Below are 57,671 nucleotides of genomic sequence, written 5' to 3' on the forward strand. Positions count from 1 at the left end.
GAATAAAAAACTGAGATCTCTAGCTGGATCAACAGCAATTTCTGCAGTGTTTGGGATCACAGAGCCAGCTGTATACGGGGTCACGCTTCGTTTGAAAAAACCATTTATTGCAGCCGTTATCTCTGCCGGAGTCGGCGGTGCGATCGTCGGTCATTCACAAAGTATTGCAATTGCTTCAGGCCTTCCAAGTTTACTGACGCTTCCGATTTTCTACGGTCAAGGATTTACAGGGTTCATCATCGGAATCTCGGTCTCGTTCGTCCTTTCGATCATCTTAACTTATTTGATTGGATTTAAAGATCCAGTAGATGAAGATGATACGCCGGCAGCCGCTTCTGCACCGGCAATTGAAAACGAACATGGGGTCAAAGCCGCTCATGTGAAAAGTCCTTTAAAGGGCGAGGTCATCAAGCTGGAGGAAGTGCAGGATAAGGCATTCTCATCTGGTGCACTAGGAAAGGGCGCAGCCATCATTCCATCAGAAGGAAAGCTGTTTGCACCAGTATCAGGAGTTGTGACAACGGTGTTCCCAACTGGACATGCGTATGGTCTAACCTCTGAAAGCGGAGCAGAAGTACTTATTCACATCGGACTGGATACCGTACAATTAGGCGGAAAGCATTTTACCCCGAAGGTTGTTCAGGGGCAAACCATCACAGAAGGCGAACTGCTTGCTGAGTTTGACATAGAAGCCATCCAAGCTTCAGGCCTGTCAGTCACAACACCCGTTATGATTACCAATTCAGGTGAGTTTAGCGATATTATTGAAACAGAAGAGAAACAAATCACACCAGGGCAATCATTTTTACATCTAGTTTAATCAAAAGGAGGAAGAAATCATGAGATATTCAACACTAGCATCATTTCCAAAAGACTTTTTCTGGGGCGGATCTACTTCCGCCTATCAGGTAGAGGGTGCGTGGAACGAGGATGGCAAGGGGCCTTCTGTCATTGACATGAGAGCAAGTTATCCTGAAGGGACAACGGATTTTAAAGTCGCAAGCGATCACTATCACCGTTATAAAGAGGATGTGAAGATGTTTGCAGAAATGGGTTTGAAGGCTTATCGCTTTTCCATTGCGTGGACACGGATCATTCCAGATGGAAATGGGGAGATCAATCAAAAGGGGATTGAATTCTATCATTCTCTCATCGATGAATTGCGCCGCTATGATATTGAACCAATCGTGACAATGTATCATTTTGATCTGCCTCATGCGCTTCAAGTAAAGGGCGGGTGGTCTAACCGCGGGACAGTGGATGCGTTTGAACGCTATGCAGAGGTGCTATTCAAGGAGTATGGTCAGAAGGTAAAATATTGGCTGACCATTAATGAACAAAACATGATGATCTTACATGGATCAGCGCTAGGTACACTTGATCCAAATTTAGAAAACCCGAAAAAAGAACTGTATCAGCAGAATCATCATATGCTCGTTGCACAGGCAAAAGCCATGACACTTTGTCATCAAATGCTGCCTGAAGCGAAAATTGGACCAGCGCCAAACATCGCGCTCATTTATCCGGCTTCTCCAAAGCCTGAAGATGTGCTTGCTGCGGCGAATTACAATGCGATCCGCAACTGGCTTTATCTTGATATGGCGGTGTTCGGCCGTTATAACAACCTGGCTTGGTCGTACATGAAAGAAAAAGACATTCTTCCTGTCATCGAAGAGGGAGATATGGATATTTTGAAAAACGCGAAGCCAGACTTCATTGCCTTTAACTACTACACCTCACAAACGGTTGAAGCGAGTAAAGGAGATGGCAACGACGAATTTGCACGCGGCGGAGATCAGCATTTGAAATCAGGTGAAGATGGCGTCTACAAAGGCGGCAACAACCCATTCTTAAGCAAAAATGCGTTTGGCTGGGAGATTGACCCTGTCGGCTTCCGTTCAACAATGCGGGAGGTTTATGACCGCTATCAGCTGCCGCTTATTATCACGGAAAACGGATTGGGTGCATTCGACAAGTTAGAAGAAGATGGATCAATTCAGGATGATTATCGAATTGATTATTTAGAAAAACATATCGAGCAAATCAAATGGGCGATCACAGATGGCGTCGAGGTATTCGGATACTGCCCGTGGTCAGCCATCGACTTAATCAGCACACACCAAGGATGCTCCAAGCGCTACGGGTTCATCTACGTCAATCGCGACGAATTTGACCTAAAAGACCTCAAAAGAATTCGCAAAAAGAGCTCTTATTGGTATGAATCCTTGATTCAGCAAAATGGAGACAACATCGGGAAGTAACATATGAAAAAGCCAATCACCTTATGAGTAGGTGGTTGGCTTTTTTTCTTCGTTCACTTTATTGTCAAGATCATATTGTTTGAGTTGTTCTAAAATGATAGTCTAGTATTAAATTTTTTAAGAACAGAATGATAAACTGCTTTCTTTTATAATCCGAAGAAGATAACAATCCATTTTGCTGTTTCGAATGCTACATCAGGTGGAAGGCCTACCTGTATAAAAATTGCGGCTATTCCCTTTTCTTGTACATTTTGAACCTTTTCAATATAATCAGCTACTTTGTAAAACCCTGATTTAGCTTTCTTTGCATATTTCTTGCCTATTACTTTTGATAATGGTTTTTCTAAATATGTGCCTGACTTGCGAAGAGCCTGTACAGCAAGTTTTTTTGCTATTGTAGTGACAATATTTTTAGTTTGAGCTTCTTTATGCTGCGGTGGATTATATTTTGCGCCATTGTTTAGGAACATATGCATTTCAGATTGTGTCATTTGTCCAATTGGTGGATATTGCTGTTTGGCTGGAGATGTACTTGATTTTGCTAAAATAGAATTAGAGTGGAAAATTGAAGCTATCATTGTTATTGCCAACAAAAACAAAGTCATTTTTATATATCTTTTTTTAGTCAAGGTTGTTTTCTCCTTTATTCTCAGTTTTTTTATTAAACTTATTGAAAATAAATAATATTATGGCGGAAGCTATCAAACTTATAATCAAAGACTGTGAATTTATTTGAAAAATGTTTTTTATCCCGTTGATTAGCAGTGTCCATAATACGTAAATTGTGATGGCAGTAGGTATAAACATTCTGAACCATCTAGGAATTGATAACCAAGCTTTTAAAATCTTTGTAGAAAAGTTCCCCAAATATAATTCTCCTTTCTTAATTTTTTAAAACCCTTTAATTTCCTTTATAGGATTTTAATGTATTTTGAATTATGACATAACTATGCTTATGTTTAAAGAGTTGTTTGATTGATTTAAGAGAAAATTAAGGTTTATCTAGAGAAAAATTTTTGGTTGAGTTATACCCAGCCATATTTTTATTTTTGCATCCGTTCGATGAATTTTACTGTGATAGGTAATGTGAGTAATATAGGGGATTCATTCATTTTTTGTATTTTATGTTCATTACATTTCTTATCTCATAAAAAATTCAAAATGTTTTATTAATGAAGCTAATCTAATAAGCTAAAAGTGTTCTTTTGATTGGGGAGAGTTAACACAGTTTTACAGACAAGCAGGTGTAGAGGAATAAATATATTAACATGTAACCCTTTAACTCTTACCTTTGGGTTTAAAATGAGGTTGGATTGCAGTAGGTATTATAGCGACTGGAGATTACAATCACATCTAACTCTCTACTATTATTATACCCCGAATTTAATGAAATTTATAGACTGTTTCTCGCCCATATCTAGCCGTATACTGTTATACGCAAGTCAAAAACGATGAGGGGTGTGGCTGTATGAATGACAAGCAAAAGGTGTTAGATCCTGGGCCGTTTTTTCATGGGACAAAAGCGGAATTGAAGATTGGCGATCTGCTTGAACCGTTGTACTTGTCCAATTATCAGGATAAAAAATCGAACCATATCTATTTCACCGGAACACTAAACGCGGCCAAATGGGGTGCTGAATTAGCTAGGTCTGATGCGAAAGAAAGAATTTATATTGTAGAACCGTTAGGCGAGTTTGAAAATGATCCAAATGTGACTGATAAAAGATTTCCCGGCAACCCAACACGTTCTTATCGATCGAAATCTCCGTTGAAAATAGTCGCAGAATTAGGTGCATGGGAAAGACATTCCGATGAAGAAATCAATCATATGGTGAGCTCCTTAAAAAAATTAAGTGAAGAAGGAAAAAATGTCATATACGATTGATAATACGTATATCTAGATAACACGAAGGCCGCCTGATCAACTGGGCGGCCTTTTTTTCTATTTTATTGAAACAACGCATCCATCAGCTCATCAAATGTTTTGGCTTGCTTGAGCGAACGAATGCGGTCTGGATTGTCCAGTAAATCGACGGCCTGTTCAAAGAATTGGTTCATGCAGGCAGCGTCATCCTTATGAATCGCTAATAAAAAGACAATTGATACTTGGTCTCCCTGCCAGTCAATCGGTTGTTTTAAGTGTGCAATGGCTACAGAGGAGGTGCCTCCATTTGTGATGAGCGGGTGCGGCATTGCAATGCCGCTGCCAAGATAGGTAGACGACATTTGCTCCCGCTCAAGCACCGAGGACCGAAAAGAAGACGATACTAGCTGATGTGCCTCTAAACGGTTGCATAATGCGTCTAATACCTCATCTTTGCTGCTTAGATCAGTATTCATTAAAGTCAATCGCTCTTGAAAAAACGCCATCAGCTCTTTTGAGGGTGCCCCGTGTCCATTTAATAAATGAATAACTTCATTCACACGCTGTATATCGTGGTGTTCAAAAAAGGCGCTGACCTGAATGACTGGTTTCCCCTTTGATGTGAGTGGAACGGTTGTGATGATGACGTCACACGGCAAAGAGGTGCTCATGAGATAATCCTGATAGGAATAGAGCTCAACGATGTCAAGCTCGTGCTGAAAGGCTGCCTTCAATTTAATTTCAAGCAGCCTTGCCGTCCCTAGTCCAGACCCGCACACGATAATGGCTTTCTTTTTTTGCGAGGTATCGAGCTGACTTCTTTCAAATGAAGCAGCGATATGGAGGGCAACATATGCCGCTTCATCTTCATTTGGCGTCCGCACCAGCTGTAAGGCATTCAGTCCGCTGACAGCCAAATCAAACGGGTAAGGATAGGACGCTTTGATTTCATGTAAAAGCGGATTTTGTAATGATACGCCATATTGGATTCGATTTAATAATGGCTTCATATGAAGCATTAAGTCTTGCTGTAGGATGCTGTCATCAGCAAAACGATGACCGCTTATTTTTTCAATGTGCTGTAAAAAGACTGTAACCGCCTGCTGAACTTCCACTGTCGTCTGATGCTGGGCGGCTTCTTTCCACGTTTGATTCGCCAATAGATGCATGACTAAGTAATCTGTTTCATCCTCTGATAAGGTCACACAAAAAGTGTCACTCACCTGCTGTATGATTTTTTGTGCAATTCTCATCAAAACGGGTGATCTTTGTGTGCGGGCGGTACTGGCGGATATCCGCTGGTTTTTTCGTGTTTGCTGAATCGCAATGGCTAAGTGAATGACTAAATTTTTTAAGGCAATATCTTTAATGAGCAATGACTCTTGATGCAGGTTCGTCAACACAATAGATCGAATGGTTTCAAGAGAAATATCAGGAAAATGGAGCTGCTCCCGCTCGGTGATATGAGAGAGTGCAGGCTCTTCCTCAAGAAGTAAGTCTGCATAGCACGTTCTTTTTTGCAGCTCATCTCCTTCAATCTTTAAGCCAAATCCAGGCTTTGATACAAGGGTCATGCCGTAACGGGCTAACAGCTCTCGTCCTTTTTTTAAATCGCTGCTGACCGTCATGCGGCTGATAAACAGTTCTTCAGCCAGCTGGTCAATTTTTAAGTAATCTGATTGAAGCAGCAGCTTTCTCATCATAAATCGTACACGCTCTTCTGGCATGACGGGGACAAGAGAGCGGGCAGGAAGCTTTTGCTGATGAAGCCAAAGTAAGAAAGCATCTTGGTCACTCGTTAAAAGAGTATATCCCTTCCCGCGAATCGTTTTAATCATGGCCCCAGTTTCCTTTAAATACTCATTTGCTTCCTTGATTAAATTGCGGATAGAGCGGTCAGATAAGCGAAAAGAGGCAGTGAGCTCCTCCAGCTTCACGAACCCCTTCGTTTCAAATAGCCGCTGAATCAGCTGATAGGTTCGAGGATCTGCCGTCATCATCATTGCGCGGCTCCTTGCGCCTGTAAGGCATCAGTTCCAAGAGCGATGGCGCCCATTAAACCAGATAATCCATCAAAGGATGGTTTTGTGATAATTTCATGTAAAGGCTTTGGCAGCTGCAAATAGCCGTGAAGCCGTTTGTCTGTTTCATCAAGAATAAGCGGCAGCATAGCCGGCTGTTTCATCACGCCTCCACCTAGAATGATGCGTTCTGGTGAAAGGGTGAGCAGCAGGTTAGCAGTCATTTGCCCGAGATAGTAAGCATGAAGTGACCAGGCTGGATGATCCTCTGGCAGCATTTGTGCCAGTGTATGATAGCGTCCTTCTATGGCAGGTCCAGATGCCAGTCCCTCTAAACAGTCATGATGTATAGGGCAGCAGCCTCCGTAAGTGTCATGAGGATGCCGCTGAACGGTGATATGACCCATTTCTGGACGCAGCAATCCGTGAATGAGGCGATGTTCAATATAGGCACCGCCGCCTATTCCAGTCCCAACAGTAATATAGACCAAGGAGGCAGGCTTTTCTGCTTCAGTTGAAAAACGGACTTCTCCGAGTGCTGCACAGTTCACATCGGTATCAAGCTTCATCGGGATCCCGAGGGCTTGTTTTAAGGTAGAGAGGAAAGGGAATTGGCGCCAGGCTGTTTTTGGTGTGTCTAAAATCGTCCCATAGCTTGGGCTTTGCTCTTTCACATCGACAGGTCCGAATGCCCCAATTCCAATGGCATCGACACGATGCTGTGTAAAGTAATCGATCACTTGCCGGCATGTTTCATCTGGATTCCCTGTTGCAAAGGAAGTCATGTGTTCAATCGTTCCGTCTGTTGTTCCGTAGCCGCAGACAAATTTCGTTCCGCCTGCTTCAATGCCTCCAATTCGCATGATCAATGCCCTCCATTAAAGAGGGGCGGAATCCAATGGATCCCGCCCCTACATGTTCATTTTTTCTTTACAATGTAGGTTTGTACCTGACAAGGTGTAAGCGGTTCAATGTGTAATGATCCATGTTGTGCTTTGAGTATATGTCCTTCAGGTGTTTCTCCTAAATTCGCTGTTTCTCCGTGTTGTAGAGATGAACTATTGATTGAAGCGGCTGTTTGACGCGTTAAATATGGATTGAAGAGACGAATGACAATGCCTGTTCCATGCTCTTCTTTTTTCAGAGCGCTTAGAATGGCTCCATCTGTCTCGATGTCAAGCAGGCTATAAGTAGATTGTAAGTCTTCTTTTTCATCTCGGAAAGAGAAAATTAAACGACCGTTTAAAAAGTCTGCCCGCTCGTAGCATTGAACAGGGGTGGTGTACCGTTTGGCAAGCTGTGCTAAGTGTCCCTCGCTGACTGCGTCCTTGCCATAGTGCATACCAAATGAGAATGACAGTGCACCTTGCAGCTGAGCATCTGGTGTATCAACAATTTTTTCCCCAGATGCGCGTCCTGGACGGTAAAGAAGGTTTTCTTTCCCCATTTTTCCGAAGCAGCGGAAGAGCGTATACGCAATCGTTGTGTAGCCTTCTCCTGTGATCTGATATTCTCTCACGCAGTCGGTCAACAGAGCGGCACCATATGCTTCATCACGAAGTGCGGCAAAGGATTGCATCGGTTCAATGGTGATCGGTTTTTCTTCCCAATGTTCATTGTTCCACCATTCAAGCTCTTGCGTGAGCTCTGTTGGGCGTTCGATTGTACCAAACTGCTGATCGCTCAGTGATACGTTTGATGCGATGCCTGTATCAAAATGAACACGAAGGCGATGATCTAACGCATGGTTGTCGACATTTACATGAAAACGGATGACAGCATCGTCTTTGTTTAATGCTATCTTCGCTGTGATCGGAAGTGAAGTCGAAGCCGATTGCTGAGAGCGCTCCTCTAGGTCATACGGGACAGTGAGCTGAAGCTTGATGGTCAGCTCTTGCTGCAGGCCGCTTTTAGCCACTGAGATGTCTGCTGATGAAAGATCCTTGGATGACACATACAGGTCCTCACGAGGGGGTGAATAGTTGTAGGAATCCCCATCATCTCCGTTGTCTTCAAAGATCATTTGCTCAGAGAATGTCCGGCCAGTTTGTTTATCTGTGATGTCCAGTGATCCGTTGTCATTTGCCGCAATGCGGTAATACATATTTTCAATCACGCGTCCTTCAGTTTGTTCCCATGCCGATTCACTTGATTCATCGAAGACCATGCTGACCTGTGTATAACCAACTGACGGTAAGTCGAGGGCTTCAATCAGCAGCACAGCTTTCCATACTTGCTTTGGCATGTACACTTCTTTACTTGGGTTAAGAGAAATTTGCTGTGCCAGCACATAATCTGTGACATCGGTTTTGCTTTTCACTGTGTACTGAAGCGTTCTTCCATTAGCATCCTTTAACGTAAATGGACGTTCCGTGATAAAGGTTTCGACTTCAATGACTTCAGAACGCTTTGAAGGCAGGGTATTGAACAAGGTGAATGTGATTTCTTGCTCTGTTTGCAGTCGAATAGCGATGAGACGCATGTGTAAGTCCACAAGATTCTCAGCGATTTCCTTTGCCTGTTTGTAGCGGAAGAAGACGTCTTGATTTGTCGTGTCGCTATTACAGCCGCCAATGCTGTCATGCGCTGCATTTTCAAACATGAGGTACCAAATATCGCGAACCGTATCATGCGGATAGTCGTGTCCGAGAGAATAGCTGATCGTTAGGATGGGCTCCATCACATTCACGAGATAGTTTTCAATTTGATTGTTTAAGATTTTTAAATCCGCTCGTGTTGAAAAGATCGATTTGTGAATCCTCATATGCTTCGCGTGAATAAGCTCTCCGTGTAATGTCTCAAAAGATGTCCGTTCTTTTTTCACTGCTGCAATATAATCTTCTAAACTGCTGATTTCATAGTGATGCTCGTCAAGTTCATTGGCTTTTTCTAATAAATCAGGCAGGTTTTTGCGGATCGGTGCTTGGTCAAAGCCATTCGGGAAATAGACATTTTTTGTGGTTGCCTTTGCTTGCAGTGCACCGATCTTTTCAGATAAAAAGGCTTGTAAATCCTCATCCTTCTCAGGGATATTTCCACCGTAGTAGTAGCCGAATGGCAGATTCACAGCAAAGACTTCACTGCCGTCAGCACCGAGCCAATTGAATTCAGTATGGTTCGTCATATGGTCAGAAACACCGCGCCAAAATGCCGTATCGACAATGCCGAAGCCGCGATAAATTTGAGGCATTTGTGCGGATTGACCGAAGGAATCAGGGACATAGCCGACTTTCATCACGTGGCCGAACTGCTGACAGCGTTCAATCCCATATTGCAGGTTCCGCACAATCGATTCACCTGAAATGACGAGCTGGTCGGTTTGGGTATACCATGGGCCGATGATGAGACGTTTCGCTGTGACAAGCTTTTTGATTCGAGTCTCATCCTCTGGCCGCCATTTCAGATAATCATCTAATAAGGAAGCCTGGGCATCGAGCATGAAGTAATGGAACCTTTCATCTGTTTCAAGGGTATCTAAGATGTCCATTACGCTTTTCATTAAGTAAATACGGGAGCGGGAGGTGGTGAAATACCATTCCCGGTCCCAGTGAGTATGTGGAATCACATGTACATTGACAGTCATTGATCAACGACACCTTTCTTCGTTCAAATTATCCTTCTAGCACAAGGTCAAAATCGTCTTCTTCTTTTTGCTTCTGATCATGTTCCGGCGTTTTTGGCTCTTTTTTCTCAGAGAAATTCACAAGCAGGTTGGCGCCAATACCGATGACGAGTGCGCCAGTTAGAGCTCCGATTAAATAAGCCCACCAGTTTCCGACTGAGAAGAAGCCGTATAGCCCGCCAATTGGCGGCATGATGTCATGAACTCCTAATAATGCAGCGACCCCGCTTCCAACAGCACATGCGACAACATTGAGCGGAATCAATTTCAAAGGATTGACGAGGGTAAAAGGGATCGCCCCTTCCGTAATACCGATAATGCCCATGACAAGGCCGCCTCGTCCTGCTTCTCTAAAGGTTGGGGAGAAGTTGCGTTTTCGAATCAATGTCGCAAGCCCGTATCCAAGCGGTGGAATGACAATCGCAATATTGACGAGAATGGCAGGGAGGTAGACACCTGATAGAAAGAGGGCGTTACCAGCCATCCACGCTGATTTATTCACCGGTCCGCCAAGATCGAAGCCAATCATCGCACCTAAAATGAGAGCGAGTGCGAGTGTGCTTGTTCCATCAGCGACCATACCTTTGATCCATTCAATTAATGCCGTGTTCAAAGCGCCTAATGGGCCGCCCAGAAGAACTGACATAAGAAGTCCGGTTAAGCCAACGGTAATAAGCGGCAGGATGAGCAGAGGGACGAGCCCAGCTGCAGAGCCTTGAATTTGAATTTTTCTTTTCACAAAAAGAGCCACATATCCTGCGAAGAAGCCTGCAATGACGGCACCAATAAAACCAGCATTGGTTGAGCTGGCGAGAGCACCGCCGATAAAACCGGCTGCAAGACCTGATTTATCCGCAATGGAATAGGCGATAAATCCAGCGAGCAGAACGTTCATTAAGCCAATGCCTGTCCAGCCGACCTGCTCCATTAAATAGGCACTGTGCAGTATGCCGCCAGCATCCTTATAGGTGTTTAAATCTGAAACACCAAACCCTAATCCGACCAGTTTTGCTAAACCAACGATAAGTGAGGCGCCGATGATTACAGGAAGAATATAAGAAATACCGGTCATGAGATGGCCTTCAATGACTTTTAATTTTGCTTTCATTTTCTTTGCTCCTTTCTATATGGCATTGCTCATGTTTATTGAGATTCAGACTTTTTCTTTTCTACAAGTGCTACAGCTTTGGTGATAATTTGCTCGGCATTTTTTAAGGCACGTCCGATCTCGACACGTACAGTGGGAATGCCTGAGAAGCGTTCCGCATCGTTGATATGCTGATTTGAGGCAATGATGCAGAGGTCTGCCTGCTGTGCTTCCTCTACTGTAATGCCGTTCACCTGTCCCATAATCCCCTGCTGTTCGATTTTGATCTCGTGTCCGAGCTGTTTACCTGCATTTTCTAACGCTTTGGCCGCCATTGGAGTATGAGCTAACCCTGCTGGACATGAAGTGACACCGACAATTTTCATTGTGTAATCCCCTCTTTCAATTGTTGTTCAATGACTTCGTAATAGTAATCAGCTGTTTGACCTGGTTGAATCTTCTCGATAAAAGCAGGTTCCATTAGACTGGTCGCAATACCTGACAGTAATTTCAGATGTGTGATATTTGCTTCTTCTAGTGGAACGAGCAGTGTAAATAAATAGCTTGTGGGCAAATCGTCGAAGCTTCCCCATTCAATGGGTTGTTCAAGTTCTAAAAAAAGAAGTGAAGCCGTTTGTACAGCGGAGCTTTTTGTATGTGGAATGGCGAAGCCTTGCTGAAGTCCTGTTGAGACTTCGTCTTCGCGTGTCAACAAATCTGCTAATAGCCCCGCCTGATCGTTTGTAATCTGAAGGTCTTCAGCTTTCTCGGAAATGTATTGTAAAATCTCATTCTTTGATTGTCCGTTTACTTGTGTGAAAACATGATCTTTTTGGAACAAGCTGATCCCTTCTCTCTTGTTTGTTAAGCGCTTACAAGTTGATTGTAATGTACTTTTCAGTATGGTTAAATAGCATCATTTTCCGTTTGAAATGGCAAAAAGTTTATGAAGCTATCTGTCTTGCTGACTGAATATCTCAAATCCTAGCTTAAAACGAGTTTAATTATGTAAAAAACAGATTCTACTAAATGTCTTTCTGTGATATTCTTCCAAGGTATCATAAAAGATAAGGGGGTCTTTTCATGTTCAAAAAGCAGGTCAAATCCTGTGTGATCATACTCATGGCCATCATTCTATGTATGGCAGCATTACCTGGATACGAGGCAGCAGCTGCCAGTCATGGAACAAGTGTCAATGAAGCCATTGGGTTAAAAAATGGTGAAGTCATCTCAGGTACATTACAGAATGAAAAGGAAGAGTCATGGTATCAAATCACGCCAACTGCACAAGAGGTGGCAAAACATACACACATGCAAATTTCTGTGAAAAGTAAACAAGTGCTGTCCGTATCGGTCTATCCAAGTAAGGACAGAGCGATGAAGGATGACACATATTCAAGATATCGCGTGGACACAGCGAGCGGAGAGACAGAGATCAACTTCCCGCATGCATGGTCAGGTCCCTATTATGTCAAAGTGCTCTATTTAGGGTCAGAGGAAGACAGCCGTGATGAGGAAGAGGATGCGGCCTATACAATCGGATATAAAGGAGCTAATCTTCCGCCTTCTGAACCTGTTTTTCCTGAAGAAGATGAGCCTGAAATCATCATTATTGAGAAAAAGTACGGGCGTGAAATTCTTCAATCGATTCGTACAATCGAAGATAAACGATTCAATGAAACGGCAGAAGGTCAAAAGCTTTCGCGTCTGCTCCAAAAGACAAAACCGTTTCTCAAATCAAAGCTCATCAAACATCAAAAAGAGCAGCAAAAGGTATACAACCATCTGCTCACATTAAAAACACTGCTAAGTGACGTAGAGAAAAATGGTGCATTTAGCGGTCATATCGTAACAGAAAAAGAACAACAGGCGATCGGCTCCCTTTTTGATCTGCTCAAAGAAGCAAGTCCGGCATATTTAAAAAAGGAATTAGAAGCCGTCAGTCAAAAAATTGGCATTGATCAGCTTGAAGGAAAGTCAGTAGGTTATGTATTAGAGAAACAAAATCTTGTAAAAGAAGAGAAAGTTAAAACGAATAAGATCATTTTTAAATTAAAGGATGGCCAAACACTTCAATCTGCGAAAAAGAAAATGAAAAGCTACGGCATCCAAGAAAACCGTGTGACATCACAGTCAGTTAGTCCTTTATTCAAAGGAATGTATGTCTATGATGTGCCAGCAGGGCAAGAATCAGCTGGAAAGACACTAAAAGCAGGCAAAGCGGTCATCAAAAGCACGGCAAGAAAGCTTTCGAGCATGCCGAATGTTGAATTTGCAGAGCCTGTTCAAACTTATCGTGCGCTAAGCAACGACGCGCAGTATGCTTATCAGTGGCCGCTGAAAAACAGTGCGCAAAACAGCGGGAAAAAAGGCGCTGACGTCAAATTTGAACAAATGAATACACTGATTGGCACAAGCAAAATGAAGCAGACATTAATTGCTGTTGTGGATACAGGTGTAGACAGCCGTTTGACAGATTTAAACGGGACTGTTCGTACAGACTTAGGTGCGAATCTCATTGGACGAAACAAAGATGCGATTGATGACAATGGACACGGTACGCATGTGGCAGGCATCATTGCCGCAAAATCCGATAATCATTACTCAATGGCAGGTCTCAACCAACATACGGGCATCATTCCGGTGAAGGTGCTGGATGCCTATGGCTTTGGCGATACAGAGCATATTGCACTTGGGATCAAGCATGCAGTGGACAAAGGCGCAAAGGTGATCAACATGAGCCTTGGCGGCTACTACAGCAGAGTGATTGAATATGCCATGAATTATGCTGCTCAAAGAAATGTACTAGTCGTCGTGGCAAGTGGAAATGATGGCGTACCAGAAATGGGCTACCCTGCGACGTCAAAATACGCAATGGCGGTTGGCGCAAGCAACCGTATGGATATTGCCGCTGAGTTCTCAAGCTATGGCAAAGGACTGAGCATGTCAGCACCAGGGTCGGATATTCCGAGCCTCATGCCTGATGGGAATGTCTCATACCTTAGCGGGACATCAATGGCGACACCATATGTGGCAGCAGCAGCAGGGTTACTGCTTTCTAAAAATCCATCCTTAAAGCCAAATCAAGTGAGAAATCTTTTGCAAAGTACAGCAGATGACATCTCATTTAAATCTATTGATGGAAAAGACGACGTTTTCTATGATGAAAACGAGGAGCCAATTGTCGATCCGAAAATCCCAGGAATTGATTGGATGACAGGACATGGCAGACTGAATGCATTTGCTGCATTAAGTGCTGTCGAATTGAATGCATCAGTGAACAAAGTGGAAGATCAGCATCAAAAGGTGACAGGTCAAGCAAAAGCCGGTGCTGCTATTTCTGTGTATAGAGGCAAAACGCTGCTTGGAAAAGGCACAGCAGGCAAAAAAGGAACCTTTAGTGTGAAGATTAAGCATCAGAACAAAAACAAGGTCCTTCACATTAAAATGTCAAAAGGAAAGGCCGCTACGACGCTCAAAACCGTCGTGAAAAAAGGCAAAGCACCTGCTAAGCCGAAAGTCAGCAAAGTAACCGTCAAAAGTAAAGCGGTCAAAGGGACTGCGGGTGCAGGTTTGACCATTAAAGTGAAAAACAAATCAAAGAAAGTCATCAAAACAGTCAAAACCAATAGCAAGGGCGCATTTACTGCCCAAATAAAACCACAAAAAGCCAAAACGGTTTTATATGTGACCGCATCAGATGTGAGAAAAAGAGAAAGCAAAGCGGTAAAAGTGGTTGTGAAAAAATAAAAGAAGAACTTCCCTTTCTAAAAAAGGGAAGTTCTTTTGTTTTATACTGGAAAAATACCAATTCCTGTCGATAGTAATATAGTAGGAAAAAAAGGAGGATTTATCGATGAAAAAAATCATGTTTGCTTTCGTTCTATCATTACTTCTCGTATTCCCAACCTTTGCACATGCTGAAGAAACAGGTGCAGTACCAGCATCTGTAGAAGTAACGAGTGTCACAGCAGCTGATAGTGGAATAGTGAATTACGGCTATGGCAGTAAATATCGCGTGGGTTCTTATTATCCAGCTACGTTTAAAGGGACACTAAAAGATGCAAGCGGAAACCTCATGCCTCACCAGCCGATCAAGCTTTATTTTGAAGCAGCCATCAAATCATATGCTCAAACAGCGACAGGCACAACAGATGAGAATGGACAGTTTTCGCTGACGTTTCAAGTTCCTGCAGGTGCAGGCTACCAATCATACAATAATGCAGGCTGGTCAACACATTACTACGATATCGTTCCAGTGACGTTCACGTCAAACGACATCAAACTATCTTCAAATGTCACAAGTGTGTACCATTTGGCGTATACATCACGTTACTAATCTCATAGAAAAAAGGATGTCACTTGATGACATCCTTCAGCGTGTAGACAAACCCTCGCATTCTGTGTCAGGTCTGCGCTCCGGTACTCACGAATGTCAAATTCGCTCCGTTCCAGTACTCGTCCTTCCTAGACTGCAAAGGTTTTCTATCACGCTGCAAAGGGCTAAAATGAAAATCATTTTAGCCCTTTTTTTTGTTAGCAAACCTGCTGGGCGGCAACCGAAAGAGTCAATAAACAAATACTCATCAGCCGTTCTTCCCAGATTCGATCGAGCGTTTAACTTTTAATCTTGAGCTTTGATAGATAAGAACTTTCACACTTGAACTTTGATCCTTGAACGTTCAGCTTTGAGCTTTTATCAAGGATCATCCTAAGATGATCATCAGATGAGGAGGGAATGACCTTTCCCTCGGAGGTGTTTAGTCCTATCGATTTTCGGCTCACTAACAAAATCAATTAATCGATCTGTATTTTCGTTAGTGTATTGCTTTCAGACAAGGAAAAATCAACTTCCATTTGAAAATCTTCAATTTCTTTCGAAAGCTGTTCAATTTTCACTCGAAGGCGAAGCGGATCGATGATCACCGCCTCATTTTCAGCTAGAAAAGACTTCACGATCTCTTGGTTGGCAGCCGCTTGTGTCTTTCCATCTTTCCCAAACAAGGTTTCTAAATGCTGATCAAGTCTCTTTTTTACATCTTCATTCGTTTGTTCAGCTTTGTCGACCAGCTCTTTGTACACTTGTTTCATTTTCCGTAAATAACGAATATCGTAGTCTATCGACGTCTTTCGTTCAATCGCCTCTGCCACCGTCATACGGACACCCGCCACATCAATCATTGTGGTTGCATTCGATACAACGATGGCTGATTTGATGGCATTCCGGCGTTTGATTAAAGCTCGAATCGATTGATCATCAGCCTTTGCCTTTTTTTCAATCTCTTCTTGATTCTGAAATCCGTGCTGTATATGTTTGCCGATCATTAATCCACCAAGTACGGCTTCATCAACGGTTCGGTTGATTCTTTTATCTAACATTTTCAGTTCACTTAATGCTCTTGTAATGGTCATTTCCATATTCACGACAACTCCCTTGGTTCATCCTGAAAATCATAGATTCCTATCATATACCAAAGTGTGCTTCTTTTACTAGCGATATCCTTTTTTGTCAGATGAAAAAACCTGATGTTTAGACTGACATAGCAGATTGAGACACAAATAAAACACCCTTATTAGGTTGCCATGCTACCAAATGTTTTTGGTGCGTGGTAGCCTAATTTTTTTTGGATACGCTCTTCATTATAATACTTGATGTAACGGTCGATTCGTTGCCTGACATCTTTTTCTGATATAGAGTTGAACTTTGTAAACATAAATTCCTCTGATTTTAAGCTGGAATGGAATGATTCAATCACTGCGTTATCCCAACAGTTACCTCGTCTAGACATACTGCTTGTGAGGTTCCTTACCCCCAGCTCCTTTTGATATGCATACGAACTGTATACACTTCCTTGATCTGAATGCACAAGTACACCTTTAGGCGAATTCCTTTTCTCTAAAGCTGCTCTCAATGTGTCCAATATGAGTGATGTCTGTTGGTGATCATCTAGGGTGTAGGCAACAACTTCGTTGTTGTACAAATCCATAATGGTCGAAAGGTAGAGCGTTCTTGGTCCATACTGAATATAAGTAATATCTGTTACCCATTTTAAATTCGGGTGTATTGCGGTGAAGTTTCGATTTAATATATTTGGGGCAATGATGACAGATTCCCCTTTTGATTTCCATTTCCTTTTACGCTTCACACGACATTGAAGATGGTATTTTTGCATGATGCGCTGTATAGTATTTCGGTTTCGTTTGATATCATATTGACGCTGAAGTAGCTTTCGGATCTTACGATGGCCGTACCGGAACGACGTTTCGGTACATAAGGAAATAACAGCCTTCTCCACTTGTGATTTTTTACGTATTCCTTCGGATACCCAACGATAATAGGTCGATCTGGCGACCTGCAAAATACTTAAGACAGACTTTACTGTATATTTCTTCCGTAATCTCTCGATCAAATACAAGGTTACTCCCTTTTCAACTCCTCTACGATCTCCAAATACTTTTTTAGAATTTCATTCTCCATCTTAAGGTGTTCAACCTGCCTATTCACTTTTTCCTCTTTGGATACATTGTCAGGTCCATGCCCGAAGCTATATTGTTTTCCAATTGGCTGATCGAATCGATGTAACTGATTTCCTCGATACCACTTCATCCATGTTTTAATCTGAGATACATTCTTTATATGATATTTATCCATAATTTGTTGATTGGTAAACTGCCCGCTTAATTTATCTTTCACAACCGCCCATTTTATTTCAGCTGAATATTTGTTTTTTTTCATAAAAAATACCCTCCAAATTAGCACTTAGTTTAAGTGTATCACTTGAAGGGTGTTTTTTTATGTCCCATTTGACTAGGTTAGTCTAGTTTATACACCAGGTTTTTCTCGTTTTTTCTGAATCCAAGCTGTCACGTAATAGGCAGCATAGCAGAACGCAATGAAAGGAACGCCGCAGATGAGGGCAATCCGCTGATTTGGGTCAAACGCAATGCCAATGACAGATGCAAGACATAGGAGGAAGGCTGCAATCGGAACTACTGGATAGAGCGGTGTTCTAAAGGATAAATCATGAAGCTGTCCGCCTTCCTGTAAAAATCTTTTCCGAAACATAAACTGTGAGGCAGCAATCCCCATCCATACGACGACAACGGCCAGTCCAGAGATTGACACTAGGACAAGGTATACCGTTTCTGGTGCGATCACGCTCGATAGCAAAGAAAGAATACCACCGATCATACTTAAAATGAGTGCATTCAAAGGAATGCCTTTTGACGTCAGCTTCGCCAGTTTTTTAGGAAGTGTCCGTTCCTCAGAAAGCGACCAAAGCATACGGGATGATGCGTATAATCCTGAGTTTGCGGCAGATAAGATCGCAGTCAGGATGACAAAATTCATGAAATCTGCGGCATAAGGAATCCCGATACGATCAAATACCACGACAAAAGGGCTTTTGATCACCCCGGCTTCTTCTACTGGAATCAAGCCAGCTAACACAACGATCGTTCCAACGAAAAACAGGACGAGACGCAGGACGGTTGTGCGAATTGCTCTTGGAATGGTCTCGTCAGGATTGACGCTTTCACCCGCAGCAATCCCAATCAACTCCGTACCTGAAAAAGCAAAGTTGACAGCAAGCATCGTCATTAAAATTGGTAAAAAGCCGTTTGGGAAAAGTCCGCCTTCGCCAGTGAAATTAGAAAAGAACGGAGCGGCCTCACCGCCCTTTAGTGGAATCAAACCAAACATTGCAGCTCCGCCAAGAATAATAAAGAGAATAATAGCCATCACTTTAATACTGGAAAACCAAAACTCTGATTCTGCAAAAAACTTGACCGTAAATGCATTCAGTAAAAAGATGAGAAGAGCAAAAACGCCACTCCACATCCAAACTGAAGTGTCTGGAAACCAGCGCTGCATTAATAGTCCGGCCGCTGTAAATTCCGAACCGAGTGCCACTGTCCACGTCAGCCAGTATAGCCAAGCGACCGTATAGCCTGTACCAGGTCCAATGTATTTTGTTGCATACGTATGAAAAGCCCCTGTGACCGGCATTGCGACAGACAGCTCGCCTAAACAAAGCATCACGAGGTAGACAATTAAAGCCCCGACAAGATAGGCAAGAATGGTCCCCGCAGGTCCGGCCTGATTGATGGTATACCCAGAGCTTAAAAAGAGCCCTGTTCCAATGACGCCGCCTAGAGAAAGCATGAACAGGTGCCGGCTCGTCATTTTTCGTTGATATTGTTGTGACTGATCTTTTGCTTGTTCCATGTCTTCCCGCCCTTTTGCTTAGAAGTATGTGTGATGATTCATGATGCTATGATGTGGTTCGTTTTAAGATGTCATTGATATCTTCTGGGGTCGTCCGGCAGCAGCCGCCGATGATATGCGCGCCGTCTTTGTACCATTGATGCGCACATTCCCCAAAAGTAAGATGAGACGTATCTCCGTTCCATACCTTTTCTTCAGGATCATATATTTCACCTGAGTTTGGATAAACCACAATCGGTTTGCTCGTTCCCTTTTTCATCTCTTGAATAAGAGAAGTAATAAATTGCGGCGGCGTACAGTTCACGCCGACAGCAGCGATTTGTTCATAAGGCTCAAGCGCCTGTACACATTCTCGTATGGAATCACCTTCACTAATGTGCAGGCCATCCTTTGCGCTGAATGTGATCCAAGCAGATACCCCGCTGAATTCATCCTGCAGCAGCTTTGCAATGGCTGTTGCTTCAATCAGACAAGGAATCGTTTCACATGCAAGAATATCTGCCCCCGCTTCTACTAACGCCTGAATTCTAGGTCTGTGAAAATCAATGAGAGCCTGCTCTGAGAGACCATAATTTCCTTTATATTCTGAACCATCAGACAAATAAGCGCCGAATGGCCCCACAGATCCAGCGACAAATGGTTTTGTCCGCCCTTCACGACGCGTTTCATCCTGCCAAAAAAGATCGCGTGCCTCTTTCGCTAAAGTGACAGAGCGTTTCATGAGTTCAATCGCTTCTTCTTTTGAATAGCCTTTTTCAGCAAAGCCTTCAATCGTTGTTTGGTAGCTGGCGGTTGTTGCGCAGTCAGCACCTGCTTGGAAGTAGTCCAAGTGTACTTGCTGAATCAATTGTGGCTGTTCAATAAGTATTTTGGCTGACCATAAACGATCGTTTAAGTTACAGCCCTTTCGTTCAAGCTCTGTTGCTAATGCACCGTCTAAAATCAAAGGTGCGTGAGCCTGTAAACGGCTTTGAATAGGATTCATTGGAATCAAACAGCCTCCTTTTTAGATCGGAAATGATGGGTATGATATGAGGCAGTAGTTTAAATGACTAAAGTGTTTTTGTCAAGGAGAGGAAAAAGCATCATAGGGCGGAAAAACCCAGAAAACATGCGGGTTTTGATGCATAAAAATGCAGTCAAAATAATAGAAAACCAAGTCATTGACAGCCTCTAAAAAGAGATATATATTATGGAAAGATTGATTTCAGAAAGCTTCATCAAAAGGCGCCGTCTTTTGATTTTATGTTGTCCAACGACTGTCTTCTTTCGTGCAGAAAGAGGGTTTTTTATATGCTTAAAAAAGGAGGAAAGAAGAAATTGAAAAAATGTGTAAAAGATATAGCGATGATTCTAGTTGGTTCTTTTTTATTTGCCGCAGCAGTGAACATGTTTGTCATTCCGCTTGAATTTGGTGAAGGCGGTGTCACGGGGCTGTCCATCATTTTTTATTATTTGTTTGAAATAGCACCGTGGCTGACGAACCTTGTGTTGAATGCGATCTTATTACTTGTGGGATATAAATACTTGGACAAAAAGACCACGATTTATACGGTGGTTGCCGTTGCAAGTAACTCCCTATTTTTACACCTGACCACAACATGGGTCGTGAATGTACATGAATTGATTATTGGAGCGATTTTTGCAGGAATTATCATTGGTATTGGAATTGGTCTTGTACTAAGAGCAGGCGGAACAACGGCGGGTTCTGCCATTCTCGGAAGAATTGCCAACAAGTATTTAGACTGGAACGTGAGCTATGCCATCTTGTTCTTTGATCTGATCGTTGTATTTGCTTCCTACTTTATTATTGGTGCGGAAAAATTAATGTTTACCATTGTGATGCTGTACGTGGCGACAAAAGTGATGGACTTTGTGATAGAAGGACTTAACACGAAAAAGGCAGTGACGATTATTTCTTCATGCAAAGATGATATTGCGGAAGAAATCAATCACACCCTGGACCGAGGCGTAACGATTTTAAACGGACGCGGTCATTATTCAAAGGAATCGAAGGAAATTCTGTACGCAGTCATTCAAAAGCAGGAGCTCATGCGCCTTAAGAAAATTATTAAGAAAATAGATCGAGACGCATTCGTGGTTGTCCATGACGTACGCGATGTGTTCGGAGAAGGATTTGTAAATATATAAAAATGAGAAGTAGACAAAGAGCTAAAAGATCCTAAAAAGGGTCTTTTTTTTATTCTCTATACCTCTTGTCACATAATACTATGTAATATATAGTATAAAGAGTTAGGAGTTGTAAACATGAATGCACAATTAAAAAAAGGATTACTGGAATTTTGTGTACTGGCGGTATTAAAGAAAGGCGATTCCTATGGTTATCAAATCATTAAAGATATGTCCCATTGTATTGAGATTTCAGAATCGACATTGTATCCGATTTTAAAGCGTTTAGAGCAAAACAATTATGTGGAGACCTATTCCCAAGAACATAACAGTCGATTAAGAAAATACTACCGCATGACAGAAAGCGGGCGGGAGCATATGGCGCAGTTTTTAGAGGAATGGGATCAGGTGATGGCGATTTACGACTTTATTTCTGGAGGACAGGGCAATGAATAAAAAAGAATTTTTGAGCAGCCTAAAGAAGCATCTGCATCTTCTAGGCGACAAAGACAGTGATCGGTTTATCGAATACTACGATGAAATGATTGAGGATTATCAGGAAGATGGCTACAGTGAACAGGAAGCGGTTCACCAAGTCGGGCAGCCTGCTATGATCGCTGAAGGAATTATGAAGGAACAAGGAATCAAAACCGTTCAGGTGCCGACGCTTGGAGAAAAAGCGACGAGACTCTCCATTCTCATTTTAGGCTTTCCGTTATGGGGCAGTATTCTAGCAACAGTCTTCCTGCTGATTCTTTCTGTGTATATGGTGATTTGGTGCATTCCACTCGTGACAGGTGCATTGACGCTTACTGGTCTGCTCGGCGGTTTTTGGAGCATCATTGGTTCTCCATTTATTTTTCAGGACGGTTTGCATGTGGTGGTGACGCAGGTTGGTGTTGGTATTTTTCTATTAGGTGCCGGATTATTATTCGGCATAGCCACGGCGTATTTGACAAAGCTATTTGTGCAAATGACTATTCAAACCACTAAGGCATTCTTGGGAATGTTTAAAAAGAAGGTCGTGAGAGTATGAATGTGAATGATTTAAAAAAGCAATGCATCAAATGGGGGATCATCTTCACCGTTGCCGGAGGAATTGTCATGGCAATTGGTTTTGGCATATCAGGCTTTGATCTAGATGCATATCACAATGACCAGAGCAACGTGTTCCGCACCATTAATTGGAGCAAGCCATAATAAATGAAAAAACCCGCTTATGCGGGTCTTTTTTTCGCTCGGGCCACAAAGAAGAAATAACAGCAAAGTGCGCCTAGATCACAAAGCATAATGATCAGACCCATTGGAAAGGCTGTTTGGCTTCCGGCTAGTCCGACAAGAGGTGTCATGCAAGCGCCTAGCAGCATTTGCGCAACACCGATCAGTGCAGCTGCACTTCCTGCATGCGCTCCGTGATGCTGCATCGCAAGAGACGGCGCAGAGGTGCCGACAATTCCAACACTTGAGACAACAAAAAACAGCGGAATCAGAATGCCGTATAATCCTGCATCAATCGAGATCATCAAAAATAAAGTGACTCCGCCTAATGCAGCTGTCAGCAATCCAATGCGGAGGACTTTCTCTTCACCGATTTTCGCAGCGACTCGGGCAAATACTTGTCCAGCCGTGGTGATTCCAAGACTATTTACCGCAAAGGCTGCACTAAATCCTTGTGGAGAAAGGTTGAAAATTTCCTGAAGCACAAACGGCGAACCAGAAATATAGGCAAACATCGCTGCGAATACAAGACCTTGCGAAAGGGCATACCCAACAAAGAGACGATCACTGGCTAAAATTTTCATCGCACCTGCAATCTGTTGAAAGCCCCCGGTCTGTCTACGCTCCGCGGGTAAGCTTTCTTGCAGTGAAAAAATGGATCTCAGCAGCATCAATGCTCCGAGGATTCCTAGTAGTACAAATACACCCTGCCATGTTGTGAAGCGTAAAATCTGTCCGCCTGCAATAGGTGCAGCTGCCGGAGCAACCCCGTTGACTAACATCAGCAGTGCAAAGAATTTCGTCATTTCTGATCCTTCATAATGATCTCGCACGATAGCTCGTGCAATGACAATGCCTGCTGAACCAGCAAGTCCTTGAATCAATCTAAGAAGAATGAACGTCCAAATCGATGTGACCACTGTACAAAGAAGGGATGCCGCAATAAAGATGATCAAGCCAATCATCAGCGGTTTTCTTCTGCCGATCGTATCGCTGATCGGGCCTGCAATCAGCTGGCCAAGCGCCAGTCCAATGAGACAAGCCATCAGACTTAATTGGGACAGAGCCGTGCTCGCCTCAAAATCACGAGCAATATGAGGCAAAGCAGGTAAATACATATCCATTGCCAGCGGAGCAAGGGCTGTTAAAGATCCGAGCAATGCGGCAAGGAGAAATCGATTTTTTTTCGATTCTTGGGGATAGGATAAAGAACTCATATGATGACAACACTCCTCGTATACTTCCTCCACACAGCATAATGAATCAAGCGTTCCTTTTCAATGAAAAATTTTCAAAGATGATTCCATGCAAAATGATTGATCTTTCGAATGAGACTCTTTACATTGAATGAGTAGAGAAAAGAGTAAGACGATCACATGCAGTGATTGCATGATACGTATACCCACTAATAGAGAGCAGGAGGTGCTGACATGAAGCAGCAAGAGCTGATCATTCGTCAAGCAGTCAAAGAAGATCATGAGGCCATCACACGCGTGCTGATCAAATCCTATGCACAGTATGAGCCTCAATTTACAGAGGAAGGCTGGCAAAATTATTCTGCCGCGCTTGCAGCAGCTGTAGATAATCCGAACATGGAGCTGATGCTGGTAGCGGAACTTGACGGCAAGGTCGTGGGGACGCTTCAAATGTTCCGGTCATCAGAGCAAGCGTATGACAAACCTGAAATGGGCATTACATCAGCCATCGTCCGGTTTTTAGGAGTAGATCCCGATGTGAGGGGAAAAGGCATTGCAGAATCATTGCTGCGTAAAAGTATTGAACTGACGCAATCATGGGGCGAAAATGTCCTGTATCTTCATACATCTGATAAAATGCAGGCTGCCATTCGCCTATATGAAAGAATGGGCTTTGAGCGTGCGTTTGATAAAGAATTTGTGAACCAAAATGGAACGCATGTCAAGAGCTACCAATATGTGATCAAGAAAGAACAGCCGGCAGGTTCATAGTATAACGTGCAGCAAAAGGAAGAGCGTACCTCCATGGACAGCTCTTCCTTTTTTCAATTTACGCCCAAAGTGCCAGCGCCCAATAGGATACCACCCACGAGATGAAACCGAACATGACAAAGAATTTTAACATGCGCTCATAAGGAGACAGCTTTCGTTCTTTCTTCGTTTTCACCAGCTGCCAATAAAGGGTATAGCCGCAAATCATGAGGATGATTTGTCCAAGCTGTGTAAAGTTTTCAAGAATCGTGATTCCGTTCATTTATTTCACCTCATCATAGGTCTTCCATAAGTAAATGAGGCAATCCTTTATTTCTTCAGAAAAAATCGGTGTATACTGGAAAGAAACGAGATGTTTAGAGGGAGTTGTGACATGTTGTTTTCGCTGCATGCGGATCGTTGGGATGAAGTCATCGAGAGAAAAATCAAATACGATCAGAAAGTTGTGGAACATACCTGTCAGCTGTTAGACGCACAGGGACAGCAGGCTGTACTGTTTCACAAGATTGAAGACCCATTTACGATGAGGGCAGGTGATAGTGCTCTAACCATTCCAAAAGGGAGCTATACGACCGCCTATTATTGGAAGGATCGTCCTTACAACATATATTTCTGGAGAGATCATCAAGGGAAGGAACTAGGATCTTATTTTAATATGGTGGGAGATACACAGTTCAACGGGCAGCTGGTCATGTTTGAAGACCTCATTATTGATCTTCTCGTTCTTCCGAATGGTGATGTCTTTGTGCTGGATGAAGATGAATTGCCGGAGAGTTTAGCTGATTTTGAGAATGGTACAGTACGGCGGGCATTAGAGGGCGTGACGGCTTCGTTAGAAAGTATTCTTGATCAAGTGAGGGCAGATGCCGAAGGGAAATATCATCACAGCTTGTTTGAGCCAATGTTGAGATAAAAAAACGATTCCTCGCTGAAAGGAATCGTTTTTTCTGTTAAACCTTAATACGGTTTAATCGTTTTTGTAAATTGGTTTTTGTTTTGGAGGCTTTTAGCTGTTTGACAGCGCTTTGAGCCGCTGCTTTTGTTTTCTTTGTTCGTTTGGCTTCCGCTTTTTTGACCTTTTGTTTAGCGTCTGTCACTTTCTTTTGATAAGCGACTTGTTTTTTGACTTTGTCAAGCCGGTTTTGCAGGCTTGTTTTTTCTTTGCCTTTATTTAGTTTTTTGATGGCCGTTTGAGCACTTTTAATAGCGCCCTGTGTTTTGTTCTTTTCGGCTGTTTTGACCTTTGCACGTGCCGAGTGGATATCAATGGCTGCTTGGACTTTCTTCACCCGTTCTGTGAGTGCTGTTTTTTGCCTGCTTGCAGTGAGCCGGCCAATTCTCATTTTGGCTTGATTGACATCTGCCTGCTTTTTAGATGTTTCGGCTTTTTTGACAGCACTGGCCGCAGCCTTTAAAAAGGTGGATTGCGGCACATACTGCACGCGGCCATAGCCGAATTGCGGATCCTTCCCTTTTGCGCCAAGATCCACTGTATAGCTGCGCAATAAAGTGCGAAGCTGTGCATTTGTTTTCTTCGGATGAAGCTGCTTTAACAGTGCCAGCATTCCTGTGACATGCGGTGCAGCTTGTGATGTCCCCGTTGCATACCAATATTCATTTTTTAAATAAGTGCTGATAACGTTCTCCCCAGGGGCAGAAAATTCAATGCCTTTCCCTGTATTTGAGAGGGAAACAAGCTTATCTTTTTCATTCGTTGCGGAAACAGCAATGACGCTATTGTACGCGGCAGGGTAGCTAATATAATTCTTTTTGCCCTCATTTCCGCTTGCAGCGACCACAAGTAATCCCTTTTTATATGCTTCATCCACTGCTGAACGCAAGATGGGGATATTGTCTTCAAAGCCTAAACTTAAATTAATAATGTCCATCTTGTTGGTAATCGCCCAATCGATGCCTCGAAGCAGACTATACAGGTCGCCTTCTCCCTTTTTATCTAACACTTTCACAGCATACAGCTTCACACCGGAAGCCACGCCGACTGTTCCATAATCGTTATTAAGCGCACCAATCGTGCCGGCGACATGTGTGCCATGTCCTTCATCATCTTTATAAGAGGATGTGTAGTTCACGAATGATTTACCGCCGGATACCTTTAAATCCTCGTGTGGGAAAATACCAGTATCTAAAACGGCTACTTTTACATTTTTACCAGTGACGCCTTCTTTTATTGCTTGCTTTATATTTAGTTTTTGCAGATTGTAAGATTTTTGTATCAATGCATCCTGATTAGTTGCAGCGGCTGTTTTCTTCATAGTAGAAGCCGCGAGTTTAACCTTTACGTTTTTTGAGACGTAAGCGATGTTTGGGTCTTTTTTGAGTGAGGTGACCGCTTGTTCATCTGCTGTCACAGCGACAGCGGGAAGATGTATGTACTGTGCGTTCACTTTCTCACTTTCCTTAATAGCTGTTTGTTTTCCTTTTTGATTTTTATAGACGATGATGACATCTGTTTCTTTTGGCGGTGCAGCTGCCTGCGAATGGAAGGGCAAAGCAGTTGTCAACGCAAGAAGAAACGCAATGACGATAAGTAATTTCTTTTTCAATGCGTGGCTCCTCTCATCCGATGACCTCGGTCTTTTTTTCTCTATTATATCGGAGAAAGCAGAGGGATGGGATAGTAGAATTGTCGTCTTGTTCAGAAAGTTATTTTTACAAGTAACCCGAAATTGAAATTCATAGAATTCTAGTAGACAATAGAGACATCATGATAAGAGAAAGAAGGACATGCTGATGAACGTAAAAGAGTATATGACGTATGATGCGGCTGGCTTGGCAGCACTTGTGCGGAATAAGCAGGTAACGCCAGAGGAGCTTATGCAGGCGGCATTTGATAGATTGAATGAGGTCAATCCAGAACTAAACGTTGTGATACGGACGAGACAAGAACAAGTTTTAAAAGACATCAAGGAGTTACATGAGTATCAGCCATTTGCGGGCGTTCCGTTTGTGCTGAAAAATATATCGCAAGGGATTCAAAATGAACCGCTGACAGCAGGAGCTTTGCTGTTAAAGGATGTAAAAGCAAATTCGGATTCGCACTTTGTTGATCGGTTGAAGCAGGCTGGTTTTCTCATGATCGGACATACAAATACACCGGAATTCGGTTTAAGAAATGTGACGGAGCCTGCGTTACATGGTCCAACGAGAAATCCTTGGAATACGGACTATTCTCCGGGCGGTTCAAGCGGCGGGACAGCAGCAGCTGTTGCAAGCGGCATTGTACCTGCTGGCGGAGCAAGTGATGGCGGTGGTTCCATCCGGATTCCAGCATCCTTTACCGGTTTGTTCGGCCTTAAGCCTACGCGGGGAAGAACGCCAGTAGGGCCAGGCGCAGGAAGGCAGTGGCAAGGGGCTTCCATTGACTTTACACTCACAAAAACAGTGCGGGACAGTGCAGCCCTTCTTGATCTTCTTCAAGTCATTCAGCCTGAAGCTGCTTTCCAAACTCCGTTATACGATGGCAGTTACCAAGAGGATCTGGCGAAACGTACATCTTCTATGCGAATTGCTTACAGCGTAGAATCTCCAGTTGGCACGAAGGTCAGTGAGGAGGCGAAGCAGGCGGTTCAGCAAACAGTGAAATGGCTGAGTGAGCAAGGTCATCAAGTAGAGGAAGCCAAGCCGGAAATTGATGGGATTCATCTCATGCAGCAATATTACGTGATGAACAGCGGAGAAATGTCTGCGTTATTCACTTCCTTGGCTCGTTCGTTAGGGCGTCCAGTAAAGCCGGAGGAAACGGACATCGTGGCATGGGTGCTGGCGGAGGCTGGCAAGAATGTGACCGCTGCTGCTTATACAGAAAGTCTTGATGCGTGGGATCGGGCTGCTGCACAAATGGCATCATTTCATCAAACCTACGATCTCTATGTGACACCAGCTACTGCCTATTCAGCTCCAAAGGTTGGTGAACTTATGCATTCAGATGAGGAAACAGCCGCACTTTTACGGGTGTCATCTCTTTCCATGCAAGCACAGCAGGATCTCATTTATGACATGTTCCTCAAGAGCTTGACCTACACCCCATTTACACAGCTTGCCAACTTAACAGGTCAGCCATCAATGAGTGTTCCTGTTCATCTCACTAGCGCGGGCATGCCTTTAGGGGTACAAGTGACAGCACCTAAAGGAAAAGAGGACTGGCTGCTCAGGCTTGCGGCGGAAATGGAGACATCCTCAATTTGGAAAGGAACTAGTTTATTAAATCAATAAAGAATGATAAGCGGGCTTTGCCTAATCGGATGAGCTGAATTCTCTCTTTCACTCGGGGGGTGATCGGGGATCTATCGATGACCACTGCACTCAAGCAAACGACCCCTTTAGAACACGTAAAAAGTTACCTTAGACACTTATTTATGCGAGAAGAGTAAAATCTCTCGCATATTGTCTATCTATTATATCAATTGGTCTATATAATATAGATAGTCAATTAGTCATGAGGAGTGATGGGATGTCGGAGCAACCGCAATCGATGAAGCAATCCGAAGGTACCTCTTTTTATACCGTGTCTGGTTCTGGGAAGCTGTATGGGCTGGAGAATCAGCTTGTTCATATGCTGGCAGAAGCAAATCAAACGAATCAGCTGTTTGAGCTTGCCTTAATCATAGGTGGGAAAGGAGCATATTTCCCGCTGCACTGTCATGAGCACTTATTTGAAACTATTTTTGTGCTGGAAGGAAAGCTTGAAGTGATGCTGGACGGTAAAAAATACATGGTCACAGCCTTTGATTATATTCATATCCCGCCCAAAACGATTCATGGCTACAGAATGCATAGTCATAAAACAAGATTTATTTCATATACGCTGGGCGGAAAAATGACTGATGTCTATCAGCAAATTGGAAAGAGGCTTTTGCAGAATGAATGGTCTATGACTCATCATGCTTTTGATGCAGCCAGTTTTCAGCAGGCTGAAAAAGAAAGCGATATCATCCTGATGCATGGAATCAGAGAACTGTCTAATACAACGAGGCCCTCCGTTTTATTTCATAGTCAGCTTCCTCAAGAGATACAGCCTTATGTATTAGAGGCTGGTGAAGGGAAGCAATACATCATTGATGGTCAGATTCATGAGCTGATTGCAACAGTAGAAACAACAGGAGGCGGATTCAGTCATTTTGTGGTTGAAGGAACGAAGGAGAAATATTTCCCGCCGCATTATCATCAAGTTCATACAGAAGCAATCTATTGTGTTGAAGGGAAGATGAACCTTCATTTGAACGGAGAGGATATTTGCTTGATGCCGGGTGACTTTGCCTATATCCCGCCGGATACGATCCACTCTTATGAATTTGTGTCTCATTCAAATAAAATGTTGGTTTTGCTGCTTCCAGGAGAAATTGAGCAGGTGTATGAGCAGTTTGAAGAATCTCCAAGCCCAAGTATATGTCCCTATTTTATTCAAGAAGGGAATTTCATGTTCAATCGGGAGACTTCAACTCAATATGATTTGTTTTTTGTCGAAAAGGAATAAGTGTGTAACGCGTTACACAACGCCATGAGTCTGTCGAAACAATCGACAGACTTTTTTTGTTTTTCTCTCCTCCACATAAATTTCTCATTTGATGAGGAAGATATGTAAAGATGACTTGAGCTAAAGGAGGAAGTGCATGTGAGAGCTGTTACTTATCAAGGGAAAAATAGCATTGCAGTGAAGAAAGTAGATGCACCGTCGATTCAAGATCGGGAAGATGTGATCATACGTATTACATCAACAGCCATTTGCGGTTCAGATTTACATTTGTATCAGGGAAATTTCCCGCTTCCTATCGGCTATGTGATTGGGCATGAACCAATGGGGATTGTGGAGGAAGTTGGCCCGGATGTCACAGCCGTAAAAAAGGGAGACCGTGTCGTCATTCCATTTACAGTTGCATGTGGTAAATGCCAATATTGCGATCATCACTTAGAAAGCCAATGTGACAACTCAAACCCGCACTACGATTCGGGTGGACTATTTGGCTATAGTGAGAAATATGGGAATTACCCCGGAGGACAGGCAGAGTATTTACGCGTCCCTTTTGGCAACTACACCCCGTTTAAGATCCCAGATAATTGCGAGCTGGAGGATGAACAATTGCTCTTTTTATCAGATGTCCTGCCAACCGCTTATTGGAGCGTAGAGCACGCAGGTGTGAAAAAAGGTGATACGGTCATCGTGCTAGGCTGCGGTCCTGTTGGGTTAATGGCACAGCAATTTGCTTGGCAAAAAGGAGCAGAACGTGTGATTGCTGTCGATTACATTGATTACCGCCTGCGGCATGCAAAACGGATGAGCGGCGTTGAGGTCTTTGATTTTACAGAAGATCCTGATATGGGAGAAACGTTAAAGGAGCTCACCAAGGGCGGGGCCGATGTTGTGATTGATTGTGTGGGAATGGACGGGAAGAAGTCGCCGCTTGAAAAAATTGAGCAAAAGCTCAAGCTGCAAGGTGGAACGATCGGACCCATTCAAATTGCCACAAAAGCCGTTCGCAAATGTGGAACAGTGCAGATGACAGGTGTATACGGCGGCCTGTACAACATGTTTCCTTTAGGCGCTTTTTTCGCAAGAAACGTCACCCTGAAAATGGGCCAAGCCCCGGCGAGAGGATACATGTCAAAGCTCTATCAAAAAGTGACAAGCGGTGAAATTGATCCTAGAGCCATTATCACTCACAAATTACCATTAGATGAAGCTGCTCATGCGTACCACATCTTCAATGACAAACAGGATGATTGTATAAAGGTCGTCTTAAAGCCATAAAAAGAAGGCTTAGGAGTATTCCTAAGCCTTTAATGTGTGCTCGTCCATCATTTTTTCAATTAATTCAAAAAATGTTTTTTTATCTTCCTCTGAAAGGTGGTTGAACAATTGATTCACAAGCAGCTGGCGATTGTCGATCATTTGTTTAGCAATTTGTTTACCCGATTCAGAGAGTTCAATCCACACAGTACGGCGGTCATTATTATTTCGAGAGCGGATGATCAGCCCTTCGTCTTCTAAGTGATTGAGAGCGGTTGTTGTTGCAGAGGGAGATAATGAAACTTCCTGCAGAATATTTTTCACAGTACATGATTGATGGCGGTATATGATACGTAAAATAAACCCTTTAACATTCGTGACGTTTTTCGGAATATTTTCTTCATCTATTTGTTTCGTCGCCTTTAAATACTTTGTCAGTGCATGGTCTAACAAACTTGCCTCTAGCTCGAAATGTTGCATTCTCCATACCTCTTTTCCTATTGCATTCGCATTTCCGATCAATTACTAGGTCTATCTTATCATAATAATCAGCATGATTTAAACCAAAATGGAAGACGGCTATAAAATTACCTATATTATCAATTAATATAAAGAACAATTCCAAAATGAAATGATTTTACTTTCAGCTGTTTTTATTTTAGAATGTGAATGAGATAAAATCTGCCAACCCAATTCGCTGGAAATTGGCTATTGGAAATCAAACGTTTGGAGATGAAGATATTGAATACTTTACAGGCATTACTAAACGACAGAATGGAACGCTCTTCACAAATTGAGGCGGTAACTGGCGGAGGGGTGTCTTATACATTTGAAGAATATGCAAAACGCATCGATCAGCTTGCTCATTACTTAAATCAAAAAGGAATTCGAAAAGGTGACCGCGTTTGCTTTATTTGTCAAAACCATCATCACTTTTCAACGATTATGCTGGCAGCCATTAAAGCAGGTGCAGTCGCAGTTCCGCTTAGCTGGCAGCTTACTTCTTTTGAGCTGGAAGGTATTTTGAAAAAAGCAGAGCCAAAAGCTTTATTTTTTGACCGAGAATTCCGTGACATGATTGCTGCGGTGAATGTATCTTTAGATAACTGTCTCATGGTGGAATCTGGTGTAAATGCGAAAACTACGCAGCTGTTTGAAGACCTATTGACTTCAAATGATGGCAGTAATCTTGCGGAAGAGGTATCAGAAGAGGACCTAGCGATGATCTTATTTACCTCTGGGACAACGGGGAATCCAAAAGGCTGTATGGTCGGACATGGACGAATCTATCAATTTTTAACAAGACGCGGGAATCGAGGATTTGACTTGAAAGGGAAACGGTACTTGGCGAGTCACCCTCTCTATCATATGAGTTCAATTAATCATCTGATCGCTGCTGCCATTGAAGGGTATACGCTTGTTTTCTTACATGATGCAACACCGAAGCGCATTTTAGAAACGATCGAAAAAGAAAGAATAACGTTCATGATGGCTTTCCCATCAGCTTATACGTACATGCTGGAAGAAATGAAGCGCGGTTCGTATGATCTTTCATCCTTTGAAATTGCGATTTCTGGCGGTACGAAGGTGCCGGTCCGTTTGATTAAGGACTACAAAGAAGCAGGCATTCAGATGATGCATGGCTACGGAAGCACGGAAGCATGGGTTGTCAGTGCGTGGCATCCTGCGATGGGCGAGGATAAAATGGGCTCTGCTGGTAAAGTGGATCCAGATGTAGAAGTGAAAATCGTTCACCCTGAGACTGAGGAAACACTGCCAGCTGGAGAAATTGGCGAAGTCGTCATGAGAAGCCCATTTTATTTCTTAGGCTATTATCATCAGCCTGACGCTACTGCGAAGGTGCTCAAAGATGGCTGGTTCCATATGGGAGATGCAGGCTATCTAGATGAAGACGGGTTTCTATTTATCACAGGCAGATACAAAGATGTGATTTTATACGGCGGAGACAATATCTATCCTGACCAAGTAGAAGAAGTCATTGAACAAATTCCAGGCGTGATTGAATCAGCTGTCATCGGGGTGCCGGACGAATTATATGGTGAAGTGCCAAGTGCATATATCGTAAAAGACGAATCCGCCGATTTCTGCGAAGAAGATGTGGTGAACTATTGTCAGGAACGTTTGGCAGATTACAAAGTGCCATCCATTCATTTCATCAGTGAACTCCCAAAAAACAAGCTTGGTAAAATCATGAAGAAAGATTTACGTGAATTGGTTGTGAATGCTTAGTACCTATTCTGCTATAATGAAATTTGAATGATTTTTTGTTTTTCTAACGTTTTGGAGGGAAAGGGTTTGCGACATATTCTTCGTAAGAAACACATTCACGATTTGTTGGAACAGAGCAGACAGCAAAAGGTAAAGAAAACACTGGGCGGGCTAGATCTCACGCTTCTTGGTATAGGGGCAGTGATTGGCACAGGGGTTATGGTGTTAACTGGTATAACAGCGGCTAAAGATGCAGGACCGGCTGTTATTTTCTCCTTTGCGATTGCAGCCATTGTGTGCAGTTTGGCAGCACTTTGTTATGCAGAAATGGCTTCAGCGCTTCCTGTATTCGGCAGTGCGTACATTTATTCATATACGACCATGGGCGAGCTTGTAGGCCATTTGATGGGCTGGACCTTATTGTCTGTTTATATGCTGACTGCTTCAGCTGTCGCCAGCGGCTGGTCGAGTTATTTCAACAGCCTGCTTGAGGGATTTGGAATTTCGATTCCGCATCAATTCTTAGCGGGGCCAGAGCAAGGCGGATATATGAATCTGCCGGCGATTATCATTGCTTTACTGATTGCGTGGATCTTATCTAGAGGAACGAAGGAAAGTAAAAAATTTAATAATATCATGGTGTTTGTGAAACTCGGTATTATTGTTCTTTTCATTGTAGTAGGCGGCTTTTATGTACAGCCATCCAATTGGCAGCCGTTTATGCCGTTTGGTGCAGAAGGTGTCATTGCTGGTGCTGCTGCTGTATTTTTTGCCTTTTTAGGGTTTGATGCGATTTCTGCTTCAGCAGAAGAGGTGAAAAATCCGCAGCGGAACCTGCCAATTGGGATCATAGGTTCATTACTTATTTGTACGATCATTTACATTGTCGTTTGTTTGGTCATGACAGGCATGGTGCATTATACAAAGCTGAATGTCACAGAGGCTATGTCCTATGTCCTGCAAAGTGTACATCAAAATAGCGTGGCTGGTATTATTTCGGTTGGTGCGGTCATTGGATTGATGGCTGTGATTTTCGCCAATAATTATGCAGCAACTCGAATTGCCTATGCGATGGGCCGAGACGGACTTTTGCCTAAAGTGTTTTCAAAAACAAACAAAAGCGATACGCCTGTTGCCAGCATATGGATGATTGGCGGAATGACAGCTGTTATTTCAGGCTTTATTGATTTGAAGGATCTGTCCAACTTAGCGAATATCGGTGCATTATTAACGTTTGCCATGGTCAGTTTATCTGTGCTTATTTTGAGAAAGACACATCAGCAGCTTGAGAGGGGCTTCAGGGTTCCTTTTGTGCCGGTTTTGCCGATTATATCAATGGGCTGCTGCTTGTTCCTTATGCTCAACTTACCAGGCCGGACATGGCTTTACTTTGGGGTTTGGCTGTTAATCGGTGTCGTCATGTACGCAGCGTATTCAAACAAACACAGTAAATTAGCGAAATCTTCATGAGAAAAAGGTGCAAATCCGTTGACGATTTGTGCCTTTTTTCATACGATTTGGGATAAGCTATAAAAGAGATGATGGACGGAACAAGAGGAGGATGAGGGATATGATTAGTGTTAGTCCTTATATTGTTGTAGAAGATGTGAAAGAATCTCTTCAATATTATCAAGGGATTTTTGGTGGGGATATTCAGATCTTAAATGAACATCAAGACCGTGTCCTGCATGCTGAATTGCACCTTGGGGAATCACTGCTTCATTTTTCAGATACGTTTGGACGCACGCCAAAGCCAGAGAATCTTAGATTGATCATGCAGTTTGACAATGAAGAAGAACTAAAGGCTGTCTATGAAGCGCTGGAAGCTGATGGAGATGTACTGGTCGAATTACAGGATACCTTCTTTGGCGCACTTCACGGACAAGTACAGGACCGGAAAAATGGGTTGATCTGGGTTCTGAATTATATGAAATAGACGAAGACCTTCACGAGTGTGAAGGTTTTTTTGTGAGTGTTTTTATTTTCTGAAAAATGGAAAATATGCTATGTTGGAAGAATAAAAGGACAAGGAGAAGGGTGGCAAAGGAATGGAACAAATTGAGTTTCAATCAATCCAAACAAATGGTGTAACACTTCATACAGCAATGGCTGGACCGGAAAATGGCCCGCTGCTTGTGCTGCTCCACGGGTTTCCTGAGTTTTGGTACGGCTGGAAAAATCAAATCATCCCCTTGGCTGAGGCAGGCTATCGTGTTGTTGTTCCTGATCAAAGAGGCTACCATCTAAGTGACAAGCCAGAAGGAGTCGATTCCTACGTATTAGATAAACTGAGAGATGATATTGTGGGTTTGATCAAGACGCTGAGCCCGAATCAAAAGGCGATTGTCGGCGGACATGACTGGGGCGGAGCTGTTGCTTGGCATTTGGCTTCAACCCGTTCTCAATATGTCGAGAAATTAATCATTGTCAATATGCCGCATCCGCGGGTGATGATGAAGGTTCTTCCTTTTTATCCGCCGCAGTGGAAGAAAAGCTCTTATATCGCTTTTTTTCAGCTTCCGAATGTTCCAGAGGCAGCACTTCAAGAAAATCACTTTCAAAAGCTGGATGAAGCCATTGGGCTGACGGCAAGACCACATTTGTTCACGAAGGAAGATGTCTCAAGCTACAAGCTCGCTTGGACGCAGCCAGGCGCCTTGACCTCAATGCTGAATTGGTACCGAGCCATCAAAAAAGGCGGCTTTGAAAAGCCAATTTCCAAACGAATTCTCGTTCCTGTTCGCATGATCTGGGGGATGGAGGACAAATTTTTAAGCAGAAAGCTGGCGAAGGAAACGATTAAGATCTGTCCAAATGGTCAGCTGATCTTTGTCGATGATGCCTCTCATTGGATCAATCATGAGAAACCAGAGGTCGTCAACAAACTCATACTTGAATTTTTGACATAAAGAAAAAAGCTCTGATCAGTGGGACTGACCCCCGTTATTGAGACAGGGATCAACACCTTTATACAGCCAATTGCCGATAGTTTATCGGTGATTGGTTGTTTAGTTTCGTTTGAATACGAATGTTGTTATAATAATAAATATATTCTTTGACAGTGTGTTCTACGATGGTGGTTGTAGTTCGATCAATGCTGTTAAGATAGAACGTTTCAGACTTTAGTGAGGAATGAAACGATTCGATGGAGGCATTATCAGCGGGCGTCCCTTTACGGGACATGCTCATGGTAATGCCTTTTATATGAACAGCTTTCTGATACTCGTAAGATGTATACACAGAACCTTGGTCGCTATGTAACACGCAGTTCTCAGGCAGTGCTGGGAGCTGATCAAGTGTGTTTAAGATAAAGTCTGTGTCCTGCTTATCACCAATCGTAAAAGCAATCACTTCTCCATTATATAAATCCAATATACTGGAAAGGTACAATTGTTTCTGTCCATAAGGCAAATACGTGATGTCCGTTACTAGTTTTTCAAGAGGGCGATCAGACTGAAAGTTCCGATCGAGTATATTACCAGCCACGGCATAGGGCTGCCCATTCTTCTTACGCTTTTTCATTTTAACCCGGCATTGCCAATGGTTTTTCTGCATGATACGTTGAACAGTTTTATGGTTAATACGCATTCCCACTTTTAGTATGGCTGTAATTTTTCGGTATCCATATCGATACTTGTGCTCTCGGCACAACGTGCCGATTTGTTTCTCTAGTTGTCTTTTAGAATGATTCTGAGTCAGATTCTTTTTCCATCTATAGAACGAAGCGCGTGAGATGCCTAAATGGACACAGATGTCCTGTACTGTCATCTTTTTGCGCAATTCTTCTACCAGTTTGATTGACGTTTCCTTATCAACTTCCTTTCCAATTCGTTGTACTTTTTTAAAACTTCATTCTGTTGACTCAGATAGCGATTTTCTGCCCGCAGTCTCTCTAATTCGGAAGAGTACTCGGGACCCTTTCCATGGGTATATTGTTTTCCAACAGGCTGTTCGAACCGGTGTGTATCCCCAGCATGATGCCACCTCACCCATGTTTGAACCTGCGTTTTATTTTTGATATTCAATTCTTGCATGATCTCTTTCATAGGTACGCCTGCCAATCTCATGTCTACAGCCTTCTGTTTGACTTCAACCGGATAACTCACTCTTGTCCCCATAGAAAAACACCTCCATGTTTTATATCGGATCACAACGATCCGTTTTCAAACTTGAAGGTGTTTTTTATTTGTCTCATCTTATGGGGTCAGTCCCCAGTTGACCAGAGCTTTTTTGATTTATCCGATTTGATTCTTTTTCAATGCAGCAGGTTCGTCGTCCCAGCATTCAATTTTCTCATTGTTTGGAACGGCATTTTTATAGAAAACAGGATCTTTGCCTTCTTTTTTCTGTCTCGTGTAGTCCTTCAGTGCTGCGAAGGCGACCTTAGACAGCATGGTAATGGCGATGAGGTTGACGATGACCATGAGTCCCATGAAGAGATCGGCTAGACCCCAAACGAGAGGAACAGTGGCAACCGAACCGAACAGAACCATTCCAATAACGGCAATTCGATAGATGTTTAGCCAAATTTTGTTCGCTCCTAGGAATTCAATGTTCGTTTCCCCATAGTAATAGTTACCGATCAATGTACTGAACGCGAATAGGAAAATCATGATGGCAAGGAAGCCAGAGGCCCATGGTCCAATATGCTGACTAAGAGAAGCCTGTGTTAATTCAATTCCTTGCAGGTTTGTTGTTTTATACGCATCAGAAAACAGAACAAGGAAGGCTGTGCTTGTACAAATAATTAACGTATCTGTTAACACGCCGAATGCTTGGATTAATCCTTGTTTAACAGGGTGGCTTGTGACAGCCGTTGCTGCTGCGTTAGGTGCACTACCCATACCGGCTTCATTCGAGAAAAGACCACGTTTAATCCCTTGTAATAAAGCACCGCCTAGCGTACCGCCAGCGAACTGTTCAAACCCGAAGGCGTGTTTCACAATCGTGCTGATGACACCAGGAAGTTCCGTGATATTTGTGACAATGACAAAGAACGCAATTCCGATATAAGCAACTGCAAGCACAACGACAATGTATTCAGAAGCCTTTGCGATCGCTTGGATGCCTTTGAAAATGATTGCTGCAATAATGACAGCCATCACAATACCGACGGTTAAACGGTCTAAACCAAAGGAGTTTTTAAAAGCGACAGAGATCGTATTTGATTGAACTGCGTTAAAGACGATTCCAAAAGAAATCGTAATCAGGATCGCAAATAAAATCCCCATCCAGCGCTTGTTTAACCCTTTTTCCATGTAATAAGCAGGTCCTCCGCGGAAGCCTGTTTTGTCTTTTACTTTATATACTTGAGCTAGTGTACTTTCAACGAAACTGGAAGCAGATCCGATAATGGCTACGATCCACATCCAAAAGATGGCGCCAGGGCCGCCAATGGCAATAGCGATAGCAATCCCTGTGATATTCCCTGTCCCTACACGTGCTGCCATACTGATGGCAAATGCTTGGAACGGTGATATTCCCTCTTTTTCTTTTCTTCCTTCTTTCAGGACACGCAGCATTTCTTTCATCATTCTCACTTGCATGAAGCGTGTTCTATATGTGAAGTAGAGTCCAACTCCAAGTAACAGAGCAATCACAATATAAGTCCAAATAAAATCATTTGTATGTGTTAAATAAGATAGCAAAGCTTTTTCGTTCATAACATCACCTCTTCGAATTCATCACTGTTCTTTTTAAAAAATACTGAGATCCCACTCCTTAGCGAGCTTTTTCAGCATCATGACACCAGTAACACTATTTCCGCAATCGTCAATGGCAGGACCGTAAATGCCAATTCCACAGCCTGTCTGAAACGGGAACTCTCTTCTTGCGCTTGGCGGAACGCAAGCCATAATTCCTCCAGACACACCACTTTTGGCTGGAACGCCTACGAAAGCAGCAAAATTCCCAGACGCATTATACATGCCGCATGTCAGCATCAATGCCTTTGTTAGTCTGGCGATATCTTTTGGGATGACTTGGACTTGTTTAAAGGGATGGTAGCCATCACTTGATATAATCAGTCCAATCAAGGCGATGTCCTCTGTTGTGACCTCGATGGAACATTGCTTTAAATACACTTCTAACGTGTCCTCGACATCCGATTCTAAATAATTGGTTTCTTTTAAATAATAAGCAAGTGCTCGATTTCGGTGCGCAGTTGCCCATTCTGATTGATAAACCTCTTCATTAACAGAAGGACGCTTACCTATTAAGTTTTCGATTAAATCGAAAATATATGCTAGCTTTTCTGTAGAAGTCTTTCCGGGAAGGATGGAGGATACGGTAATAGCTCCAGCATTAATCATTGGATTAAAGGGCTTCCCTGGTTTATGCATCTCAAGACGGTAGATGGAATTAAATGCATCACCAGTTGGCTCTACATCTACACGATCCAAGACGTAAGGTACGCCTCTTCCTAAACAGGCAGCTATAAAGCTGATGACTTTTGAGATACTTTGCAGGGTAAAGGGGACGTCCCAATTACCATATCGTACAGATGATCCATCTGGGCCTATCACGCTGATACCAAGTTGAGAGGAATTCACTTTTCCAAGTGCTGGAATGTAGCCAGCATTCTGTCCGTTTATGTAATACGGACGTATTTCTTCTGCCCATTGATCAACAGAAGACTGGCATGCGTGTTGTGTATTTTTAGAAATTGCTGTTTTCATACGATTCCTCCAATCAAAAATCAAAAAGTACCCTATTGAATTGGCGGATGACAAAAAATGCGATCAAATAGGCACGAAAACATGTTACACATCTTCAAAGAACTTGTCATGCGCTGCTTGCACCACTCCTTTACACCTAAATATATGTACAAATGAAGGCATTGTCGGCGGAAAAACAAAAAGGGTTTTTAGTGAAAATTAAGAAAACGCTTACATATAGTTTCACTAAAATTATTCATTCAATTTATCTTGGAAACTACACAATCTGACGTAAATCTACAGAAAAACTTACAAATAAAAATCAGTCTGTCGATGATTGTCTAAACAATTCCTATTATTGTCGTCAATGATCAAAACAGTGAATAGCTGAAAGGTCACCTTGCTGTCCCGGAGAATAGTCATAAAAACGGATTTTGAGGATAAAAGGAGCAGTGAAAATTATTTTTTTGTACATTGTGGAGAAAAGAGTCTCCTTGTATACTGTGGCTATGCAAACAGGGGAAGGGATGTCAGTCATTTGAGTTTAAATCAGCTTGTCAAAAAGGACGCATTCATTTTAATTTTTATGATAGTCATTGTGCCGCTTGCAGGAGAGCTGAAGTTTTATCCTGTGAATGAGACGTTTCGCATCAGCTTTGGCGCACCTGCGTTTTTCTTTTGCTTATTACTCTTAAGAAAATCTAGACCGCTGTTGCCGGGATTTTTAACAGGCGCAGCCATTGTGCTTTTTCGAGTAGGCTTAGATTTGATTCAGCAGAATGCTGATCTGGCTTCATCATTTTATCAGCAATTCCCAAGCTTCTTTTTCTATTTCACTTATGCTTTCCTGTTTTTTGCCGTCCGCACGGGACGCTTTAAACAGCACTCTATTTTCATTGGGGTCATCGGCCTGATGATCGAATTAGTTGCTGATTTTGTCGAGCTGTTTGTACAATTTCTAGTGTTTAATACAACGATGACCTTATCAAAGCTGAGCGATATGTTCCTCATTGCGTTTGCTCACAGCTTTGTGGTGATCAGTTTTTTTAATATGATGAAGCTGTATGAGGCTCAATCAAGAGAAAAGCAGATCATGAAACAAAATGAGCATATGATGATGGTCATTTCGAATTTATATGAGGAAACGGTGCATCTAAAGAAAACGTTAAAACATACAGAGCATATTACACAAGAATCATACCGGCTTTACCGTCTGCTGCATGAACACGAAGCGGGGAAAAAAGTGAGTCAGGATCTGTTAAAGCTCGCAGGAGAAATTCATGAAGTGAAAAAGGACAATCAGCGTATTTATGCTGGGCTTTCAAAGCTGATTTCGAAGGAGAATATGCAAGATTATATGAAGGCAGAAGAGCTCGTTCAAATTGTCATCCGGATTCAAGAGAAGTATGCTTTATCTCTTGGGAAAAACATCTCCTTTACATCTGATATCAGGGGCATTCATCTGCATGATTATCATGTGTTTATTTTCTTATCGCTGATTAATAATTTAATGGCCAATGCAGTCGAAGCAATAAAAGATACCGGGATGATCTCACTCGAATTGAAAGGAAGTCATGATAAAATAGAGATTCGGATTGAAGATGATGGACCAGGGATTCCTAAAAAAATGAGAGAGATTGTGTTTGATCCAGGTTATACCTCCAAATTTGATGCATTTGGAACACCGTCTACAGGGATTGGCTTATCCTATGTGAGAGAGCTGGTTCAAGAGCTTGACGGTCATATTCAAATCGAACCAAAAGAAACAAAAGGTACAGCTTTTCTGCTTGTCCTTCCTATACAAAATTTAATACAGAGAGGGTGAGTGTATGCGATTTTTCATTGCAGATGATGATCGTGCAATACGCTCGATTTTAGGTCAAATCATAGAGGATGAGGATTTGGGAGAGGTCGTAGATGAAGCGGGTGACGGAGTTGGATTAGAGGCACATTCCCTGAACCTCAAGAAAGTAGACATCCTTTTGATTGACCTTTTAATGCCTTCTAGAGATGGCATTCAAACCATTCGCCATATCCACCCTGAATTCAAAGGCAAGGTCATTATGATTTCCCAGGTAGAGGCGAAAGAGATGATGGCAGAAGCCTATGAACTGGGGATTGAATATTATATCCATAAGCCTGTCAATCGCATTGAAATCGTCAGTGTGATTCGAAAAGTCATGGAGCGTATCAAGCTGGAAAAATCGATTTACGATATACAAGCCTCTCTTCGCCACGTGCTGCCATTAGAGCCTGTGATTTCTCAAGGTGCCGGCGCTGAGGCGAAGAGAAGAACGATGAAAGAGGCTGGGGAATTCCTCTTATCTGAGCTTGGAATTGTCGGTGAGAGCGGCTCTAAGGATTTACTGGAGATACTCATCTACTTACATGAAACACAGTCAGCCAATTCTCATGAGGTCAATTTCCCTCCGCTAAAGCAGCTGTTTATCAAAACAGCAGAAAGAAAACTGAATCAAGGTGCAACCGATGTAGAGGTGATGCGGGAAGTGAAAGCGGCGGAGCAGCGGATTAGACGAGCTATTCACCATTCCTTGAATCATTTTGCCTCACTAGGATTAACAGATTTCTCAAATCCTAAGTTTGAGCACTACGCGTCAAAGTTTTTCGATTTTACCGATGTCAGCCAAAGAATGAAGGAAATGCAGAAGACATCTTCTCCCACAGGATCGACAGGCAGAGTCAATACAAAGAAATTCGTTCAAATCTTTTATTTTGAGGCAAAGCAGCTATTCGAAGGAATGAGCTAAGGAAAATCTGTTGGTATGATTGGAGAAAATAAACAGAGAAAGTCTGTCTTTCCTATGATCTATCGTGATCTTCAGGTGTATTTATAATTTAACTGATCATTCTGATTTTTCTTTTTTCTTGAAAATAAAACCCTCCTGTGCAATCGTTTGTTAAAATAGTGAGGTTAGACTAGAATGTCGGAGGTTTTATTTTGGGAAAAATTAAACGAAATGCGCTCTGCCCATGCGGAAGCGGAAAAAAATATAAACATTGCTGTGGTCAAAAATCAGGCGGAGAACAAACGTCTGAGCTTGTGTTTAAGGAAGCTGTACAAGTTCAAAAGGATTTAATGAATTATGCTTTTTCTAAGCATCAGAGAGCGATCAACCAATTCATTAATGAGTTTTCTTTCCTTGCAGATATGGATAAAGAAACGCAGCAAATCTCAGTTTTCCATTTGAGTGTATGGGGCATCTTCTTCCGTCCATTAACTGATCAGAAAGAAACCATTTTCCAAGAATTTCTGACAAAGAAAGCAGAAGATATTACCCGTCCGAAAACAAGACAAGTGGTCCAATCTTGGACAGACATGGAACCATCTTTGCTTTTATTAAATGAAAAAACGGACGAGTCTCTTTACTTTGAGAATATGATAACAGCGGAGAAGGTTGAAGTAGATGTAAAACCAGATCAAACGGTACTGCCTGAAAAGGGAAGTCTCGTACTTGGTTTTCCTGTTCAATTTGAAGAAAAGGCAGAGTTTTTCATACAATATACAATGTTTGCGAAAGAGTTTACAGATACTCTTCTTCTTCAAGTCCGCCAGCTTGTTGACGCATATGAAGCAAATGGAGGGGCGCGCAGCACATTTATGAGAGAATCATTCCCTGATGTGCTGAAGTGTATGTTTGCGAAGCAAGAAGTAGAAGAATCAGAAACACCTGCTCAAACAGAAGGCGATGCAGGTCTATCAGCAGATCGTATGGACTGGGCAAGTGACGTCCAGCTGGAAACAGCTAAGCTGATTGAAGACGGAATGAAGGAGCACGGTGACCAAAGCCTGACAGATGGTGCTTTAACGGTTTGGAAAGCCTACTGTGATCAGAAATCACCAGTGATCCGTAAAGCAGCGTCATTTGCTGCCGGAATCGAATACTACATTCATTCACTTGCAAGCGATGCCCCGCTTTCTCAAGCACAAGTAGCGAAGAAGTATGGCATTAGTGCGTCGACTGTATCAAGCCGTTTTAAAGATATCGAAAAAGCGGTGAAAGAAGAGCAAGAGGCGACAGTATAATTTAAAAAAGACGCGGACCTTCAGAGGCCGGCGTCTTTTTTTAGATTATCTCGTTTTAATAAAACCACTCATGTACTGCTCTGTATTATAATCGTTGAGGTCAATTTTCCATTGACCATCCCCATTACGTTTCATTTTCACTTCATATTCAGCTGGGCTGGAAACAGGAGGGAGTTTTTCGAATTCAGATGCGTACATGTTTAAGCTTTTTTTATACAATTCTTCTTTAGAACGGATTTTCCCGTTGTAAAACTCGTCTCTTTGCTTGTCTAGCTTGTCTTTTAAGTTAGAAGCATCAATGCCTGTTACTTGAGCGACAACCTTTGCTTCGTCATCAGAGATGGTTTTCACACTTGTTTCTACCTTGGCTTTATCCTTCATGGTGTTTTGAATGCGTTTGTACATCGACAGAATATCTTGGTCGCTCACTTCATTTCCGTATATTCCTGCACTTCTTTTGAAGTCTTTTACAAACATCTCATGGTATTTATTGACGACATCCGATTGGTTGTCACCCGTTAAATCTGCGAATTGATCGTTCTTTTTATCAAAAACAATAATATCGGTATAAGCGGATAACGCTTTTGCTGGGTTATCCAGCTTTTTTGCTGAATCGAGTATTTTGTTTCCATCTAGGTCGATTTGGATGGAATCACTGTTTTTCTTGATGCTGTCCTGATAGACGAACTGATATTTTTTCCCTTTGTCTACTAGGAAATAAAGAGCTCCTGAAAGTGACTTGCCTTTGTTCAATGAACCAAGGTCAAGACGGTCTTTGCTGCCATAGAATTTTAAATCAGATACTTTGGCATCGTCCTGATAAAGGGAGAAGTCAGAGTTATATAATGAAAGGGCTTTGTCACCTTTATTTGTGATCGTCAGGTTGACTTTTAGTACCAATTCATTGTCTCTCAGGGTAGTTGTTGAGTCTTCTGGTAACGTATATTCGTAGCTATTGACTTTTACCTCTGCTGTTTTCGTTGACTTTTGATCAGCGTCTGTTGGTTTGGCTGAGCTCTGGCAGGCGGCAGAGATGATCATCACGAATGAAATCATGAGGAGTGCACTTATTTTTTTAAGATTCACAGTTGATGCTCCTTTGCTTTTCTTTCGTCATTTCATTCCCGGTATCTGACTATGAAAAAAGAAACAGATAAAATGGTATATTCGGGTGTTAAAGGGGAAAATATCCTAATGACGATTTGCACTATTCATTCTATCGGAATTCATTCAGGATGAGGAATAGGTTTTATTCCCTATTTTTGATAGTTTTTAACACAATCACCTATAAAATAAGAAATTAAATAAGCATAATATACTAGTTAATAAGTATTAATTTATAGATTTATTTTAGGTTTTAAATGTTTTTTGTATAAAAATTTTGAAATGAAGGTAATTTTTATTTCACGAGGCGGTGCCGGATGGCGAAGACGACAGCCTGTGTACGGTCTTGTGCATTGAGCTTTTGTAAAATACGGTGCACATGTGTTTTTACCGTACTTTTGCTGATAAATAATTGATCAGCGATGTCTTCATTCTTTAGGCCATAGGCCATTTGCTGTAATACATCGCGTTCACGTTCTGTAAATGATTCGTGAAGCAGATGAGTGTGATGTGTATGATTTGCCTGCTGAAGAGCTCGTGCCATCATGTGCTCAGAGGCTGCCGTTCGAAAGACAGATTCACCAGCAAAGGCGGTGCGGATGGCCTCAATTAATTTCTCGGGCATTGTATCCTTCAGCAAATAACCGACTGCTCCTGCACGAATCCCGTCAAAGACGTATTCTTCCGTATCAAAGGTCGTGAGAATCACAACTTTTACATCTGGATGCTTTTTTAAAATGTGCTCTGTTGCTGTGATGCCATCCATTCCAGGCATTTGTACATCCATCAGCAGTACGTCTGGTTTGTTGATCAAGCAGAGCTCAACCGCCTCCTGACCGTCTGACGCCTCCCATATGACGTCAATATCCTCTTGAGCGCTTGCAATATAACGAAATCCTTGGCGGATCAGCGGCTGATCATCAATAATGCCAATCTTAATAGGGTTTGTCATGTCTCGGAGTCCTCCTTGATAGGAATTTGAACATGGATACAAAAGCCGTGCGGCTCGCGTATGGACGTCTTGAGGGAACCGCCTGCTGCGTCACACCGTGCCTTCATGCCTGACAGTCCAAAGCCAAATGAAATATCTTTTTCGCTGGTCAAATATCCATCGTCTTCAATGTTCATCATCAGCTCATGCTGGTCGTTAGATAGTGTAATGGTCATCGCGGTGGCCTTGGCATGGCGAATTGTATTGGTGATGGCTTCTTGTAAAATGCGGTAAAGCAGTTCAGATACGGAGAGCGGCCATTTTTTATACGTAAGCTGCTCTGTATGAAAGTGAATGTCAAGCTCACCCGATATCTCTCCTTGCTTGATGAGGCTGCGAAGTCCGGCAAGTCCGAGACCTGCATCATCTGACGCCATATGATGAACCACAGAACGAACTTCGGTGAGACAATTTTTAGAAATATGGATCAGCTCCTGAAACGTCTGCGTCATCTGCTCTGGTTCTTCCTGCTTTAAACGGTAGGGCAAAGACTGCAGCTGGACAATCATCGAGGTTAATTGGTGACCGATACTGTCATGCAGGTCACGTGCAATTCTGCTTCGCTCCTCCAGCACTGCAAATTGGAGTGACTGAACGGTCGCTTCTTCAAGCTCCATATGCGCCTTTTTCAATTGTTCATGGGCTTCTGATAATTCCTTGTGAACCAATTGCAGTTCTCCGAAGTGTTCTTCCTTTAATTCCTGTTCACGCCGCCGCATTCTAGAAATCAAAACAAGTGTATACACAAGCAGCTGGAATAGCGGGAGAGTGATCACCATGTTCCAAGAAAAATCGTTTATATAATAGCTGATCCCACTGGTGAAAAAGATGATAGCAAATAGATAGGGATGATGCGCCTCTGAAAAACGAAAAGCGATAAAGCCAATCATAAAAAAGGTCAGCCCAATACTGTCTTGGATTTCACCTGTCACCAGCCACAAGAGATGTGTCAGAATCCACATCAAGAAGAGCATGAAAAATTGTTTTTTAGGTGACAGCTTGCTTTTTGGAAAAAGACAAAGGAGAAAAACCAAATAGACGAAGGTGCGAAACACCAATTCGCCTAATGAAAGGGGCTCATACATTTGAATATACATATAGGTCAATACAAGGCCTAATACGAATTTCCGCCTTATTTGACCTAAAAGCTTGAGTGGCTGCTGAAGGTTCATATCAAAAACTCCTGTCTGTCAGTTAATAGCAGCAGATGCCTTGATGTTCATATATCTTTTTAAAAGAATAAAACGTAAGCCGATCATACTGCCGATTGGAAGGAATGTCAGTCCATTTGCGAAAATGATCAGGGAATGACCGCTATCCTGTACAATTGAACCTACTGTCATCCGGATAAGGATGATTCCGATGAAAAAAAGTGTTCCATAAAGTGAGCTGGCGGCGGTGATACGCCCCGACTGTTGATCATATGTTACTTTGTATAGTTTACCTCTCCATAGCCCGATTGCAAAACCTGCGAGTGCAAAGACAATCATTGCAAGCAGGCTCATCGCCGTGATTTCAATATGCTGGGTAAAGGAATAAGAGAGTGTGCCTAATAAAATGAGCGGTCCTATGAGAAGCCTGATGGGGCGGATTTCTTTTTCCTTGCCTGTTCTTAAAAGCAGAATAATCATAATGATGACAATTTGAATGGTCATGACAAGATCTCCTTTTCGTTTTAGTCTATCTTCATCATACGCATCTTCTATTTTCGCCGCGTCCACCTGCAGGTTGATTTTAGAGAGCGGTATACTTGAATGTTGGAAATGATTCGTGGGAAAATAAGGATGATTATGTAGATAAGGGAGATGAGCTTTTGAAAAAGGTAACGCTTGGACGAACTGATTTGCAGGTAAATCCGATAGGGCTTGGTACGAATGCAGTAGGTGGACATAATTTATTCCCGAATCTTAGTGAGGATGCTGGACGGGAGCTTGTGGAGACGGCTCTTGATCAAGGTGTTAATTTCTTAGATTCTGCTTTTATTTATGGGCTGGGCCGTTCAGAGGAATTAATCGGTGAGATCATTGCCAAAAGAGGCGGCAGAGAAAAGCTTGTCCTTGCGACAAAAGGAGCTCATAAGGAAGTAAACGGGCAAATTGAACTTGATAACAGCCGTGATTTCTTAAGAGAGCAGGTTGAAAATAGCCTGAAACGACTGCAAACTGATTATATTGATTTGTACTATATGCATTTCCCAGATGGACGTACGCCGCTCGAAGAAGTAGCAGGCACATTAAAGGAATTGAAGGACGAAGGGAAAATCAGGGCAATCGGTGCATCAAACCTTGATTTTGAACAGCTTCAAGCCTTTAACCGAGATGGCTACTTAGACGTGCTTCAATCGGAGTATTCTCTGCTGAAACGTCAGGCAGAGCAGGATCTTCTTCCATACTGCGTCGAGCATGGTATTTCCTTTATTCCTTATTTCCCATTGGCATCAGGCTTGTTGACTGGGAAATTTACAAAAGATGCGACATTTGATGATATTCGAGCAAAGGACCCGCTTTTCCAAGGCGATGCATTCCTTTCAAATCTCGAAAAAGTAGACAAGCTGAAAGCCATTGCTCAATCAAAGAATGCAGAAACAGCACACGTCGCACTCGCTTGGCTCTTAGCGCAGGATGGCATTGATGCTATTATTCCAGGGGCAAAACGAGCAGACCAAGTGCTGCAAAACCTAAAAACAAACGATGTTCAATTAACAGAAGAGGAAATCAATCAAATCGATAAGATTTTCTCTTAACACTAAAAAAAGGTGCAGCTATGCACCTTTTTTTATGACATGGTGAGAGGGATTTTGATGACGAGCCGCAAATTTGGAGAACGGTAAGTGAAATCAAGTGTACCGTCTGCCTTTTCAACAAGCTGTTGAATGATATACGTCCCCATGCCTTGATGATCGCCGCCTTTTGTCGAGCGGCCAAAAGTTTTGAACAAATGATCTAACACGTGTTTTTCCATACCTTTTGTGCTGTTTTCACAATGGATTAAAAATAGCCCGCTCCGAATAGAGGTCGTGACCGAAATACTGCCCTCTTTTCCGGCTTGCTTCGCTTCAATCGCTGCATCTAGAGCATTATCAAGCAGGTTGCCAGTAAAACTAACCTGATCCGCCTTTGAAAAGGGCAGCGATGAAAAGGGTGCTTGAAGATCTAGTGAAAGTGCAATGTCCTCTTTCTCAGCCCGCTCCAAAAAGGGATGTAGGGTTGAGGCTAAATATGCATTTTCTCCTTTCATCCATGGGAAATGTTTGACGTATTGCTGAATCAAATCTATGATTTCATGCTCGTCGTTCGATGCGGAAAAGGCATTTAAATGTCTAGCTGTTTCATGATGTTTACTGCGCAGCTCAAGAAGTAATTCGTTGGTTCTTGATTCTGCGTTTATGAGCTCTTGAAGCTGTCCATTTAACTGTTTCTCTGTCTGCATCACCTTCAATGAGAGGATATCAACTGTCACCATGATGATGAGCGCCAAAAGACAGGTCAGCTCATTCGGTTGCGTTAGAAACAGCAAAAGGCCTGTGCAGGTAATGAGTATAAAAGCGCCTAATATCACATCACCACTCGTATAAGGCAAAAATCTTTTGTACATAAAGAATGTATAAACACACATCACACAAAAGGTAAGAAGCCACAACACAATGGATGAAAGCGGCAGAAAGGCTTCAGCAGCTGCATGAAACGCAAGACCTAACCATATGAGAGCATACATGCGAAATCCAAGATAGAAAGCGTTCACGTTTGTTCTCCTTAAAAATAGTATTTCTTAAAGAATTCTAATTGCTGCTTGGTCATCATGGCTTTTTTATCTGTACCTTCAAAAGACACGATATACGAATTTTTAGCATACGCCGAGAAATTCTTAATGTAATGAATATTGATAATAAACGATCGGTGGGAGCGGATAAAATCCTTTTCAGCTAAATCACCCTTTAGCTCATTTAATGTCTGATAGGTCTGAATTTCTCCTGTCGTTGTCACGATAGTGGTTGACCTGCCTGTTCGCTCAACAAAAATAACATCCTTTTTCTGCAGCACATGAATATCTGACTGCTGTTTAATGAGAAGCCGTCCATGAATGCTCTTCTCCTGCTTGGTGGACATATAACGCTCTAAGCATTTGGCAATTCGATCAGCTTGGTAGGGCTTCATAATATAATCATGTACATTCAAATCAAACGCATGGACCGCATATCCACTGTTTCCTGTCACAAAGACCACATCGACATTCAGAGCGTGAGAGTGAATGAGGTCCGCTAATTCATAGCCGGACATTCCAGGCATTTCAATGTCGGCGAACAACAGATCAATGTCTCCTTGTTTGACCTTCACATATGCATCCTCTGCTGACTGCGTGACAAAGACGATGTCCACAGTCTCCATCCTGCCTACAATGGCGTGCAGCTTTTCTAAATCTACTCGGTAATCGTCGACGAGACCTACTTTTATCATAAAAATCACCTATGACTATTCTTATTATTTGTCTATTTTACCATTTGTTTTTTTGAAATAGATCATTTCAAGACAGAAAAAGGACGTTTCGCGACATTTTTATATCAGGCAAGCGTTATTTTTTCTATCATAGACTTAGAAAGTTGAAAGGGGCGAACCACATGATTACTCTCAGCGATTGCAGCTGCTGGTTTAAAGATAAGAAAAAAGTCGTGAAAGCGATGAAACACATGACGTTCTCCGTGAAGGAAGGGGAAGTCGTTGGCATTCTAGGAGAAAATGGTGCAGGAAAAACAACATTATTGCGCGCCGTAGCCACATTATTAGAGCCTACGCACGGATCAGTCACTGTCGCAGGCTTTGATACGGTGAAAGAAGCAACAGAAGTGAAAAAGCGAATTGGTGTCTTGTTTGGCGGAGAGACGGGGCTTTACGACCGTTTGACGGCACGAGAAAACCTTGAATACTTTGGCAAATTGTATGGCTTAGATCAGCATGAAATCAAAGCAAGAATAGAGGATTTGGCAAAGCGTTTTGGGATGAGACAATACATGGATCGCAAGGTGAAAGGATTCTCAAGAGGAATGAAACAAAAGGTGGCGATTGCCAGAACGTTAATTCATGATCCTGACATTATTTTATTTGATGAGCCGACAACAGGCTTAGATATCACGTCGAGTAATATTTTCAGAGATTTTATCCATCAGCTCAAGCAGCAAAATAAAACGATCCTCTTTTCAAGCCACATCATGGAAGAAGTCAGCCAGCTTTGTGACAGTGTCATGATGATTCATCAAGGAGAGCTTGTTTACAAAGGGACACTTCCAGAATTATATGCACAGGAACAAAGTGAAGACTTGAACTATATCTTTATGTCGAAGCTCGCTAGGGGGATTTCATAATGTGGAAAACCGTCTTTTTGAAAGAAATGACAGATGCGCTAAGGGATCGAAAAACGCTGCTCTTAACCGTACTGATTCCTCTTTTGACCATGCTTGGGCTGGTGTTCTTTTATGAAAGCATGATTGCAGATCCAGGGGATAAAGCCTATACAGTCGCCATTAATGACCAGCTTCCAGCCGAAATGAACCAAATGATCAAAGAGGTCAAAAACCTAAACCTTGAAACATTTGATGATCCGCAGCAGGCCGTCAAGGATGGGGAGGCAAATGCTTACCTGGAAATGCCGAAAGAGGCTGGCGATATGCTCAAGCATCAAAAGCCATTCGCCATTAAAATTCATGGATATACGACAGATGATGATTCGGTGATCACGGTTCAAATGCTGCAATCATTGCTGGAGCAGTATCAAAACCAGGTGGTCGAGAAGCGTTTAGCAGCCGATCAAATCGATACGTCCGTTATTCATCCGTTTGAAGTGCAGTCCGTTGATGTAGAAGAAGGTGATGAAGGGGAAAATGGAGTGACCACTATGCTGTTGTCGATTCTCCTTCCAATGATTTTAGTGACCTCCGTGATCTCAGGAGCTTTACCGGCTGCGCTTGATATTGTAGCGGGTGAAAAAGACCGAAAATCCATTGAAGCGTTGTTCCTGACACCTGCGAGCAGACTCCAGATTCTCATCGGAAAATGGCTTGCTGTCTCCATGTTCGGGATTTTAAGTGGGATTGTGGCGATCGGCATGCTGCTCCTATCCACTTTGCTCTTTACAGAAAAGCTGAAGCAAGCTCTGAACTTTGGTGATCAAATGTGGAGTATTATCGCCGTCATGTTTGCGGCGCTCATCATCTTCTCCTTCATGGTATCCATGATTGAATTGCTGCTCAGCGTGATGTCAGGCTCAGTCAAAGAAGCGCAGTCGTACATGTCCATGATCATTACATTAGGTGTGATCCCAATGTTCTTTACCATGAGAGCAGGTGCTGCGCAGCTAGATACGTATTACTTTGCCATCCCATTCCTCAATATTCATGCGCTGTGTAAGCAATTGATGTTTGGTATCATCGATCCAATGTCCATCACCCTGACACTCGGCTCCTCAGCCTTGGCAGTCGTCATCCTGTTTGTCATCGTCAGAAGCTTGTTTATGAAAGAGGAAATGTTATAATTATCCTAATTTTACCAAAGGGAGGAGTTCGGGTATGTCTTATCAAACAGATGACGATGATGTGTTAGGACTATGTAATATATATGCTCAGCAAACACATCATTTTGAAGCCTTTATTTTGGGAAACAGGGTAGGTTTATTAGAATTAAAAAATGCAATAGACAAGGCTTTAGAAACCGGTAGTTCTACTGCAACGTTATTCCCTTCTGATTATGAGGGATATGATGTCTATATTGCTTTAGTAGACGATGAGCAAAGGTTTGAAAAATTAACAACTCCTTATGTAGAGGAATACGCACAAGAGGAAGATGCGGTTGATCCAATCGAGATCATGAAAGAATATGAAGCTGAAAAGGGGAATTCTTCTTCATGAAATATTCTCGTTATGAAAAAAAGCTGGACCTCACTATATTAATAGTAGCAGCCGTTACTATATTTATGGTGGACATTCAGTGGGTGTGGTTGTCGATTTTCTTGCTTTCTTCTCTGTATTTCGGAATCAAATATAGGAAACAACCGAAATAAATTAAGAAAAAACCCCCGGGATCGGGGGTTTTCCTTTAGTTCTTGATGAATTTCTCAACTAATGAGCTTGTTTTGTAATCGTTCAAATCAAGTTTCCATTGGTCGATATCATTTTTCTTCATGTTGACTTCTACTGTTTCTTCAGAAGATGATGGTCCTAATTTTTTAAACTCATCTGGGTAAATTGATAGTAAGTATTTTTGCGCTTCATCGTAAGAAGCTGAACGGTTTTTGCTGTAGAACTCAGTTGCTTTCTCTTTCAAACGATCGACAAGCGGACTTGCATCGATTGGTGTAAGCGTCACAGTCACGACAGCTTTATCACCACTGATGGATTTTGTTTTTGTTGAAACTTTTGATTTTTCAGCTAATGTTTCTTTCACAGCTTTCAGTAGCTTATCAAGGTTTTCATCCTTCGCTGAGCTAGAAGAAATACCTGAAGAAGTGATGTAACCTTGTTTGAATGATTTATCAAATTCGTTCACAACAGTTGATTTGTTATCACCTGTTAGTTTTTCGAAATCATCGTTTTTCTTACCAAAAATCATTACATCAATATAAGAAGAAAGAGCTTTTGCAGATGCTTGTAGTGTATCTGCTTTTTTCATTAAGTCTTTTCCTTTAATATCGAATTCTAGTGTTTTGTCATCTTTTTTCGATCCACTGCCTGGCTCTGTGTAAACAAGCTGATAGTCCTTGTCTTTGTCAACAACAAAGAAAAGACCGCCTTTTGTCACTTTGTCTGCATTTAAAGAGCTTGATGATAATACTTCGTTGTAGTCATCTGGAGAGATTGTAGATACCTGTGCGTCATCTTGGTAAAGCGTGAAGTTGCTTTTATCAACATTGAGAGGCTCTTTGCTGATATTTTTTACAGATACATTCACTTTTAGTACATACTGATCATCCTGTACAGATGTATCGTATTGAGGTGGTAATGTGTACTCAGCACTTTCTACCTTTACCTCTGCTGCATCAAGAGATTTTTTGGTATCGTTTTCTTTCGCAGCTGTTTTGTCTTTTCCACCACTACAAGCAGCAGCGACAACAGTGACACACAAGATCAGAAGAAACAGGGATAATTTCTTTTTAAACATGGCGTGTTTTCCTCCTCGGGTTTATGGTGAATTTCATTGAAAAGCTGTAGTTCATATCATTCTTTTTGCACAAAAAGAAAAATACTGTATGTTTTTTACTGTAGAATGAAGCGAAAGTACTGTCAATACCTCAGTGCGTTTCCGAGGTTGATTGGCTTCAAGTAGTAAAAATGACACTAAGTTGAGAGGAGAAACTTGTAATTTATTATTTGATATCTCCTGTAGAAACTCAACATTTTATATTTTAAGGTTTTGAGTCGGATTATTGAATAGGTTCAAATGACTGTTTTTGAAGATGATGTCGCAATTAGAAGGATTTTTATGACTTGTAAATGAGTATATAGTAATGAATATTTCTTCCTGATATGTATATGGTCACTTGGTTTGAGTGTTGTTGGCAGCGAGACACATGTCCAGCAATTTTAGACAGGCTGCCGACACTGAACGTGCTTTTTCATGTCAAAATGGCAGTCATCTACACAGAAACGCTACATAAAATAAAAGAGAAACGAACAGGAGGTGGATGTATGGCAGTGGTAAGAGCGACAAGCTCTGATATTGATTTAATGGCCAGACTGCTGAGAGCGGAGGCAGAAGGTGAAGGGAGGCGAGGGATGCTGCTCGTAGGAAACGTGGGCATCAATCGTTTGCGTGCCAACTGCTCTGACTTTAAAGGGTTGCGTACGATTCCACAAATGATTTATCAGGAGCATGCATTCGAAGCGGTCACGCATGGTTACTTCTATCAGCGAGCACGAGAAACGGAAAAAACACTTGCGCGGAGAAATATTAACGGAGAACGTTTTTGGCCGGCAAAATTCAGCCTTTGGTATTTTAAACCGCCTGGCGATTGTCCGGCGACTTGGTACAATCAGCCGTTTGTGGCAAGGTATAAGTCACATTGCTTTTATCAGCCAACTGCCGAAACGTGTGAAAATGTTTATAACACCTTTTAGCTTGATGAAACGCACAACCCTCTTCGAGTACAAATGCAGAGGGTTGTGTTTTTGTTTTTTCCAAAATGGGTAACCATTGTGTATCAGCAAGATGAAGCACGTGAATGGAGGAAATGAAGATGTATCAAGATTTAAAAGGGAAAACAGCCATTGTCACAGGCTCTTCAAAAGGAATTGGACAAGCGATCGCATTGCGGTTTGGACAAGAGGAAATGAATGTGGTTGTGAACTATAAAGGCGATGAAGATGGAGCTGAAGAGACCGTACAAGCCATTCAGAAGCACGGAGGTGGGGCGGTGAAAGTACACGCAGATGTCTCCAAAGAGGAAGGCATCCAAGCCATCATGGATACAGCACTGGAGCATTTCGGTACAGTAGATGTATTCGTCAATAATTCAGGCTTCAACGGCGAAGAAGCGCTGCCGCATGAGATGACGCTGGAGCAATGGCAAAACGTCATCGATGTCAACATAACAGGTGCATTTTTAGGCGCAAAGGCTGCGCTCGCCTATATGATGGAGCATGACATCAAAGGATCGATTTTAAATATTTCCAGTGTCCATCAGGAAATTCCGCGCCCGTTTAATGTTCATTATTCCACTTCAAAGGGCGGAATGAATATGATGACGAAGACGCTGGCTCTTGATTATGCCGAAGCAGGTATTCGAATCAACGCGATTGCGCCGGGTACCATGGCAACCGAATCGAATGATGATTTACAGGATGAATTGAAAAAACAAAAGCAGCTTGAGAAAATTCCGATGAGAACCTTTGGTGAACCGAAGGAGATTGGGGCCGCTGCTGCATTCCTCGTTTCTAAGGAAGCGGCGTATATCACAGGCACCACCTTATTTGTAGATGGTGGAATGACACTTTATCCTTCTCAAATCAATGATTAATCCAAAAAACATCCGCCTGTTCATCCGGCGGATGTTTTTTGTTCGTAGCGTTGAGCGGCTTTGGCTGGTTTGCCGAGCAGCATCGGGTATTTGCTCAGGAAGGAGATACATGGCACCATGAGCAGCAATGTGCCAATCGTATAAAAAAGTGTCCAAGAGAGCTGTGCTGTATCAGCAATATTGATACCGAGTCCATAAAAAACAAATGCTTTCATGATATCGATACCGGCAAACTGCAAGACAAGAATGACAATAGAATTACGTCCTAGATACGTCAAAATAGGGGATGTTTTCAATTTAAAGCTTAAATAAATCACGGCAGCTGAACCGAGCAGAGCACATGCGTAGAAAATAAAGAGATCACCGTAGTCGTTGACGCGCATATCGATCCGTGAATTAAAGCTTTGCATGTAAGCCGTCAGCACAAGCAGACCCGTACATAAAAGAAGGGTTGGATCTGTTTTTAATTCCACAAACCATTGCTTTGCTAAAAATCCAATCGAATAAAATACAACAGCCGTCAAGGCGACATGGGCGTTCCAAGGAAGACTTTGATCTAAAAGCAAGGTAGAGGCATATCCAGCACCTCCGCAAAGAACAGTCAGCAAGATCACGGCAGCGGGTTTTCCTTTAGAAAGACGATGCATAAAGAAAAATAAAATTTCCACTAAAAAGAGCGTCGTTAAAAACCAAATCGCTGGGTTATGTGTGAGTCTTGCTTCATCTGCATTGGATATGAAAATACCTGTAAACGGAACGAAAGGATCAATATCCGTTTGTCCCTTGAATGCGAAAAAACGGGTAACGGAGAACCAAAATACATACGTAATGATGGAGAAATAGAGATAGGGCAAGAGTAAGCTTTTGGCTTTTTTCTGAATAAATGACAAAGCAGGGGATGAGGATGATCGAAACATCATGCCTGATAGTAAAAAGAAAAGCGGCATATGAAAAGAGTAAATGAATTGCTTGAGCGAATCTGGAATGGGCACATGCGCCATGACCACGAGCAGAATGCCAATTCCTTTAGCTGCATCAACCCAATCGAGTCTCTTTTTCATGTCTGTCATCTCCTTCTTTCTCAGCGTTGTAAACCGTTCATTGAATATGTACCTCTACTATATAAAAGGTACACCTCTTATGCGTTTACAGTTCGCTAACGATTAGAAGACACATTTGCGATCAGATGACAGACGGAAGAATTTTGACATCTTGATGTTACATTTCCCATTTTTTATGACAATGTAAAAAAGAAGCCTGGAAAGCTGGCTTCAAAATAATTCTGCTATTCGCTTGAAGGAACGTTGTTTTTCGATCGGATCAAAGGAATTGTTCAGAATCATGATGTCATCCGTTTGATAGCGGTTCATCAAGGTCTGTAATTGCTCTTTCACCGTTTTCTTCGAGCCGACAATCATCCGCTGGCGGTTTTGCAGCACTTTTTTCTTTTCCTGTGTGGTGTAGTGATAGGCGCTTGCTTCTTCTATAGAAGGAACGCGGCTGTC

The 57,671-nt window shown here is 42.4% G+C and carries 54 protein-coding genes (2 of these 54 only partly in view); 27 read left to right on the forward strand and 27 right to left on the reverse strand.

The annotated features are described in order from the left end of the window. A protein-coding gene (locus M1D81_RS01315) for a beta-glucoside-specific PTS transporter subunit IIABC (protein WP_456265881.1) crosses the window boundary here: on the forward strand, positions 1 to 820 show its end. Its footprint begins 1,040 nt before the window's first position; the window shows 820 of its 1,860 coding nt (coding positions 1,041–1,860); its start codon lies beyond the left edge, outside the window; it ends in the stop codon at positions 818 to 820. Positions 821 to 839: 19 nt separating this feature from the next. Further along, a complete protein-coding gene (locus M1D81_RS01320) occupies positions 840 to 2,261 on the forward strand; it encodes a glycoside hydrolase family 1 protein (protein WP_456265880.1) in 1,422 nt (473 codons plus the stop codon). Between the two features lie 146 nt (positions 2,262 to 2,407). Here M1D81_RS01320 and M1D81_RS01325 read toward each other — a convergent pair whose 3' ends face one another. Further along, positions 2,408 to 2,890, reverse strand: a complete 483-nt coding sequence (locus tag M1D81_RS01325) for a hypothetical protein (RefSeq protein ID WP_456265879.1) — start codon at positions 2,888 to 2,890, stop codon at positions 2,408 to 2,410. 839 nt (positions 2,891 to 3,729) lie between these two features. On the opposite strand from M1D81_RS01325, the gene arr reads away from it, so the two are divergent. Beyond that, positions 3,730 to 4,146: an NAD(+)--rifampin ADP-ribosyltransferase gene (gene arr, locus M1D81_RS01330; RefSeq protein ID WP_456265878.1), complete on the forward strand. Its 417-nt coding sequence runs from the start codon at positions 3,730 to 3,732 to the stop codon at positions 4,144 to 4,146. A gap of 62 nt (positions 4,147 to 4,208) precedes the next feature. On the opposite strand, the gene M1D81_RS01335 is transcribed toward arr, so the two are convergent. Genes M1D81_RS01335 through M1D81_RS01360 form a run of 6 tightly spaced genes read right to left on the reverse strand, consistent with a single transcriptional unit; the run spans position 4,209 to position 11,696 of the window. Further along, on the reverse strand, positions 4,209 to 6,128 hold the full coding sequence (locus M1D81_RS01335; RefSeq protein WP_456265877.1) for a BglG family transcription antiterminator: 1,920 nt from the start codon (positions 6,126 to 6,128) through the stop codon (positions 4,209 to 4,211). Then, complete coding sequence (locus M1D81_RS01340) at positions 6,125 to 7,009, reverse strand: ROK family protein (RefSeq protein WP_456265876.1); 885 nt, start codon at positions 7,007 to 7,009, stop codon at positions 6,125 to 6,127. The genes M1D81_RS01335 and M1D81_RS01340 overlap by 4 nt, the downstream gene beginning before the upstream one ends. A 56-nt stretch (positions 7,010 to 7,065) precedes the next feature. Beyond that, positions 7,066 to 9,729, reverse strand: coding sequence for a mannosylglycerate hydrolase (gene mngB, locus M1D81_RS01345; RefSeq protein ID WP_456265875.1), 2,664 nt, complete (start codon positions 9,727 to 9,729; stop codon positions 7,066 to 7,068). Between the two features lie 28 nt (positions 9,730 to 9,757). Then, complete coding sequence (locus M1D81_RS01350; protein WP_456265874.1) at positions 9,758 to 10,876, reverse strand: PTS fructose transporter subunit IIC; 1,119 nt, start codon at positions 10,874 to 10,876, stop codon at positions 9,758 to 9,760. 35 nt (positions 10,877 to 10,911) lie between these two features. Continuing rightward, complete coding sequence (locus tag M1D81_RS01355) at positions 10,912 to 11,241, reverse strand: PTS fructose transporter subunit IIB (RefSeq protein WP_456265873.1); 330 nt, start codon at positions 11,239 to 11,241, stop codon at positions 10,912 to 10,914. After that, positions 11,238 to 11,696 carry a PTS sugar transporter subunit IIA gene (locus M1D81_RS01360; protein ID WP_456265872.1) on the reverse strand — a complete coding sequence of 153 codons (459 nt, stop codon included), beginning with the start codon at positions 11,694 to 11,696 and terminating at the stop codon, positions 11,238 to 11,240. Before M1D81_RS01360 ends, M1D81_RS01355 begins: the two co-directional genes overlap by 4 nt. 242 nt (positions 11,697 to 11,938) lie before the next feature. Here M1D81_RS01360 and M1D81_RS01365 point away from each other — a divergent pair, with 242 nt between their 5' ends. After that, the gene (locus M1D81_RS01365) at positions 11,939 to 14,605 is read left to right on the forward strand and encodes a S8 family serine peptidase (RefSeq protein ID WP_456265871.1); all 2,667 of its coding nucleotides are present in this window, start codon (positions 11,939 to 11,941) and stop codon (positions 14,603 to 14,605) included. Between the two features lie 106 nt (positions 14,606 to 14,711). After that, entirely contained in the window at positions 14,712 to 15,194 is a 483-nt protein-coding gene (locus M1D81_RS01370) for a hypothetical protein (protein ID WP_456265870.1), read from the forward strand. A gap of 458 nt (positions 15,195 to 15,652) precedes the next feature. Here M1D81_RS01370 and M1D81_RS01375 read toward each other — a convergent pair whose 3' ends face one another. The 4 genes from M1D81_RS01375 to mmuM all read right to left on the reverse strand — a co-directional run bounded on the left by M1D81_RS01375 (position 15,653) and on the right by mmuM (position 20,067). Continuing rightward, a complete protein-coding gene (locus tag M1D81_RS01375; protein WP_456265869.1) occupies positions 15,653 to 16,273 on the reverse strand; it encodes a hypothetical protein in 621 nt (206 codons plus the stop codon). A 155-nt stretch (positions 16,274 to 16,428) separates the two neighbouring features. Next, positions 16,429 to 17,591 (reverse strand): IS3 family transposase gene (locus M1D81_RS01380; protein ID WP_456265149.1). Its coding sequence is split into 2 segments (ribosomal slippage): positions 16,429 to 17,315 and positions 17,315 to 17,591, totalling 1,164 coding nucleotides; the frame shifts between segments, so codons are not numbered across the junction. Positions 17,592 to 17,678: 87 nt separating this feature from the next. Continuing rightward, entirely contained in the window at positions 17,679 to 19,082 is a 1,404-nt protein-coding gene (mmuP, locus tag M1D81_RS01385) for an S-methylmethionine permease (RefSeq protein ID WP_456265868.1), read from the reverse strand. Between the two features lie 46 nt (positions 19,083 to 19,128). Beyond that, positions 19,129 to 20,067 carry a homocysteine S-methyltransferase gene (mmuM, locus tag M1D81_RS01390; RefSeq protein WP_456265866.1) on the reverse strand — a complete coding sequence of 313 codons (939 nt, stop codon included), beginning with the start codon at positions 20,065 to 20,067 and terminating at the stop codon, positions 19,129 to 19,131. 335 nt (positions 20,068 to 20,402) lie between these two features. On the opposite strand from mmuM, the gene M1D81_RS01395 reads away from it, so the two are divergent. From M1D81_RS01395 to M1D81_RS01410, 4 genes are all read left to right on the forward strand, one after another. Beyond that, on the forward strand, positions 20,403 to 21,233 hold the full coding sequence (locus M1D81_RS01395) for a YitT family protein (RefSeq protein ID WP_024424393.1): 831 nt from the start codon (positions 20,403 to 20,405) through the stop codon (positions 21,231 to 21,233). Positions 21,234 to 21,350: 117 nt separating this feature from the next. Next, complete coding sequence (locus M1D81_RS01400; RefSeq protein WP_024424392.1) at positions 21,351 to 21,668, forward strand: PadR family transcriptional regulator; 318 nt, start codon at positions 21,351 to 21,353, stop codon at positions 21,666 to 21,668. Next, positions 21,661 to 22,248, forward strand: a complete 588-nt coding sequence (locus tag M1D81_RS01405) for a DUF1700 domain-containing protein (RefSeq protein ID WP_456265865.1) — start codon at positions 21,661 to 21,663, stop codon at positions 22,246 to 22,248. Before M1D81_RS01400 ends, M1D81_RS01405 begins: the two co-directional genes overlap by 8 nt. After that, positions 22,245 to 22,412, forward strand: a complete 168-nt coding sequence (locus M1D81_RS01410) for a hypothetical protein (protein ID WP_456265864.1) — start codon at positions 22,245 to 22,247, stop codon at positions 22,410 to 22,412. The genes M1D81_RS01405 and M1D81_RS01410 overlap by 4 nt, the downstream gene beginning before the upstream one ends. A gap of 17 nt (positions 22,413 to 22,429) precedes the next feature. Here the strand turns inward: M1D81_RS01410 and M1D81_RS01415 are convergent, their stop codons facing one another. Next, on the reverse strand, positions 22,430 to 23,647 hold the full coding sequence (locus tag M1D81_RS01415) for a multidrug effflux MFS transporter (protein ID WP_456265863.1): 1,218 nt from the start codon (positions 23,645 to 23,647) through the stop codon (positions 22,430 to 22,432). Between the two features lie 213 nt (positions 23,648 to 23,860). Here M1D81_RS01415 and M1D81_RS01420 point away from each other — a divergent pair, with 213 nt between their 5' ends. Continuing rightward, positions 23,861 to 24,397, forward strand: a complete 537-nt coding sequence (locus tag M1D81_RS01420; protein WP_456265862.1) for a GNAT family N-acetyltransferase — start codon at positions 23,861 to 23,863, stop codon at positions 24,395 to 24,397. Between the two features lie 58 nt (positions 24,398 to 24,455). On the opposite strand, the gene M1D81_RS01425 is transcribed toward M1D81_RS01420, so the two are convergent. Then, positions 24,456 to 24,659 (reverse strand): hypothetical protein, encoded by a 204-nt coding sequence (locus M1D81_RS01425; RefSeq protein WP_456265861.1) that lies wholly within the window; start codon positions 24,657 to 24,659, stop codon positions 24,456 to 24,458. A gap of 111 nt (positions 24,660 to 24,770) precedes the next feature. Here M1D81_RS01425 and M1D81_RS01430 point away from each other — a divergent pair, with 111 nt between their 5' ends. Then, positions 24,771 to 25,310 (forward strand): DUF402 domain-containing protein, encoded by a 540-nt coding sequence (locus M1D81_RS01430; protein WP_456265860.1) that lies wholly within the window; start codon positions 24,771 to 24,773, stop codon positions 25,308 to 25,310. 37 nt (positions 25,311 to 25,347) lie between these two features. On the opposite strand, the gene M1D81_RS01435 is transcribed toward M1D81_RS01430, so the two are convergent. Next, a complete protein-coding gene (locus M1D81_RS01435) occupies positions 25,348 to 26,961 on the reverse strand; it encodes a S8 family serine peptidase (protein WP_456265859.1) in 1,614 nt (537 codons plus the stop codon). Between the two features lie 187 nt (positions 26,962 to 27,148). Here M1D81_RS01435 and M1D81_RS01440 point away from each other — a divergent pair, with 187 nt between their 5' ends. The 3 genes from M1D81_RS01440 to M1D81_RS01450 all read left to right on the forward strand — a co-directional run bounded on the left by M1D81_RS01440 (position 27,149) and on the right by M1D81_RS01450 (position 31,163). Beyond that, complete coding sequence (locus tag M1D81_RS01440) at positions 27,149 to 28,630, forward strand: amidase (protein ID WP_456265858.1); 1,482 nt, start codon at positions 27,149 to 27,151, stop codon at positions 28,628 to 28,630. A 238-nt stretch (positions 28,631 to 28,868) separates the two neighbouring features. Then, complete coding sequence (locus M1D81_RS01445; RefSeq protein ID WP_456265857.1) at positions 28,869 to 29,891, forward strand: quercetin 2,3-dioxygenase; 1,023 nt, start codon at positions 28,869 to 28,871, stop codon at positions 29,889 to 29,891. Positions 29,892 to 30,029: 138 nt separating this feature from the next. Then, positions 30,030 to 31,163 (forward strand): zinc-dependent alcohol dehydrogenase, encoded by a 1,134-nt coding sequence (locus tag M1D81_RS01450; RefSeq protein WP_456265856.1) that lies wholly within the window; start codon positions 30,030 to 30,032, stop codon positions 31,161 to 31,163. A 21-nt stretch (positions 31,164 to 31,184) separates the two neighbouring features. Here the strand turns inward: M1D81_RS01450 and M1D81_RS01455 are convergent, their stop codons facing one another. Beyond that, positions 31,185 to 31,622 carry a MarR family winged helix-turn-helix transcriptional regulator gene (locus tag M1D81_RS01455; protein ID WP_149126037.1) on the reverse strand — a complete coding sequence of 146 codons (438 nt, stop codon included), beginning with the start codon at positions 31,620 to 31,622 and terminating at the stop codon, positions 31,185 to 31,187. Between the two features lie 261 nt (positions 31,623 to 31,883). On the opposite strand from M1D81_RS01455, the gene M1D81_RS01460 reads away from it, so the two are divergent. The 4 genes from M1D81_RS01460 to M1D81_RS01475 all read left to right on the forward strand — a co-directional run bounded on the left by M1D81_RS01460 (position 31,884) and on the right by M1D81_RS01475 (position 36,280). Then, positions 31,884 to 33,392, forward strand: coding sequence for a class I adenylate-forming enzyme family protein (locus M1D81_RS01460; protein ID WP_456265855.1), 1,509 nt, complete (start codon positions 31,884 to 31,886; stop codon positions 33,390 to 33,392). A gap of 66 nt (positions 33,393 to 33,458) precedes the next feature. Continuing rightward, positions 33,459 to 34,841: an amino acid permease gene (locus tag M1D81_RS01465; RefSeq protein ID WP_456265854.1), complete on the forward strand. Its 1,383-nt coding sequence runs from the start codon at positions 33,459 to 33,461 to the stop codon at positions 34,839 to 34,841. A gap of 100 nt (positions 34,842 to 34,941) precedes the next feature. Continuing rightward, a complete protein-coding gene (locus M1D81_RS01470; protein ID WP_025092526.1) occupies positions 34,942 to 35,307 on the forward strand; it encodes a VOC family protein in 366 nt (121 codons plus the stop codon). A 112-nt stretch (positions 35,308 to 35,419) separates the two neighbouring features. Next, complete coding sequence (locus M1D81_RS01475) at positions 35,420 to 36,280, forward strand: alpha/beta fold hydrolase (RefSeq protein WP_456265853.1); 861 nt, start codon at positions 35,420 to 35,422, stop codon at positions 36,278 to 36,280. A 58-nt stretch (positions 36,281 to 36,338) separates the two neighbouring features. Here the strand turns inward: M1D81_RS01475 and M1D81_RS01480 are convergent. From M1D81_RS01480 to M1D81_RS01490, 3 genes are all read right to left on the reverse strand, one after another. Further along, a protein-coding gene (locus tag M1D81_RS01480; protein ID WP_456265852.1) for an IS3 family transposase occupies positions 36,339 to 37,489 on the reverse strand; the annotation gives its coding sequence in 2 pieces (ribosomal slippage) (positions 36,339 to 37,216 and positions 37,216 to 37,489; 1,152 coding nt in all). A 117-nt stretch (positions 37,490 to 37,606) separates the two neighbouring features. After that, positions 37,607 to 39,034 carry an alanine/glycine:cation symporter family protein gene (locus M1D81_RS01485; protein ID WP_151040472.1) on the reverse strand — a complete coding sequence of 476 codons (1,428 nt, stop codon included), beginning with the start codon at positions 39,032 to 39,034 and terminating at the stop codon, positions 37,607 to 37,609. 33 nt (positions 39,035 to 39,067) lie between these two features. Further along, positions 39,068 to 40,048 (reverse strand): glutaminase, encoded by a 981-nt coding sequence (locus M1D81_RS01490; protein ID WP_456265851.1) that lies wholly within the window; start codon positions 40,046 to 40,048, stop codon positions 39,068 to 39,070. 517 nt (positions 40,049 to 40,565) lie between these two features. Between M1D81_RS01490 and M1D81_RS01495 the strand changes: the two genes are divergently transcribed. The 3 genes from M1D81_RS01495 (at position 40,566) to M1D81_RS01505 (ending at position 44,072) form a co-directional block, all read left to right on the forward strand. After that, complete coding sequence (locus M1D81_RS01495; protein ID WP_456265850.1) at positions 40,566 to 41,852, forward strand: ATP-binding protein; 1,287 nt, start codon at positions 40,566 to 40,568, stop codon at positions 41,850 to 41,852. Positions 41,853 to 41,856: 4 nt separating this feature from the next. Continuing rightward, positions 41,857 to 42,795 carry a response regulator gene (locus M1D81_RS01500; protein ID WP_456265849.1) on the forward strand — a complete coding sequence of 313 codons (939 nt, stop codon included), beginning with the start codon at positions 41,857 to 41,859 and terminating at the stop codon, positions 42,793 to 42,795. 191 nt (positions 42,796 to 42,986) lie between these two features. Then, complete coding sequence (locus M1D81_RS01505) at positions 42,987 to 44,072, forward strand: SEC-C metal-binding domain-containing protein (protein WP_034283189.1); 1,086 nt, start codon at positions 42,987 to 42,989, stop codon at positions 44,070 to 44,072. Between the two features lie 45 nt (positions 44,073 to 44,117). On the opposite strand, the gene M1D81_RS01510 is transcribed toward M1D81_RS01505, so the two are convergent. The 4 genes from M1D81_RS01510 to M1D81_RS01525 all read right to left on the reverse strand — a co-directional run bounded on the left by M1D81_RS01510 (position 44,118) and on the right by M1D81_RS01525 (position 47,822). Next, positions 44,118 to 45,158, reverse strand: a complete 1,041-nt coding sequence (locus tag M1D81_RS01510) for a DUF4352 domain-containing protein (protein ID WP_456265848.1) — start codon at positions 45,156 to 45,158, stop codon at positions 44,118 to 44,120. A gap of 313 nt (positions 45,159 to 45,471) precedes the next feature. Next, positions 45,472 to 46,128, reverse strand: coding sequence for a response regulator (locus M1D81_RS01515; RefSeq protein WP_456265847.1), 657 nt, complete (start codon positions 46,126 to 46,128; stop codon positions 45,472 to 45,474). After that, entirely contained in the window at positions 46,125 to 47,339 is a 1,215-nt protein-coding gene (locus tag M1D81_RS01520; protein WP_456265846.1) for a histidine kinase, read from the reverse strand. Before M1D81_RS01520 ends, M1D81_RS01515 begins: the two co-directional genes overlap by 4 nt. Positions 47,340 to 47,357: 18 nt before the next feature. Further along, the gene (locus tag M1D81_RS01525) at positions 47,358 to 47,822 is read right to left on the reverse strand and encodes a DUF1453 domain-containing protein (RefSeq protein WP_456265845.1); all 465 of its coding nucleotides are present in this window, start codon (positions 47,820 to 47,822) and stop codon (positions 47,358 to 47,360) included. A gap of 158 nt (positions 47,823 to 47,980) precedes the next feature. On the opposite strand from M1D81_RS01525, the gene M1D81_RS01530 reads away from it, so the two are divergent. Then, a complete protein-coding gene (locus tag M1D81_RS01530; protein ID WP_024424368.1) occupies positions 47,981 to 48,910 on the forward strand; it encodes an aldo/keto reductase in 930 nt (309 codons plus the stop codon). Positions 48,911 to 48,942: 32 nt separating this feature from the next. Here the strand turns inward: M1D81_RS01530 and M1D81_RS01535 are convergent, their stop codons facing one another. Further along, a complete protein-coding gene (locus tag M1D81_RS01535) occupies positions 48,943 to 49,908 on the reverse strand; it encodes a sensor histidine kinase (protein ID WP_456265844.1) in 966 nt (321 codons plus the stop codon). 11 nt (positions 49,909 to 49,919) lie between these two features. Beyond that, a complete protein-coding gene (locus tag M1D81_RS01540) occupies positions 49,920 to 50,621 on the reverse strand; it encodes a LytR/AlgR family response regulator transcription factor (RefSeq protein ID WP_456265843.1) in 702 nt (233 codons plus the stop codon). Between the two features lie 161 nt (positions 50,622 to 50,782). On the opposite strand from M1D81_RS01540, the gene M1D81_RS01545 reads away from it, so the two are divergent. Genes M1D81_RS01545 through M1D81_RS01555 form a run of 3 tightly spaced genes read left to right on the forward strand, consistent with a single transcriptional unit; the run spans position 50,783 to position 53,062 of the window. Then, positions 50,783 to 51,523 (forward strand): ATP-binding cassette domain-containing protein, encoded by a 741-nt coding sequence (locus M1D81_RS01545; RefSeq protein WP_041116533.1) that lies wholly within the window; start codon positions 50,783 to 50,785, stop codon positions 51,521 to 51,523. Continuing rightward, positions 51,523 to 52,689, forward strand: a complete 1,167-nt coding sequence (locus tag M1D81_RS01550) for an ABC transporter permease (RefSeq protein WP_456265842.1) — start codon at positions 51,523 to 51,525, stop codon at positions 52,687 to 52,689. Before M1D81_RS01545 ends, M1D81_RS01550 begins: the two co-directional genes overlap by 1 nt. A 34-nt stretch (positions 52,690 to 52,723) precedes the next feature. After that, positions 52,724 to 53,062, forward strand: a complete 339-nt coding sequence (locus M1D81_RS01555) for a hypothetical protein (protein ID WP_103132614.1) — start codon at positions 52,724 to 52,726, stop codon at positions 53,060 to 53,062. Between the two features lie 187 nt (positions 53,063 to 53,249). Here the strand turns inward: M1D81_RS01555 and M1D81_RS01560 are convergent, their stop codons facing one another. Continuing rightward, complete coding sequence (locus M1D81_RS01560) at positions 53,250 to 54,311, reverse strand: DUF4352 domain-containing protein (RefSeq protein ID WP_024424362.1); 1,062 nt, start codon at positions 54,309 to 54,311, stop codon at positions 53,250 to 53,252. A 527-nt stretch (positions 54,312 to 54,838) separates the two neighbouring features. Here M1D81_RS01560 and M1D81_RS01565 point away from each other — a divergent pair. Together M1D81_RS01565 and M1D81_RS01570 are read left to right on the forward strand one after the other, a co-directional pair. Beyond that, positions 54,839 to 55,267: a cell wall hydrolase gene (locus M1D81_RS01565; RefSeq protein ID WP_024424361.1), complete on the forward strand. Its 429-nt coding sequence runs from the start codon at positions 54,839 to 54,841 to the stop codon at positions 55,265 to 55,267. A gap of 119 nt (positions 55,268 to 55,386) precedes the next feature. Then, a complete protein-coding gene (locus tag M1D81_RS01570; RefSeq protein ID WP_024427225.1) occupies positions 55,387 to 56,166 on the forward strand; it encodes a glucose 1-dehydrogenase in 780 nt (259 codons plus the stop codon). Between the two features lie 20 nt (positions 56,167 to 56,186). On the opposite strand, the gene M1D81_RS01575 is transcribed toward M1D81_RS01570, so the two are convergent. Both M1D81_RS01575 and M1D81_RS01580 read right to left on the reverse strand, forming a co-directional pair. Next, positions 56,187 to 57,227: an acyltransferase family protein gene (locus M1D81_RS01575; protein WP_024427226.1), complete on the reverse strand. Its 1,041-nt coding sequence runs from the start codon at positions 57,225 to 57,227 to the stop codon at positions 56,187 to 56,189. Positions 57,228 to 57,437: 210 nt separating this feature from the next. Then, on the reverse strand, positions 57,438 to 57,671 hold the final stretch of the coding sequence (locus M1D81_RS01580) for an LLM class flavin-dependent oxidoreductase (RefSeq protein ID WP_456265841.1). 759 nt of this gene lie beyond the right edge of the window; 234 of the gene's 993 nt are visible here — the last part of the coding sequence; its start codon lies off the right edge, out of view — the gene reads right to left on this strand; its stop codon occupies positions 57,438 to 57,440.

Source organism: Bacillus sp. JZ105, from assembly GCF_053903125.1.

What these genes read in the sequence shown, in the direction of transcription:
- M1D81_RS01320 (WP_456265880.1), top strand. Translation starts at nt 840, where the DNA reads ATGAGATATTCAACACTAGCATCATTTCCAAAAGACTTTTTCTGGGGC.
- arr (WP_456265878.1), top strand. Translation starts at nt 3,730, where the DNA reads ATGAATGACAAGCAAAAGGTGTTAGATCCTGGGCCGTTTTTTCATGGG.
- M1D81_RS01335 (WP_456265877.1), bottom strand. Translation starts at nt 6,128, where the DNA reads ATGATGATGACGGCAGATCCTCGAACCTATCAGCTGATTCAGCGGCTA.
- M1D81_RS01340 (WP_456265876.1), bottom strand. Translation starts at nt 7,009, where the DNA reads ATGCGAATTGGAGGCATTGAAGCAGGCGGAACGAAATTTGTCTGCGGC.
- mngB (WP_456265875.1), bottom strand. Translation starts at nt 9,729, where the DNA reads ATGACTGTCAATGTACATGTGATTCCACATACTCACTGGGACCGGGAA.
- M1D81_RS01350 (WP_456265874.1), bottom strand. Translation starts at nt 10,876, where the DNA reads ATGAAAGCAAAATTAAAAGTCATTGAAGGCCATCTCATGACCGGTATT.
- M1D81_RS01355 (WP_456265873.1), bottom strand. Translation starts at nt 11,241, where the DNA reads ATGAAAATTGTCGGTGTCACTTCATGTCCAGCAGGGTTAGCTCATACT.
- M1D81_RS01365 (WP_456265871.1), top strand. Translation starts at nt 11,939, where the DNA reads ATGTTCAAAAAGCAGGTCAAATCCTGTGTGATCATACTCATGGCCATC.
- M1D81_RS01370 (WP_456265870.1), top strand. Translation starts at nt 14,712, where the DNA reads ATGAAAAAAATCATGTTTGCTTTCGTTCTATCATTACTTCTCGTATTC.
- M1D81_RS01375 (WP_456265869.1), bottom strand. Translation starts at nt 16,273, where the DNA reads ATGGAAATGACCATTACAAGAGCATTAAGTGAACTGAAAATGTTAGAT.
- mmuP (WP_456265868.1), bottom strand. Translation starts at nt 19,082, where the DNA reads ATGGAACAAGCAAAAGATCAGTCACAACAATATCAACGAAAAATGACG.
- mmuM (WP_456265866.1), bottom strand. Translation starts at nt 20,067, where the DNA reads ATGAATCCTATTCAAAGCCGTTTACAGGCTCACGCACCTTTGATTTTA.
- M1D81_RS01400 (WP_024424392.1), top strand. Translation starts at nt 21,351, where the DNA reads ATGAATGCACAATTAAAAAAAGGATTACTGGAATTTTGTGTACTGGCG.
- M1D81_RS01405 (WP_456265865.1), top strand. Translation starts at nt 21,661, where the DNA reads ATGAATAAAAAAGAATTTTTGAGCAGCCTAAAGAAGCATCTGCATCTT.
- M1D81_RS01410 (WP_456265864.1), top strand. Translation starts at nt 22,245, where the DNA reads ATGAATGTGAATGATTTAAAAAAGCAATGCATCAAATGGGGGATCATC.
- M1D81_RS01415 (WP_456265863.1), bottom strand. Translation starts at nt 23,647, where the DNA reads ATGAGTTCTTTATCCTATCCCCAAGAATCGAAAAAAAATCGATTTCTC.
- M1D81_RS01420 (WP_456265862.1), top strand. Translation starts at nt 23,861, where the DNA reads ATGAAGCAGCAAGAGCTGATCATTCGTCAAGCAGTCAAAGAAGATCAT.
- M1D81_RS01425 (WP_456265861.1), bottom strand. Translation starts at nt 24,659, where the DNA reads ATGAACGGAATCACGATTCTTGAAAACTTTACACAGCTTGGACAAATC.
- M1D81_RS01430 (WP_456265860.1), top strand. Translation starts at nt 24,771, where the DNA reads ATGTTGTTTTCGCTGCATGCGGATCGTTGGGATGAAGTCATCGAGAGA.
- M1D81_RS01440 (WP_456265858.1), top strand. Translation starts at nt 27,149, where the DNA reads ATGAACGTAAAAGAGTATATGACGTATGATGCGGCTGGCTTGGCAGCA.
- M1D81_RS01445 (WP_456265857.1), top strand. Translation starts at nt 28,869, where the DNA reads ATGTCGGAGCAACCGCAATCGATGAAGCAATCCGAAGGTACCTCTTTT.
- M1D81_RS01455 (WP_149126037.1), bottom strand. Translation starts at nt 31,622, where the DNA reads ATGCAACATTTCGAGCTAGAGGCAAGTTTGTTAGACCATGCACTGACA.
- M1D81_RS01470 (WP_025092526.1), top strand. Translation starts at nt 34,942, where the DNA reads ATGATTAGTGTTAGTCCTTATATTGTTGTAGAAGATGTGAAAGAATCT.
- M1D81_RS01475 (WP_456265853.1), top strand. Translation starts at nt 35,420, where the DNA reads ATGGAACAAATTGAGTTTCAATCAATCCAAACAAATGGTGTAACACTT.
- M1D81_RS01485 (WP_151040472.1), bottom strand. Translation starts at nt 39,034, where the DNA reads ATGAACGAAAAAGCTTTGCTATCTTATTTAACACATACAAATGATTTT.
- M1D81_RS01490 (WP_456265851.1), bottom strand. Translation starts at nt 40,048, where the DNA reads ATGAAAACAGCAATTTCTAAAAATACACAACACGCATGCCAGTCTTCT.
- M1D81_RS01500 (WP_456265849.1), top strand. Translation starts at nt 41,857, where the DNA reads ATGCGATTTTTCATTGCAGATGATGATCGTGCAATACGCTCGATTTTA.
- M1D81_RS01515 (WP_456265847.1), bottom strand. Translation starts at nt 46,128, where the DNA reads ATGACAAACCCTATTAAGATTGGCATTATTGATGATCAGCCGCTGATC.
- M1D81_RS01520 (WP_456265846.1), bottom strand. Translation starts at nt 47,339, where the DNA reads ATGAACCTTCAGCAGCCACTCAAGCTTTTAGGTCAAATAAGGCGGAAA.
- M1D81_RS01525 (WP_456265845.1), bottom strand. Translation starts at nt 47,822, where the DNA reads ATGACCATTCAAATTGTCATCATTATGATTATTCTGCTTTTAAGAACA.
- M1D81_RS01540 (WP_456265843.1), bottom strand. Translation starts at nt 50,621, where the DNA reads ATGATAAAAGTAGGTCTCGTCGACGATTACCGAGTAGATTTAGAAAAG.
- M1D81_RS01545 (WP_041116533.1), top strand. Translation starts at nt 50,783, where the DNA reads ATGATTACTCTCAGCGATTGCAGCTGCTGGTTTAAAGATAAGAAAAAA.
- M1D81_RS01550 (WP_456265842.1), top strand. Translation starts at nt 51,523, where the DNA reads ATGTGGAAAACCGTCTTTTTGAAAGAAATGACAGATGCGCTAAGGGAT.
- M1D81_RS01555 (WP_103132614.1), top strand. Translation starts at nt 52,724, where the DNA reads ATGTCTTATCAAACAGATGACGATGATGTGTTAGGACTATGTAATATA.
- M1D81_RS01560 (WP_024424362.1), bottom strand. Translation starts at nt 54,311, where the DNA reads ATGTTTAAAAAGAAATTATCCCTGTTTCTTCTGATCTTGTGTGTCACT.
- M1D81_RS01565 (WP_024424361.1), top strand. Translation starts at nt 54,839, where the DNA reads ATGGCAGTGGTAAGAGCGACAAGCTCTGATATTGATTTAATGGCCAGA.
- M1D81_RS01570 (WP_024427225.1), top strand. Translation starts at nt 55,387, where the DNA reads ATGTATCAAGATTTAAAAGGGAAAACAGCCATTGTCACAGGCTCTTCA.
- M1D81_RS01575 (WP_024427226.1), bottom strand. Translation starts at nt 57,227, where the DNA reads ATGAAAAAGAGACTCGATTGGGTTGATGCAGCTAAAGGAATTGGCATT.